Source organism: Streptomyces sp. NPDC048584, from assembly GCF_043199595.1.
GTDB lineage: Bacteria > Actinomycetota > Actinomycetes > Streptomycetales > Streptomycetaceae > Streptomyces > Streptomyces edwardsiae.
In genome coordinates, this window is the sequence record NZ_JBICWF010000003.1 from 473,902 (window position 1) to 528,758 (window position 54,857).

At 68.1% G+C, this 54,857-nt stretch carries 40 protein-coding genes, 1 tRNA gene and 6 pseudogenes (1 of these 47 running past the window's edge); 27 read left to right on the forward strand and 20 right to left on the reverse strand.

Annotated elements, in window-relative coordinates:
* Positions 1-211 (reverse strand): annotated as a pseudogene (locus tag ACGFR9_RS10130) (Tn3 family transposase) (its annotated part extends 862 nt beyond the left edge of the window); the annotation flags it as partial.
* Between the two features lie 67 nt (positions 212-278).
* On the opposite strand from ACGFR9_RS10130, the gene ACGFR9_RS10135 reads away from it, so the two are divergent.
* A complete protein-coding gene (locus tag ACGFR9_RS10135) occupies positions 279-464 on the forward strand; it encodes a hypothetical protein (RefSeq protein ID WP_393205073.1) in 186 nt (61 codons plus the stop codon).
* Positions 465-989: 525 nt separating this feature from the next.
* On the opposite strand, the gene ACGFR9_RS10140 is transcribed toward ACGFR9_RS10135, so the two are convergent.
* From ACGFR9_RS10140 to ACGFR9_RS10150, 3 genes are all read right to left on the reverse strand, one after another.
* Positions 990-1,772, reverse strand: coding sequence for an MBL fold metallo-hydrolase (locus ACGFR9_RS10140; protein WP_393205076.1), 783 nt, complete (start codon positions 1,770-1,772; stop codon positions 990-992).
* A gap of 31 nt (positions 1,773-1,803) precedes the next feature.
* Complete coding sequence (locus ACGFR9_RS10145) at positions 1,804-2,625, reverse strand: alpha/beta fold hydrolase (RefSeq protein WP_393205079.1); 822 nt, start codon at positions 2,623-2,625, stop codon at positions 1,804-1,806.
* 506 nt (positions 2,626-3,131) lie between these two features.
* Complete coding sequence (locus ACGFR9_RS10150) at positions 3,132-3,554, reverse strand: MarR family winged helix-turn-helix transcriptional regulator (protein WP_393205082.1); 423 nt, start codon at positions 3,552-3,554, stop codon at positions 3,132-3,134.
* 980 nt (positions 3,555-4,534) lie between these two features.
* Between ACGFR9_RS10150 and ACGFR9_RS10155 the strand changes: the two genes are divergently transcribed.
* Positions 4,535-4,951: a class I SAM-dependent methyltransferase gene (locus ACGFR9_RS10155; protein WP_393205085.1), complete on the forward strand. Its 417-nt coding sequence runs from the start codon at positions 4,535-4,537 to the stop codon at positions 4,949-4,951.
* Between the two features lie 318 nt (positions 4,952-5,269).
* Here ACGFR9_RS10155 and ACGFR9_RS10160 read toward each other — a convergent pair whose 3' ends face one another.
* Positions 5,270-5,587 carry a hypothetical protein gene (locus tag ACGFR9_RS10160; RefSeq protein WP_393205088.1) on the reverse strand — a complete coding sequence of 106 codons (318 nt, stop codon included), beginning with the start codon at positions 5,585-5,587 and terminating at the stop codon, positions 5,270-5,272.
* A gap of 423 nt (positions 5,588-6,010) precedes the next feature.
* On the opposite strand from ACGFR9_RS10160, the gene ACGFR9_RS10165 reads away from it, so the two are divergent.
* A complete protein-coding gene (locus tag ACGFR9_RS10165) occupies positions 6,011-6,766 on the forward strand; it encodes a class I SAM-dependent methyltransferase (protein WP_393205211.1) in 756 nt (251 codons plus the stop codon).
* A gap of 849 nt (positions 6,767-7,615) precedes the next feature.
* On the opposite strand, the gene ACGFR9_RS10170 is transcribed toward ACGFR9_RS10165, so the two are convergent.
* Entirely contained in the window at positions 7,616-8,482 is an 867-nt protein-coding gene (locus ACGFR9_RS10170; protein ID WP_393205091.1) for an enoyl-CoA hydratase/isomerase family protein, read from the reverse strand.
* 106 nt (positions 8,483-8,588) lie between these two features.
* On the opposite strand from ACGFR9_RS10170, the gene ACGFR9_RS10175 reads away from it, so the two are divergent.
* Positions 8,589-9,164, forward strand: coding sequence for a TetR family transcriptional regulator (locus ACGFR9_RS10175; RefSeq protein ID WP_393205094.1), 576 nt, complete (start codon positions 8,589-8,591; stop codon positions 9,162-9,164).
* A 605-nt stretch (positions 9,165-9,769) separates the two neighbouring features.
* Positions 9,770-10,219: a YrhB domain-containing protein gene (locus tag ACGFR9_RS10180; RefSeq protein ID WP_393205214.1), complete on the forward strand. Its 450-nt coding sequence runs from the start codon at positions 9,770-9,772 to the stop codon at positions 10,217-10,219.
* Positions 10,220-10,241: 22 nt separating this feature from the next.
* Here ACGFR9_RS10180 and ACGFR9_RS10185 read toward each other — a convergent pair whose 3' ends face one another.
* On the reverse strand, positions 10,242-10,808 hold the full coding sequence (locus tag ACGFR9_RS10185; RefSeq protein WP_393205097.1) for a hypothetical protein: 567 nt from the start codon (positions 10,806-10,808) through the stop codon (positions 10,242-10,244).
* Between the two features lie 213 nt (positions 10,809-11,021).
* Here ACGFR9_RS10185 and ACGFR9_RS10190 point away from each other — a divergent pair, with 213 nt between their 5' ends.
* Positions 11,022-11,639 carry a DUF6000 family protein gene (locus ACGFR9_RS10190; RefSeq protein WP_393205217.1) on the forward strand — a complete coding sequence of 206 codons (618 nt, stop codon included), beginning with the start codon at positions 11,022-11,024 and terminating at the stop codon, positions 11,637-11,639.
* A 30-nt stretch (positions 11,640-11,669) separates the two neighbouring features.
* Here the strand turns inward: ACGFR9_RS10190 and ACGFR9_RS10195 are convergent, their stop codons facing one another.
* Positions 11,670-12,590 carry a tyrosine-type recombinase/integrase gene (locus ACGFR9_RS10195; RefSeq protein ID WP_393205100.1) on the reverse strand — a complete coding sequence of 307 codons (921 nt, stop codon included), beginning with the start codon at positions 12,588-12,590 and terminating at the stop codon, positions 11,670-11,672.
* A 232-nt stretch (positions 12,591-12,822) separates the two neighbouring features.
* Between ACGFR9_RS10195 and ACGFR9_RS10200 the strand changes: the two are divergent.
* From ACGFR9_RS10200 to ACGFR9_RS10210, 3 genes and pseudogenes are all read left to right on the forward strand, one after another.
* Positions 12,823-13,324, forward strand: a pseudogene (locus tag ACGFR9_RS10200) (transposase); the annotation flags it as partial.
* Between the two features lie 1,550 nt (positions 13,325-14,874).
* Positions 14,875-15,516 (forward strand): hypothetical protein, encoded by a 642-nt coding sequence (locus ACGFR9_RS10205; RefSeq protein WP_393205103.1) that lies wholly within the window; start codon positions 14,875-14,877, stop codon positions 15,514-15,516.
* Positions 15,517-15,765: 249 nt separating this feature from the next.
* Positions 15,766-16,355, forward strand: a pseudogene (locus tag ACGFR9_RS10210) (IS110 family transposase); the annotation flags it as partial.
* 24 nt (positions 16,356-16,379) lie between these two features.
* Here the strand turns inward: ACGFR9_RS10210 and ACGFR9_RS10215 are convergent.
* Positions 16,380-16,661: a hypothetical protein gene (locus ACGFR9_RS10215; RefSeq protein WP_393205223.1), complete on the reverse strand. Its 282-nt coding sequence runs from the start codon at positions 16,659-16,661 to the stop codon at positions 16,380-16,382.
* A gap of 215 nt (positions 16,662-16,876) precedes the next feature.
* On the opposite strand from ACGFR9_RS10215, the gene ACGFR9_RS10220 reads away from it, so the two are divergent.
* Positions 16,877-17,068 (forward strand): hypothetical protein, encoded by a 192-nt coding sequence (locus ACGFR9_RS10220; RefSeq protein ID WP_393205226.1) that lies wholly within the window; start codon positions 16,877-16,879, stop codon positions 17,066-17,068.
* Between the two features lie 236 nt (positions 17,069-17,304).
* Here the strand turns inward: ACGFR9_RS10220 and ACGFR9_RS10225 are convergent, their stop codons facing one another.
* From ACGFR9_RS10225 to ACGFR9_RS10255, 7 genes and pseudogenes are all read right to left on the reverse strand, one after another.
* The gene (locus ACGFR9_RS10225; protein ID WP_393205106.1) at positions 17,305-18,987 is read right to left on the reverse strand and encodes an ABC transporter ATP-binding protein; all 1,683 of its coding nucleotides are present in this window, start codon (positions 18,985-18,987) and stop codon (positions 17,305-17,307) included.
* A gap of 110 nt (positions 18,988-19,097) precedes the next feature.
* Positions 19,098-20,828, reverse strand: coding sequence for an ABC transporter ATP-binding protein (locus tag ACGFR9_RS10230; RefSeq protein WP_393205109.1), 1,731 nt, complete (start codon positions 20,826-20,828; stop codon positions 19,098-19,100).
* A 728-nt stretch (positions 20,829-21,556) separates the two neighbouring features.
* Positions 21,557-23,413 (reverse strand): alpha/beta hydrolase family protein, encoded by a 1,857-nt coding sequence (locus ACGFR9_RS10235; protein WP_393205112.1) that lies wholly within the window; start codon positions 23,411-23,413, stop codon positions 21,557-21,559.
* Positions 23,410-26,193 carry a class IV lanthionine synthetase LanL gene (gene lanL, locus ACGFR9_RS10240; RefSeq protein WP_393205114.1) on the reverse strand — a complete coding sequence of 928 codons (2,784 nt, stop codon included), beginning with the start codon at positions 26,191-26,193 and terminating at the stop codon, positions 23,410-23,412. The genes ACGFR9_RS10235 and lanL overlap by 4 nt, the downstream gene beginning before the upstream one ends.
* Before the next feature lie 936 nt (positions 26,194-27,129).
* Positions 27,130-27,778, reverse strand: a pseudogene (locus tag ACGFR9_RS10245) (IS6 family transposase).
* A gap of 445 nt (positions 27,779-28,223) precedes the next feature.
* Complete coding sequence (locus tag ACGFR9_RS10250; protein ID WP_393205117.1) at positions 28,224-28,550, reverse strand: hypothetical protein; 327 nt, start codon at positions 28,548-28,550, stop codon at positions 28,224-28,226.
* Between the two features lie 842 nt (positions 28,551-29,392).
* Positions 29,393-30,256 carry a hypothetical protein gene (locus ACGFR9_RS10255; protein WP_393205120.1) on the reverse strand — a complete coding sequence of 288 codons (864 nt, stop codon included), beginning with the start codon at positions 30,254-30,256 and terminating at the stop codon, positions 29,393-29,395.
* Positions 30,257-31,871: 1,615 nt separating this feature from the next.
* Between ACGFR9_RS10255 and ACGFR9_RS10260 the strand changes: the two genes are divergently transcribed.
* The 6 genes and pseudogenes from ACGFR9_RS10260 to ACGFR9_RS10285 all read left to right on the forward strand — a co-directional run bounded on the left by ACGFR9_RS10260 (position 31,872) and on the right by ACGFR9_RS10285 (position 38,824).
* Positions 31,872-33,506, forward strand: coding sequence for a protein kinase (locus ACGFR9_RS10260; RefSeq protein WP_393205123.1), 1,635 nt, complete (start codon positions 31,872-31,874; stop codon positions 33,504-33,506).
* 55 nt (positions 33,507-33,561) lie between these two features.
* A complete protein-coding gene (locus ACGFR9_RS10265; RefSeq protein WP_393205126.1) occupies positions 33,562-35,511 on the forward strand; it encodes an FHA domain-containing protein in 1,950 nt (649 codons plus the stop codon).
* Between the two features lie 438 nt (positions 35,512-35,949).
* A complete protein-coding gene (locus ACGFR9_RS10270; RefSeq protein WP_393205129.1) occupies positions 35,950-36,213 on the forward strand; it encodes a zinc-binding dehydrogenase in 264 nt (87 codons plus the stop codon).
* A 132-nt stretch (positions 36,214-36,345) separates the two neighbouring features.
* Positions 36,346-37,257: pseudogene (locus tag ACGFR9_RS10275) on the forward strand (transposase family protein).
* A gap of 262 nt (positions 37,258-37,519) precedes the next feature.
* A pseudogene (locus tag ACGFR9_RS10280) lies at positions 37,520-38,314 on the forward strand (hypothetical protein); the annotation flags it as partial.
* Between the two features lie 171 nt (positions 38,315-38,485).
* Positions 38,486-38,824 carry a DUF2690 domain-containing protein gene (locus ACGFR9_RS10285; protein ID WP_393205132.1) on the forward strand — a complete coding sequence of 113 codons (339 nt, stop codon included), beginning with the start codon at positions 38,486-38,488 and terminating at the stop codon, positions 38,822-38,824.
* A gap of 452 nt (positions 38,825-39,276) precedes the next feature.
* On the opposite strand, the gene ACGFR9_RS10290 is transcribed toward ACGFR9_RS10285, so the two are convergent.
* Together ACGFR9_RS10290 and ACGFR9_RS10295 are read right to left on the reverse strand one after the other, a co-directional pair.
* Positions 39,277-40,200, reverse strand: a complete 924-nt coding sequence (locus ACGFR9_RS10290; protein WP_393205135.1) for an NADP-dependent oxidoreductase — start codon at positions 40,198-40,200, stop codon at positions 39,277-39,279.
* Between the two features lie 106 nt (positions 40,201-40,306).
* Complete coding sequence (locus ACGFR9_RS10295) at positions 40,307-40,702, reverse strand: MerR family transcriptional regulator (protein WP_393205138.1); 396 nt, start codon at positions 40,700-40,702, stop codon at positions 40,307-40,309.
* 1,121 nt (positions 40,703-41,823) lie between these two features.
* Here ACGFR9_RS10295 and ACGFR9_RS10300 point away from each other — a divergent pair.
* From ACGFR9_RS10300 to ACGFR9_RS10320, 5 genes are all read left to right on the forward strand, one after another.
* Entirely contained in the window at positions 41,824-42,111 is a 288-nt protein-coding gene (locus ACGFR9_RS10300; RefSeq protein WP_393205141.1) for a helix-turn-helix domain-containing protein, read from the forward strand.
* Positions 42,108-43,688, forward strand: coding sequence for a helix-turn-helix domain-containing protein (locus ACGFR9_RS10305; protein ID WP_393205144.1), 1,581 nt, complete (start codon positions 42,108-42,110; stop codon positions 43,686-43,688). Before ACGFR9_RS10300 ends, ACGFR9_RS10305 begins: the two co-directional genes overlap by 4 nt.
* Positions 43,688-44,260 (forward strand): transcriptional regulator, encoded by a 573-nt coding sequence (locus ACGFR9_RS10310; RefSeq protein WP_393205147.1) that lies wholly within the window; start codon positions 43,688-43,690, stop codon positions 44,258-44,260. Before ACGFR9_RS10305 ends, ACGFR9_RS10310 begins: the two co-directional genes overlap by 1 nt.
* A gap of 56 nt (positions 44,261-44,316) precedes the next feature.
* Positions 44,317-44,390 (forward strand) — tRNA-Met (locus ACGFR9_RS10315).
* A 513-nt stretch (positions 44,391-44,903) separates the two neighbouring features.
* Positions 44,904-45,533 (forward strand): hypothetical protein, encoded by a 630-nt coding sequence (locus tag ACGFR9_RS10320; RefSeq protein ID WP_393205150.1) that lies wholly within the window; start codon positions 44,904-44,906, stop codon positions 45,531-45,533.
* Here the strand turns inward: ACGFR9_RS10320 and ACGFR9_RS10325 are convergent, their stop codons facing one another.
* Both ACGFR9_RS10325 and ACGFR9_RS10330 read right to left on the reverse strand, forming a co-directional pair.
* On the reverse strand, positions 45,534-46,649 hold the full coding sequence (locus ACGFR9_RS10325; RefSeq protein WP_393205153.1) for a hypothetical protein: 1,116 nt from the start codon (positions 46,647-46,649) through the stop codon (positions 45,534-45,536).
* Positions 46,650-46,756: 107 nt separating this feature from the next.
* Positions 46,757-47,866, reverse strand: coding sequence for an ImmA/IrrE family metallo-endopeptidase (locus ACGFR9_RS10330; RefSeq protein WP_393205156.1), 1,110 nt, complete (start codon positions 47,864-47,866; stop codon positions 46,757-46,759).
* A 545-nt stretch (positions 47,867-48,411) separates the two neighbouring features.
* Here ACGFR9_RS10330 and ACGFR9_RS10335 point away from each other — a divergent pair.
* The 6 genes from ACGFR9_RS10335 (at position 48,412) to ACGFR9_RS10360 (ending at position 54,429) form a co-directional block, all read left to right on the forward strand.
* On the forward strand, positions 48,412-48,720 hold the full coding sequence (locus ACGFR9_RS10335; RefSeq protein WP_393205159.1) for a hypothetical protein: 309 nt from the start codon (positions 48,412-48,414) through the stop codon (positions 48,718-48,720).
* Positions 48,721-48,787: 67 nt separating this feature from the next.
* Complete coding sequence (locus tag ACGFR9_RS10340) at positions 48,788-49,537, forward strand: hypothetical protein (protein WP_393205162.1); 750 nt, start codon at positions 48,788-48,790, stop codon at positions 49,535-49,537.
* Positions 49,538-49,602: 65 nt separating this feature from the next.
* Positions 49,603-50,346, forward strand: coding sequence for a hypothetical protein (locus ACGFR9_RS10345; RefSeq protein WP_393205165.1), 744 nt, complete (start codon positions 49,603-49,605; stop codon positions 50,344-50,346).
* 512 nt (positions 50,347-50,858) lie between these two features.
* Positions 50,859-51,065, forward strand: coding sequence for a hypothetical protein (locus ACGFR9_RS10350; protein ID WP_393205168.1), 207 nt, complete (start codon positions 50,859-50,861; stop codon positions 51,063-51,065).
* Complete coding sequence (locus ACGFR9_RS10355) at positions 51,065-51,742, forward strand: restriction endonuclease (protein ID WP_393205171.1); 678 nt, start codon at positions 51,065-51,067, stop codon at positions 51,740-51,742. Before ACGFR9_RS10350 ends, ACGFR9_RS10355 begins: the two co-directional genes overlap by 1 nt.
* 260 nt (positions 51,743-52,002) lie before the next feature.
* The gene (locus ACGFR9_RS10360) at positions 52,003-54,429 is read left to right on the forward strand and encodes a Helicase associated domain protein (RefSeq protein ID WP_393205173.1); all 2,427 of its coding nucleotides are present in this window, start codon (positions 52,003-52,005) and stop codon (positions 54,427-54,429) included.
* The last annotated feature ends 428 nt before the right edge of the window (positions 54,430-54,857 follow it).

Here is a 54,857-nt window from a genome sequence, read left to right on the forward strand (position 1 = left end):
AGCTGTCGAACACGATCCGGAACCCGGCGGCCGGCTTCGTCGACGCCCTCTCCACGCGCTGCAGGGTCTTCGGCTTCTCCTTCGCCGTCTCCCGCTCCGCCCTGGCCGGCAGCTTCGTCGCGGTCAGCACCTCCAGGAGGTCCAGGGCGTCATCGACCGCCCGGGACGTCAGGTAGACCGAAGTGGCCAGCAGCGTGGCCAGGCGCCGGGAGTCACCGTGCCGCTATCCGCGTGACAGGCGTCCGGGTCTCTCGCCCGCCCAGCCGGCCACTGCTTGTGTGCTGCAGTTCGTGCTTGGCCTGTCGGACTGGCAGGACGCCGCGGCGGTGCGCTGCCGCAGCGACTTCCAGTACGCCATGGTCATAGAGTCGGACGATCCCGGCTTCCACCGCAGCGTGCTGTGCAAGGTCTCACCGAGGCCGACCGCACCGACCGCCTCCTCGACCTCGCGCTGGCCCGCCTGAAGGAGGCCGGTCCGCCTGGGCAAGAACCCCGCCAAGCCAAGAGCACGACCCTCGCCACCGGCAACGAGACCGTCCGGCTCCTGGAACACCTCAACCGGCACGGAGCAGACCGCGTGTCCGGCCGGGGTGTCCAGGCCCTGCGCCAGATCGTGGTGCAGAACCAACACCGCGACTCCGCAGGACACCTGCGCCGGCGCACCGCCCAGACGGGAGACGAGCCCGGGCGCGGACACGACCTCGGCGCGGCGGGTTGTGGTTCGGGTCTTGCACTCGGGACACGGTCAGGCCGCAGTGGTAGTCGCCTTGGTCCGACTGCAGCAGCGCCGACCGGTGTTCCTCTTGATCCCCGGGACCTCGTCGCGCGCCGGCCTTCGCCAGAACACCGCCACCGTCCTCGAACCTGCCACCGACGTGCCCGCCGGACTCGACCACCGGGCCCAGGCGAATTGCGCCAGGGCTCCGTGCTCGTCCCGGGCGAGCCGTCGGCGAGCTCTGGGCGTTGCGGCGCCGTTCCGGTGGGCGGTATTACTCGACACCGCTCGTGATCTGCACCGGTACGCCCGGGGTGACCAGCCGGGCGGTGATTTCCGGTGCCAGGAGGGCGAGTGCCTCGGTGAAGTGTCGTGGGTCCGTGTCGCCCTTGGTGATGATGCGATCGCCAAGCCATCCGGAGTGGAAGGCGTAGTGCTGTGGGATCGCGAGGGTTGGCTTGAGCACGGCGGCAAGGCCAGCGGCCTCGTGGGCGTTCATGACGACTTGGGCGAGGTTCGCCGGCCGGATGCACAGGCCGTTGACCGGCAGCAGTGCCAGGTCGATGGAGCCGAACCGGGCCGGGATCTCGTCGAGCTCAGGAACCCGGAGCGAGTCGCCGCCGAAGAAGACGGTGCGTCCACCGGCCTGGATGACGAAGGTGACCTCGTGGACCCCATGCTGGCCGGGAGTCGCGGTGACGGTCAGCGCGCCGACGGTGGCAGACTCCCAGGCCTCGATGGTGTGCAGGGTGCGGAAGCCCTTGGCTGCGGCGATGGCGGTGACGGTACCCGGTCCGAACAGCGGTGTACCGAGGTCGAATCCGCCCTCGACGAGGGCGTCGAGATCGCAGTGGTCGTAGTGTTCGTGGCTGATGACCAGGGCGTCGATGCGGCCCAGGTCGGCGACCGTCATGGCGACGGGCTCGCCGGGGTAGTAGTGAGAATTGCTGGTGAACCACGGGTCGGTCAGGACTCGCGTCCGGCCGAACTCTATGATCTGACAGGCGTGTCCGATGCGGGTGACGGTCAGGTCCAGTGGGATCGTTGCGGTGCTCACGGTCGGTCTCCTTCGGTGTGGGGGAGAGGGCTCAGTCGCGGCCGAGGTCGAGGAGGGCGCCGAGGAGTTCCTCGGGAGTCTCGAGTTGGGGCAGATGGCCGGCGGCAGGCAGAACGGTCAGGTGCGACAGGGGGATTGCGTCGGCGAACGCGTGGCCGTGCGCGACATCGACGATGCCGTCGCTCGCGCCCCAGACGACGTGTACGGGCAGATCGAGTGTCTTCAGCCGCCCGGCGAGTGTCGGGTCAGCCATGCTGGGACCGGTGTAGGCGGCCAACGCGGCGATGTCCGGGCTGGGGCCGGCAGCGGAGCCTGCACCGGACTGGGCCGGTGGGCGAGGAGCGCGGCTGGGGTCGTGGAACGAGCGTGCCGCCCGCTCTGCGGGGGTGAGCGTCGCTATGTCGGTCAGCGGATGCCCCTCGACCTCGAGTCCGATGGCGTTGACGAGTACCGCGCCGGAGACGCGGGGACTGTCCAGTAGTGCAATCTCCGCGGCGAGCCAGCCGCCGAAGGAGTTGCCGATGACGGTGACGTCCGCGAGAGCGAGCCGGTCAAGCAGTGCGACGTAGCTGCGCGCCAGGTCGATCACCGAGTTCAGGTGCTCGGGTCGAGGCGTACCGTCGAAGCCGGGGTGGGTCGGGACCAGCACCCGGGAGTGGGTGCGCTCCGCGAGCAGGTCTGCGAAGGCCGACACCGTCGCGACGCCACCTCCGCCGTGCAGCAGAAGGAACGGGCGCGTGCGGTCGGTGTCGGTCGTGGTGATCTCGACGGGGTCGCCCCCGGGAGGATTCTCCAGCGTGACGGTGGTCGTGCGAGCGGGACGCAAGCTGCCTGCTGGTGCGGTGGTGCTCATCAGTGCCTCCAAACGAAGTATGTAAGCTTGTTTATATCAACTTGTTGATTCAGATGCAAGGAGTGCACCACTGTCGCGTGCACCTTGCGAGGTCACCCCGGCCGATCGGCGCCACTGGCTTCGGCTCGGCGGGGTGAACCTTCGTGTGACACCTGATGAGTCCGGGGCGGTGGCTGTATCCCGTTCTGCGTGAGGAACGGGCCGGGGACGGGCTGACCGCTGCGGGACGTCGAAGCCGGCCATCGGTACGGGCGCGGGCGACCGACCTGTTCGAGCGGAAGATCAAGCCGCCGAAGGTGGCACGGCGTTTGTGGGTGAGTCCGAAGCCGGCCTACCAGCGGCATCAGCTGGGGCGGTACGGCGGTTGTGAGGCTCCGGCCTCGCGCGGCCGGCCCGAGCGGTTCGCGACGCGGTCTGCCGCCGCGCTGCTTGGAGACGCTCGGCGGGTATGTCGAACAGGGTCCGGCCGCGCACGGCTGGATGGAGGACCTGGTGTGGGCGGGTCGTCAGGCGGTTGCGCCCGCCTTGAGGAGCAGGCGGTGCAGCGTGCGCCGCTCGTCGGAGGTCAGGGCTCCGATGGTCTCCTCGAGGACGGCGGCGGTCACGGCTGAGCCGTCGCGGCGCGCGATCTCGCCGGCTTCGGTAAGCCGATGGCGCACCGCCCGTCCTGGTCCTTCGACACGCTCCATGAGCCCGCGTTTGATCATGCGTGTGGCGAGGGTGCCCATGGCCTGGTCGGTCTGAAATGTGAGCTGGGCGAGGTCGTGCAACGACGCGTCGGGCCGTTCGCCGAGATGCCGCAGTGCGTCCCACTGCGGCAGCGACAGACCGACTTCGGCGCTCAAACGCCGGTTGGCCTCACGCTGATGACGGCTCTGGAGTCGTTTGACGGCAAGGCCGACTTCGGCCAGCGGTGGCGGTGTGGGCATGGATCCGTTATATCACCACGTTGAGATAAACGTGTTGATCGAGGGTACGGCGTACACCGCGGCCAGGGTGCAGTGGGCCGATGGGTGCGTGAGCCGTGATGGCGGGGTTTCGACGCCGAACGGATGACCTGGGGGTGGTGTCGCTGGCCCGAGGGGCGTTCAAGCACGGAGATATGTGCGCCACGTTCGAGTCCGTTCTCGCAGGGTCTGACTGGGGATGTGAATGGGGTAGGAGAGGATCCTGTTGGAGGAGAGCGAGGCGAGACGAGCCGAGCCGCGGAGGAGATCGGCCGGAGCTCGATCGAGCGGTGGCACAAATGGGCATGTCGGCGTACGGACTGTTCTCCCCGGTTGCGTACGGACCAACGTACCCAGCTCCGGCTGCGGGTGACGTCACTGCGGCAGGAAGCTCGGTTGAGATCGATGCACCGACCAGGGCAACTCGCGCGATGAGCCGCAGCACATCGTCTGGACCGATCGAACGAGGGTGGGACGAGCCCTGGTATCGGGCAGCGGCCGGTCTCGAACGTCTCGACGGGCAGCGGCTTCAACGACGGTCGTTCGACGGCGAACAGCTCGCCGATCGTGCGGGGACGGGTCGCGATGCGCCGGGCTTCGTCGGGCCAGATCCCACTCGCCGATCAGCATGTTCGAGAGCGCCGGCGAGTCGATCTCGGGGACGGGAACGAAGTGGCTGCGGCGAACCCAGCCGATCTGGCCCTCGACGCCGCCTTTCTCGTGGGCGCCCTCGATTCCCGGCGTGCAGCAGAACGGCTCGATGCCGAACCTCCGTGAGTTCGCGCATTCTGAAAGGTCTTCGTGGCGAACCCGCGGGTCCTGGCAGGCGGCCTGTACGGGCACTCCGGTTCAGCTTGTATCGAGATAATTGTTCGCCTTGGCTGGGACCAGTGGCCAACGTCTCGACCGTGGACATCGCAGATCCGAAGGACTTGGTCCGACGTGGGTACGACGCTGTCTCCTTGCGTTACGACGAGATGTACGGCGCCGAGACGAAGTACCAGTCACTGCTTGGTGACCTCTGCCGGCAGATCCCGGCCGGTGGGACAGTGCTGGACCTGGGCTGCGGCGGCGGGGTGCCGGTCGCACGCACTCTGGCCGCCGCCGGCTACCGGGTCACCGGCATAGACATCAGCGAGGTGCAGATCCGCCGGGCCCGCGAGCGGGTGCCTCACGCAGAGTTCATCCGCGGTGATGCCACGGCTGTCTCCTTCGGCGCCGCGTCCTTCGACGCCGTCGTCTCCTTCTTCGCCCTGATCCAGATTCCACTGGCTGAGCAGCCGCCCCTGCTGCGGAAGACTGCTGGGTGGCTCCGCCCGGGAGGCTGTTTCGTGGCCACCATGGGACACGGCGAGTGGACCGGAACCGAGGAGAACTGACTCGGGGGCGGCACCCCGATGTGGTGGAGCCATGCGGATGCTGCCACCAACCGGGAGTGGATCGAACGGGCCGGCTTGACGGTCGAGCGGGAGGACTTCGTCCCTGAGGGCGACGGTGGACATGCCCTGTTCTGGGCACGCCGCCCATAAAAGTTGCAGCTCAGCAGGTGTGCGACTCGTGTGCGCCAGCCGAGACGGCACCCGCGGCCGTGTAGCGGAGGCTGGTCTTTGCGCCGAGGGAGAAGACGTGCGCGAGGTGGAGGGGGTCCATCCGGAATGTGCCGACTGCCCTCGTGGTGGTGGCCGTGTTCCGGCTGATCAGCAGGTGCGGGTTGACAACCGAAGGCAGGGCAAACGGTACTTCACCAGCTCGCCCCGCAAACGGACCGCGGTCTCGCCGAAGTCGACCTCGGCTTCGGCGCCGGCCAGGTGCGACTGCTCGATGAACACCTGCGCCGGGCCACGGCCGGCCTCGACCCGAATCTCCGGCTTCCGCTTGGCGACGTAGTCGCGCACGACCTGGTAGGACGCGTCGTCCACCGCGTGCTCGTTGATCAACCGGCGATAGATCCGGACCACCGTGTGACGCTGCTTCCTCGGCGCGTCCAGATCAGCCAGCAGCATGTGGTCGATCACCGGCTTGAACGGATCCGGCCTGGAACGGCGAGGCACGTACGGTTCCCGAAGTCTCGGCCACGCCGAGACTCAGCGCCATCTGAACAGCGCCAGCCCACCTGGTACTTGCGCTCCAGCGCCCGGTTCGACATGCCCTCGCGAGGTCACGTCGCCTCGCGGCATACAACTCGACCTTCGACTGACCAGGCGGCATCGACGGTGCTCCTTCACCGAGCACATTCACTTTCCACCGCAACCCCGCGAGTGACACTACTTCTCACGAACAACTTCCAAGCTACCAGCCGGTGAAATCCACTCATGCGGACGACTGACAACCCACAAACACCGTCAGAGTCACCCTTGCGAAAACCATTGGTGCCCGGCTTGCTCCGCTGATGGACTGACGTCCTACCGTGAGTCTGCCGCGTGACGGAGGTAGTGGTTGTGACAGGTTATGACGTGCTTGCCGAGGTGTACGAATGGCTCATCTCGGATGCAAAGTTGCCTCCAGCCGAGTTCGCTGCGTCGTTCGACGACGTCCTCAATCTCCTGCCGTCGAACGCTCACGTCATCGACTGTTCGTGCGGAACGGGACAGTTGGCGGTTGGCCTCGCCGGTCGTGGCATGCAGGTTGTCGCAACTGACGCCAGCGAGGCGATGGTTCGTCGGACTGCAGAGCTGTCTGAGGAGTTCGGGGCATCCGTCCGGGCTGTACGAGCGAACTGGGAAGAGTTGCCCGACCATTTCCAGGACAACACGTTCGACATGGTGTTCTGCGTTGGCAACTCGCTTCACCATGCCGCGGGCGCGTCAGGCAGGAGTGCTGCTCTGGAGTCGATGTCACGGATTCTGCGCCCCGGCGGGCGCTTGGTACTCACATCCCGCACTTGGGAACTCGTGAGGGCCAGAGGTTCCCGGCTGGAGATCAGTGACCGACTCGTCCGCCGGAACGGTCGCGACGCCGTCGTGGTCTACCGCTGGGAGATTGCACCGCATTGGGAGGAGGAGCACCACATCGAGATTGCGATCGCGCAAGTTGATGCGACCGGGTTGGTTCTTGTCCGCTCGGAACTGCTGTCCTGCTGGCCCTACCGGTACGAGGAACTTGAAGCCGAGCTGCACCGGGTCGGACTCCAGACGGAACTGAGCACGTTCGATCTTGAGGCCGAGAACTACATGGTGGTCGCGAGCAAGGTATAAACACCGGACTCTTAGTCCCTGACTCGGCGTCCTGTTCGGCGACCGTCTACGAACCCCGAACGCCACGCCCCGCCCGACCAAAGACATAAAGACACCTCCGCTGCCTCGATCTTGCCTCGTCCGGCGGCCCATCCCCGTCGGCTACGGCCCCGACACCCGTCGCGGAAGGTGGTGTTGTCAGCAGCCGATCGGTCGGGCACGGTGGGCCGAGCAGGTGCGAAACCGCGAAGCGGGTTGAACCACAGGGTGGGAAGCAGGCCGCCGTCGAGCGGGATCCGCGCTCCGTTGAGGTAGGACGCACCCGTGGAGGCGAGGAAGGCGAACAGTTCAGCGGCCTCCTCACCCCGGCCCGGTCGCTTCATGGGTCCGGCGAACCGTTCGTAGAGGCCGGCGCGGAGCTGCTCGAGGGTGATGATGCCCACTGCGGTCGGCCATGTCATGCATCGAGCGTCTCCATGAAGCGCCATGCAAAGGCGAAGCGCACCACTGCCGGGGCGGACGCGGTCGACGGGCGAAAGTCCGCGCAGACGGGGCCAGTCGTCGGCCTCGGTCCACTCCCGCAGGAATCCCCAGCGCCGGTGGGTGATTCCTGCTCGGTTGAGCAGCTGGTGCCACAATGCCCCGCACCATCAGCGGCAGGTGGCTCTACTACGGGAGGAACGCGCTTGGCACTGCGTCAGGCACCGACGGGCGTGAGGTGAGCCAGGTGGTGGGCCCAACAGGCGGAGCAGGGCGGGACGGAGTACAGAGCCGCCTGAAGAGTCTGCTGCCCTCCGGGGTTGCGCCTGTTGAGGTGCGGGACTTCCCGGGGCACGGGAACAGCTAGCCTGCATGCATCAGGCGGGGGCTTCACCCACGGGTCGCATTGAGGATCTCTTCCAGACGACGTTCGCCCTCACGTGTCTGGGCTCCGGCCGCGAGCAGCTTCTGAGCGTGCGCGGCGGCGTCAGGCGAGAACAGACTGGTCAGCAACTCGTTCTCGACGCTCAGCCCTTCCTCCGGGACCGCCCCGGCCGCGACGTTGACGGCAGTCTTGACCGCGGCCACGATCTCCGGAACCAGTCGCGCGATGCGTCGGGCCAGAGTGTTGACGAAGTCGTCGAGTTCGTCGGCCGGTAGGGCCCTGTTGACCAGCCCGTAGGCCGCGGCGAGTTCGGCGTCGATGAGTTCGCCGCCGAGGATGAGTTCCAGGGCTCGAGCCCGCCCGGTGAGCCGGGTGAGGTACTGCGTACCGCCCCCGCCGGGGATGATGCCCATGAGAGTCTCCGGCTGGGCCTGTCCGGACTTGCCGACCGCGGCGAACCGCATGTCCAGGCTCATGAGGAACTCGTTGCCGCCGCCCCGGGCGAGGCCGGCGAGCTTGCCGATGGTGACCTGTGGCAGCGAGCGCAGTTCCTCGTGGACCACCTGCATGAGGTTCATCGTCGGCGGCACGGCCGCGTCGGGAACGGCCGCGATGGCCGCGCCGGCCGCCTCGACGGCCGTTTGCGGATCGATGATGAAGCCCATGTCGCCGTGCGCTATGAAGAAGTCGGGATCCGCGCTGTCGAACACGATCACCCGAACATCGCTGTCGTGGCGTACTCGGGCGATGAAGGTGCGCAGCGACGGCAGCAAGGTGGCGTCGGCCAGGTTCAGCGGCGGGTTGTCAATGGTGACGGTCGCGACGCCCTCGGAGAGGGATACGTGGATCCCCGCCAGCTCTTGGTACGACATGACGAACTTCTCTCTGTACGGGTAGGTCCGCGCCGTTGTCGCGAGGCCCTACTGGACGAACGTTCATTAACGCTAGGTCATTAATGGCCGGATGTACAGTAGGTCCATGCCGCAACCAGCAACGACCCGGAAAAGGACCCGAGACCCCGAGGCCAAGAGGGCGGCGATCCTCGACGCGGCCCGCGCGACCTTCGCGGAACTGGGCTACGAAAGAGCGACGATCAGAGAGATCGCCAAGCGGGCAGGTGTCGCCAACGGCCTGATCACGCTCCACTTCTCCAGCAAGGAGAACCTCTTCATCGCTGCGGCAGCTCCGCAACAGATCATCCAGAACGTGGCCGGAGACCTGGAAGGACTCCCGCGGCGCGTCGCGAGCACCTTCGTTCATCAGATGGAAGCGGGTGAACTGGCCGAGTCCTTCACCGCGTTGCTGAGGAGCTCGACCAGTGACCGCACCGTGGCACGAGAGATGCAGCGGGCCATGCGCGAGCAGAGCGTCGCCGCCTACCGGCAGATGGCTCCTGACGACGACGCGGAAGCGAAGGTCGAAATGATCGTCGCCGTCCTCAACGGCATCGCTCTCAGCCGCTACGTGCTCGCCGACGGCCTCCTGGCCGCTATGAGCCCGGAGGAAATCATCGACCGCACCACAGAACTGCTGCGCACCGTGGTGCTCGGATAGAGCCGCTCAACACGCCGGCGGCGAATATCGTCGGTGCCGTTTGATCGCGTCGTCATCGACACCACCCCTGCGCGAGTCAAAGGGGAGGGCGAACACACATGTCCGAGCCCCGTAAGCCGGGCAAGCCAGGTGAGCCACGTCTCGTAAGAGTGAGCCGCACGCTGGCGTCGTAGACGCGACTCCACTCACCGGCAGTGGAGTCGGCTACTGGCGCGTCAGGGGCGGCCTTGGCGGCCGTCCCTCCAACGATTGACCTCGTCGTCGGTAGCGACAGTGCCGGGCCACGGCCTGACGCCTTCGCCGCCATCGCGATCAGCTCAGTGCGTGGACGCGACGTGGCGGGCGGGGTCGGTGTGCGAGGCCGGTTGCCAGGTGCCGGCGGACTTCTGCCACGGTGAGCGGAACCAGGGTGGAGTTTCTGCGTCCCCCCTCGCTGCTGCCTGACCCGCCGTGGCCGAGAGAAAGGCCTGAGCATGGCCAGGGTGATCTGCCTCCTCCGGCCGACGTAGCTGCGCCCGCTTCAGCGACGGTCGTCGTAGCTCTGCTAGGACCAGCTGGAGCGCGACCATCAGCAGTGGCGGGCTGCGGGCGTGGGCGCGACGCGGATGGTTGTGGTCGACGTCAGGGAGCACGAGTTGGTGTGGATCGTCTCTTGGACCTCCGAGGAGTTCGTACGCGCCCGGAACCCGGAGTTCATGCTGGCCGGTAACGGGCCTTACCTGGTCGACCGTGTCGACGGGGGACTGCACCGAATCGGTGTCGTCTCCGCGGTAACCGGGGAGTGGGAGGCCGACTATCGAGCCCGGATACGTGGGCTGGCGGTGCGCACTGCAGTGGACGATCTACACCTTCCAGTGTGCGAAGTCGCCGCCGCGCGCGGACGCATGCACGCTGTGCGGACACTGCGCCAAAGGCTGCCGATGTTCTCGCCTGCGGGGGCCATCGAATATGTGAGCGCCTTGCTGGGCGGTGTTGCGCCCGCGCGGCTCGTGGCTGTCGCCATCAAAGAGCTCGTGGAGCCTCTCAACCCGGTACTTGCAGTAAAACGATTCTGAGCGGGGCGGAGAGCCGAGCGGGTCAGAGACCCGAGGGGTGATGGGAAAGCCAGTTGGCATGCCGATCGCGCACCCGGTCCCGCTCTTCGGACGTGGCGAGGAAAACATCGGCGCCACCGTCGTAGGGGTGGTGGATGCGCTGCATCTGGGTGTCGGTGATGAGGACGCCCGCCACCTTGTCGTCGGCGATGTCTCGGAGCAACTCGTCGATACAGCCACGCCTCCAGGGTCGGCGGGCGGCGAAAAGGTGGCAGTACGTGCGGAACTCAGGGTCAGGATCGTCCTCCACGAGCAGGCTTTGCCAATAGCCGGTGGCTGGCGAGGATGGAACCTCCGCTTCGGTCGTCCAGAGCGGTGTGATCACATACACGTCCGTACCAGCGAACAGCTCATCGAGGACGGTGTTGTAACGCCCCAGGACGACGCTGTATTCGCTCTCGTCGTCCGCGTACCGCTTCGACTCCGGCAGGCTGTGGAAACGTACCCAAACGTCCCGATACGGGTCACGGAGCTTGTACCCAACCGGAGAACAACTAGGCCAACGCCGCTGCCACAGCACCGTCAGATCCGCCTGCCCGTCTCCAGACACCGGCCGCACTCGCCCCTCTCGCGTATGGACCTACCGACAGCCATGATGCCGGGGCTCACCCCCGAGGGAAACCGACTTCTCATCTGTCGCTTCGCTGGCTGCTGATGCGGCCCGGTCGTCCAGTCCGTCGCACTGGCGCCGGTGAGGGCGGCGGACGAGGAGCGCAAGGAATGGGCTGGCCTCGTTTTGCGCCAGCAAGGCAAGATCGGTCGTGTGATACGCGATCCTCGTGACGATCCCGAGTTGTTGGCCCTGGTCCGCCGGTATGTCACGCCCGAGCGGCGTTACCTGAAGCTCGGCGGCGGCTTGCTGCGCATGCAAGGTCCTCAATACGCCCGATTCATGCGAGATCTCTGTGAGGACGCGAGACTCATCACCGCAGATGAGATCGCCACGCTTCTTGAGGGCAGTTGGAGAGAACGGAGAACTGCGGCGTGGCTCGTAACTGTATCCCGCCGGATTGAGTTCCGTGAGCGCCTCGGGGAACTCCTGCTGGCCAGCGAGGTCTGCTGTGTCGGGCTGGCCTACAGCGTGGCCCTGGCCAGTTTCGGAACGGCGCGCGACGCTGATCTGCTCGCCGCCTACCTGGATCGCTACCTCCCTCGCCCTGACCTCGCGTACGACCAGACCGTCGTCATGGGCGCTCTTGAGTTCATCGACCTGAACCTTGGAGGTGGCCAAGCCGACCGCTTCCGAGAATCGGGGGGCCTGTGGCAGCAGTGGCTCCAGGACGCACCTCACATGAAGGGCGACTTGGACCCCACCCCCTTCTTCTTGAGCCTCATTCGTCGGCTCTGCGCATTCGTCGACGAGTGCGCAGAGTTGCTATAACCGCCCCCATCTCGTGGTGGTCCTTCCAGATCATGGCCGCCGCCCGGGGGGAGCAGTCAGATCTGCGTGCGGGACGCGATGTAGTCGAGGCAATCCCGCTTGGCGTATCCGGTCCAGCGGGCTGTGGATGGCCGTGGTGCTGGCGTAGGCATGGCCGACCTGGTCTTGGACGAACTTCTCTGGATAACCGAACTCGATCAGATGGGTCACGTAGCTGTGCCGCAACGAATGCAGATCCAGCTCCACGGGCAGGCCGGCGGACTGACGCGCGGCATCGAAGGCACTGCTCAGCCGTCTCGAAGACATCCGGTCGCGTCGCTCGGTGATCCAGAAGGCTGGGTGCTTGCCCGGCACGAAGGCGGGGCGGACCTCGCTGACGTACTGGTCGAGAACTCCAACGATCCAATCCATCTCCGGGACGGTCAGAACACTGCGGTACTTGGGAGGGCCACCCTTGGACGCCTTGCCGTAACGGACAAAGATCGCTCCGAAACGGCCGCAGTCGGCGACCCTGGGATTCCGGCGCAGGTCACACAGGTCAAGGCCGCACGCTTCCTGGCGCCGCAGGCCGAAGGCGTAGACGGTCTTCAAGACCATGGCATCGCGGAGGGCCGCGAGCGAGCCCTTGCATCGTCGTGCGCGGATCTCCTCGACACGGCCGTCGGCGGCGTCGCAAAGGGTCTGGACCTCGTCGTAGGTGAGCGGACGGCGTTCGGCAGCTCCTTCGTACTCGCTGGTGTGGGTGATCGTGTTCCACTCGTGCAGGAGCTGGCCCGGAGCCCGTCCAAATAGTTCGTTGAACGTGGACGGCCAGCCGTAGCGGGTGTCAGTGATGTAGTCGAAGAAGGCTTCCACCTCGGCGGGGTCCCATCGCCACGGGTACTCATCGGTGAAGCGGGCCAGTCGACGGACCAACGAGATCCGGGGGTGGATCGTCGAATCCCAGTTCAAGAAGCGCGTGCGCTGCTGCAGTGCCTACCCCTCCAGCATGGCTTCCAGAACGGCCGGTTCGAGGTCCAGGTGCACGACTCCGGCGGCAAGGACCAGATGCACAGCTCCTGGCACGGTACCGGGACACCACCTCGGACGAGTGGACCGAGTTCGAGGAGCACGTCGACCGTCGCAAGGTCGAACTCGGCTCCAGCGGACGCCCCTACGGCACCCCCTGCCAGCACGAACATGCGCCGAGCTCACCGGCGACGTTCTGGACGGATGGCCCAAGCATGCAGCTGATCGTCCGCAAGGAACGGCCCCATCCTGGAGCCCAGTTGAGGCTCACGGAAGCGGACGGCATGAGGCTGACCTGCTTCGCCACCAACACCGCCCGACCGGCCGATCGCCGAACTCGAGCTCCGTCACGGCTGCAGGCCCGCGCGGAGGGCGCATCCGGGCCGCCCGTGCCACCGGCCTGCGCAACCTGCCGTTGAAGCGCACCGTCCAGAACCGGAGGCTGGAGATCGTGCAGATCGCACTGGACCTGCTGGCCTGGATGCCGATGCTCGTCCTGACCGGCAAGGCCCGCCTCCGGGAGCCCCGCAGCCTGCGGCTTCGCCTGTTCACCACAGCCGGACAGCTCATCACCACCGGCCGTCGGCGGATCCTTCGACTGGCCCGCCACTGGGCCCTGGACCAGCCACATCACCGCCGCCCTCGAACGGCTTGCACGCCAGTTGACCCCCGGCTGACCAGCAGATCCACCCGCTCCTACGAGAGAACCCTCCAACCGGAGCAGTGAAACCCGGCGCCCACCCGAGACGACGCCCGGGCCTTCAGCCTGCCCAACTCCACCCACGGAACGAAAACGGTCCACCGACTCCGTCGGCGGACCGTCACGCAAGATCGAGGTTGCCGCACGACCATTTCGCCGCGACGGGGACAACGCGGCGGGGCGGAAGCCAGCGCTCGGCTCGGGCGTGCCAGACCTCCCCGGATGCCGCGGTTATCCGCACCCGACTCTGAACCTGCTTGCACGCTAATCAGTGGACACCGCTGGCGGCATCTTGTGGCCGCACGGCAAACACCGGTGACGATGGGAGACGCACAGGCTGCGGGGATCTCGGTCATGGACCCGCCTCGTCATCCGTTGCTTTGAGCACGCCCAACCTGCAGACATAACCTGCACGTTATAGATCGCAAGACATCATGCATTCCTGCTTCGCTGACGTCGCTACGCCGTGCATGTCATAGTCAACGAGCCCGCTACTTGATCAGCCTGACGGTCAGGGGAGACAGCGCCGCGACATCAGGTCAGAGGCGGTCGGCGAAGCGGCCGTCCGCTCGGCGATCACTGGAGGAGACAGTGTGGAGAGCCGCTAGGTGTGTTTTAGCACTGGCAGTTGTACTTGCGGTAGCACCCTCTGCCAACGCCAATCAGACCGACAACGTTGCCTTTTACGGCAGGTAGCCCGGCGTCCCGTAATCGGCATCCGCCCGCAGTAGAAGGGCTGTGCCAGGTCCCACTTCGGCAAGGAGTTGTGATGCGTAGAGCCGTACTCGGCTGGTTCGTGGCACTGGCAGCAGTGCTCGCTGTGGTGCCGCTCGCGCGTGCCGATGAGCCCCAGACTGTTGCCTGCTGCGGCGGCACGCCTGGCCAGCCGTGAAGGGCGCTCGCGGTGCACGACGTTCCGAAACGCAGCAACCGCAGCAGTGCACGCCCCCGCCAACTCCGCCATTGCCGCGGCCAGCCGCGCATGAACGCCCAAACCACATGACAGTTGGGAGCCCTGACCTCACCCGACCAGAAAGGGCGCCAGCGCTCCATCGCGGGCATGCAGCCGATACGCCGTGAGCCGCCTGCCCCCGGCATGGGGCAATCTCACACAACGAAGCCACGCCCCACCCTTCCCTGCCAGCGGCAGGCAGTCCAGGCCGCCAAAGCTCGGAGGGCAACAGCCACACCCCGGCTAGCGACTGCCGCCCCGCACACTTAGCAACCATTACGCACCGCCCCCACGGCATCGCTGCGCCGCCATCCGAAAGCCCAGACGGCTGCCACGGACGCCCGGACAACACCCCCTTGCCCGTCCGGCACGACCCGAACGCTTCAAGGAGCCGACGGCCCAGACGGGATACGTGCAGAAGCTGGTGAAGCTCCTAAACGCCCCAGCGGACACGTATAACCCCCGAACACCGCTCGGCCAGGTCTGGCCGTCCCGACACCTGTCAGAACCGGGGGCGGACGCCACGCGGCAACCGGACAAACCCCGAACCCACCACCAGAGGAGAACCCAACGCCATGAGACGGCCCCTCGCCACAGTGCTCAGTCTGCTCACCCTGGCCGCCGCCACAGCGGTGTCGTCGCCGTACGCGTCCGCCACCCAGAACGCCGACGTTAGTATCCTGGGCATCGGACGCGCCACGTCGGTGCGTACCACGAGCGACATGAAGCCCATCCCGGGAACAGACGCCCCCAACACCGGGCTCGCCCGCCCCGGCGACAACATAGCCGCCATATGTCACATCCCGGACAACAACGGCGTGCAATGGGTACTCACCCTCAACCGGAACGGACGCGCCGGACAGCAATACGCCAACACCACCGGGTTCATCCGCAGGGACAACCTCACCCTCGACAGCGGAACGCTGACAGTCAACTGCGACTTTCTCGCAGAAACCTACGACACACAGACCGCATCCGGCATCGTGCAGGCCGACATGAAACCCATCCCGGGAACCGACGCCCCCAACACCGGACTCGCCCGCACCGGCGACACCCTGACCGTCTACTGCACCCTCACAGACAGCAACAACCAGCCCTGGCGACTCCTGATCAACACTGACGGACATGCTGGCAGCCAATACGCAAACACGGCCGGCTTCCTGCCACTCAACGCCCTGCAGACACAGTCCTACAGCCCTCCCTGCGGCGCCACCTGATCACTCACCTCCCCATTGCCGTTTTTGGTTGCCCCGCAATGGGACGCCTGGCCTCCGGAGTTGGCATGACTTTCTCCCCCTGTCGAACGCATGGCCTGGGGGGGTGGTGTCACCGGCTCCGGAGGCATCGCAGACCGCTGATTAGGGCATGACCACCGGCCTTTCGCAGGTCGGGAGGCTCTTCGTAATGTGGATGTGGCGATCGGTGCCGTGGGACGGCCGGGTGAGGACGACCGGAGGACGCACGCGATCGACACGAGTGACATCGGCGCTCTCCTCGGCCTGGACGTCGGCAAGGGCGAGCACCACGCCACCGCCGTCACCCCGGCCGGGAAGAATGCCTTCGGCAAACGACTGCCCAACAGCGAACCCAGGCTCCGAGAGGTCTTCGGGAAACTGCAGGCCGAGCACGGAACCGTGCTCGTCGTGGTCGATCAGCCGGCCGCCATCGGCGCTCTGCCCCTGGCGGTGGCAAGGGACATGGGCTGCCCGGTCGCCTATCTGCCCGGGCTGACGGTGCGACGGATCGCCGATCTCTATCCCGGCGAGGCCAAGACCGACGCCCGCGACGCGTTCGTCATCGCGGACGCGGCCCGCGTCATGCCGCACACTCTTCGCTCGGTCGATCTCGAGGACGAGACCATCGCCGAGCTGGAGATGATCGTGGGGTTCGACGACGACCTGGCCGGCGAGGCCACCCGGATCAGCAACCGGCCTCGCGGCCCGATGACGCAGATCCCCCCCCGCATCTGGAACGACTCCTCGGTCCACGGATCCAGCACCCGGCCGTTCTGAGACGATCAGGGTCAGCAGGGACGTCACGATCGAGATCAGCGCGGTTGTGCCCCACGAGGGCATCCCAGTCAGGCATGGCGAGATTGTGGCGGCTGCCCGCAGAGGTCAGCGAAGCGGCCGGAGAGATCCATCCTGAACTGAGGGTCGCTGCGGAGGAGCATGACCAGCTCCTCGGAGTGCCCGTACTGCTCGCCCAGGACCTTCTTGCCCAGCTTGGAAGTCGGCGATGGCCAGGATGTTCCCCTCGAACCCCATCTGGTGGTGACGCTCATCGGCGGGAACTTGCTGATCTCCTCGATCTCGACCACCTCGATGTCGTACGACACCTCGTCGGGGGAATCGGTCGACACCGAACGACAAGGTCATCCTCCGGGACGGCTCCAACTGTGCCTGCGCCGGCCGGGACGCATGGACCACGTCATCTACCTCGACGCCTTCACCCTGCGCCTGGCCACAGCGTGGGAAATCCAGCGCCACCGGCGCTGGCCCGACAGCTCCAACCCCCACCTCTTCGTCACCCGCAACACCGCCGTCGACGACTCCGGCCTCCCCAGTCAGTGCCGGCGTGGTCCAGCAGCTCTTCCAACGAGTCGGCCTGCCTGCCGGCCGCCTGCGCGTGGACCGCATAGTCGACGAGGCGCGCCGTAGCGCCGACCCCGTCCGGCTGATGGAGCTCTTCGGCCTGTCCAACCTCTCCGCCACCCGCTACGTCCTGTCGGCACACCCGGACAAGAAGAACGGCCCCATCGCCCCGTAGGGCCGATCACAGTCGCCGCAGTCTGCGGCGAACTTGAGGCGGCGGTGCCCACCGGGCGCCGCCGCTCGCACACTGGCGTGTAAGGCTGGCACCGAGAGGTACGGGAGTGGAGTGTGTGCAGGTGGTGGCGACCTCGTCGAGCGCCGATGTTTTGTGCGAGGCGCGCCGAAAGCTCTGATCCTGGACCGCGTCTGGCTCGGCAAGGCGTACCGCGGCCTCCGGGGCGATCTTCCTCATCAGGCGCTCGAATTACTGCCATTCCCGACCAAGTCCGCGTACAGCGGTGACCGCTCCAGCAGGTTCTGGTGACTTCCGTCGGCCACGGTTCCGGACTCGACAACGAGGACGCGAGGGGCTCGCAGCACCGAACTGATCCGGTGAGCGATGACCACCAGAGTGCCGGGCCGAGCGATGAACGCTTGCTCGGCGCGGGCCTCGGCGACCGGGTCGAGGTGGCAGGTGGCCTCGTCGAGAATGACGACGGGGGCGGTGGACAGGTACACCCGGGCCAGCACGAGGAGCTGTCGTTCACCCTGTGAGAGGGCATCCGGCCGCCCGATCACGCCGTCCGTGCCACCAGAGCGGGCGACTAGCTCGTCCAAACCGAACAGGGTGATGACGGACGCCAGTTCGCCATCCCTGGGCCCAGGCTCCGGCCGCAGGTAGGAAAGGTTCTCCCGCACGGTTCCCGCGAAGACGTACGCCTCCTGCGGTACGAGGGCGATCGTACGGCGCAGCCACGCCCGGTCCAGCTCCTCCACCAGGCGGCCGCCGATGCGCACCTCCCCGGCGTCAGGGCGGTCCAGTCCCGCGAGGAGACTGGCGAGGGTGGACTTGCCGGCCCCGCTCGGCCCCATCACCGCCAGGTGTTCCCCCTCCTCGATACTCAGAGACAGCTTCTGGACCACGGGTTCAGAGTGGGAGCTGTAGCCGAAGGTCACTTCTCCGAGTTTCAGGCCGGTGTGCGCAACCTTCGCGGATCCGCCTCCCGGTTCCGAAGGCACGGTGACGCGGTCGGCGAGGCGGAGCAGCAGCACGCCGAGCTGTAGTCCGACATTCGCGACTGTCTGCACTACTGACCGCAGGGCGGGTTCGAGGCCGATGATCAAGTAGGTGGCCGTGCCCAGGATCTCGCCAGGGGTGACCGTGCCGGAACGGACGAGCCAGGGGGCCATGAGCAGGGTGGCGACGAGCGGTAGCCTGGCGCCGACGACGATCACCCCAAGCCGTCCGGCAGCGAGCCGGGCAACCGCCATCGAGGCCGCGGCCTGGGTGTCGACCGCATGACCCACCTGGCGGTCGGCCGTCGCCACGGCCCCGCAGGCATACACGTCGCGCAGCCCTCGCAGGACCTCGCCGGCCTCTTTGGAGAGGTCCTCCTCGGCCGACAGCGAGGTCGCGTACCGCTGGCGTAGTCTGCGGGAAAGCAGGACGAGGAGGACGCCGGAGACGGCCAACGCCACCATGGTCACCAGCGCGATCTGGGGCACCAGAGCCAGCAGTCCGATCACTACGGCGGCCACGGAGAAAGCTACCGTGCGCGCGGTCATCAAGAGTCCGGCGGTCATCTGTCGCACGCCTTCGGTCTGTCGAGTGGTGCGGGCCACGGCACCGGTGTCGGCCTCCGTGTCGACAAGGACGGCCCGGCGCAGTTCTGCGGACACGACAAGCCGCACCAACCGGTCCCGCACGGACTCGACGACGCTTGCCAATGGCCTCATTACCTGACGGGTCCCGAAGGCGCCGAGCAGAAGCGCCGCGCCGTAGGCGCCGAGGTAGGCCATGCCGGTACACGAGTCACCGGCGAGGAAGCCCCGGTCCAGCGCGGACGCCATGAGTCGGCCTGACAACAGAACCGGGACGGCCTCCAGCAGGGACCAGGCCAGCATCGCGCGCACCGCGGAACGCTCGGCGGTCACGGCCGGACGGACCAGAGTCCAGCCACGGCCACGAGCGCTGCGGGTGTCGCTACCGCACCCACGGTCCGGATCCTGGGCCGCGCGGGGACCGGGTTGCTCGTGCATCGGTTTCACTCTTCCCTCCCTCGTCCGGGTGCCGAGGTCACAGTGACCGGCGCACGGTCGTCGTGCGGCGACGGGAGACCGAACTGCTCGGCGTACCCGGGTTGGTCCAGCAGTTCCCGGTGCGGGCCGAACGCCGCGATCCGGCCGTCCTTGAGCCACACCACCAGATCGGCGCGGGCCGCGGTGGACATCCGATGGGCGACGATCAGCTTGGTACCCGATCGGGCCGCCAGTGCCCGGGTGATCTGCCGCTCGGTGGCCACGTCCACGCTCGACGTGGCGTCGTCGAGGATCAGTACCCGGGGCTCGCGGCAGAAGGCGCGCGCCAGCCCCAGCCGTTGGAGTTCGCCGCCAGAGACGTGGAGTGCCGGCAGCGGGGTGTCCAGCCGCCGGGGCAGTCTGGCGACGAACCCGTCCGCTCTGCTGTCCCGCAGCGCCGATTCGATCGCCGCGCCGTCGATCTCCTGGTCGGCGTAGCCGACGGCCTCCCGGACGGTGCGGCCGAGAAGCACCGGGCGCTCGAAAGCGTAGCCAATCGCACGGCGCAGTTCCACGGGATCGGCTTCGGCGAGGTCTATTCCGTCGACGTCAACTGTGCCGGCGTCCGGGCACAGCAGCCCGCCAGCTACGGCGGCCAGGGTCGACTTGCCCACACCGGAGGCGCCCACAATCGCCACTTCGCTTCCGGCGGGGATGCTCAGATCAATGTGGTCGAGGACGGTGCGACCCTCGGCCGCGACGCATATGCCACGCAGTCGCAGGGCACCGCCTCCGCGTGGCAGGGATGCGGAGCCGGTGGGCGCCCCGCTTCCGTCCAGCAGCGCGCGCAGGCGCCTCGCGGATCCGTGGACCTGGCCGAACTGGGCCAGTACGCCGACCTGCCGGAAGACACCGAAGGCGAGGCTGAGGTAGCCAGTGGCTGCGAGGAGGTGCCCCGGGCTGACCCGCCCGGTGGTCACGCCGTGCGCCGCGGTGGCTATTACCCCGACGTGGAGCAGCGGGGCGAGCAGTGAAAGTTGCCAGCCCGCGTCGCGCTGCATGCGCCAGAACCTCTCCCCGCTGGAGCGCAGCGCAGCGAGCGGTCGCAGTACGCGGGCCGCTTCGCGCTCGGCGGTGCCGCAGGCGCGAATCGTCCTGATGCCCCGCATCGCCCCCACGAAACGGTCGGCGAGCTCGCCGTGCACCCTCTGGTAGTCCTCGGTCAGTACGGCGGCCCGGTTCAGGAAGCCCCTAGAGATCAGCCAGACCAGCGGGACACCCAGGAGGAAGGTGAGGCCGGTCCACGCGTCGATGAGCAGCAGGGCGGTGATGCCGCCCAACGAGGTGATCAGCGACACGATCGCGCTCACGGTGGACGGGACGAGCCTCGCGGTCTCCGCCGTACTCTGAAGCAGTCGGCCGAGCATGTCTCCTTGCGGAAAGCGGTGTTGTCCGCGCAGGTCGAAGGAGAGTATGCGGCCGAGCAGGCCGTGGCGCAGCCAAGCCGTGCCTTGGGTGGTGGCCCTGGCGTCGAGCAGTTCGGTGGCCGCTTCGGCGAGGACGCCGAGGACAACGACACCGCACAGGAGCAGAGCGGGTGACGTGCCCCCTCCAAGGGCGGCGTCCACTGCCGCGCCCAGGGTGACTGGCAGGAGCATCGCGGCGCCCCCGGCGCAGATGGCCGCCACGAGATAGGCGGCGTTCCAGCCCGCGGCCGAGCGCAGTAGTCCTGCGAGCAGCCCTTGTTCTATCCGCATGTCGCAACGCTCCTGGGCAAGTGGTCGATTGGACTTCTGCGGCTGCCCTGCCACACATGGTGTGTGGCAGGGCAGCCGTCGCCACTGGGCGACTCGGTACCTTGGGACGATCCGTGGTCCGTCAGAGCGGGAATTCCGTCACCAGTCGAAGGTGCGCCACGGGCACGTCACGATCGATCCCAGGGCGCAGCATCCCTGTGCTGACATCTCGTTCTCGATGGGCGGGAGTTCCTGGAGCTGCAAGATATCCACCACTTCTCACCTCCTTCATGGAATTCGCTGGTGGATGGCCGGACGTGAGTCCTCTGTGACCTAGCTGCCCGTGTTCGTGCAGCTGTGGCAGCTTGAGATGGTGAGGGAAAAGAACTGGCAGCCGTCGAGGATGCTGGACCAGCAACAGTCCGCGGCGGCCAGAGACGCCTCTTCTGTAGAGGGCAGTTCCTGGAGCAGTTCGATGGAGATCGACACTGGATCACCTCCTTTCAGAAGGGAGTTCGGGTGAACGGTCGTTGCGCGATCAGCTGTTGGTGCCAAAGGTGCAGCCGAAGCAGGTCACGATGGTCGGAATTCCTCCGATGGCGCTGCAGCAGCTTCCCAATCCGGGAAGACTGCAAATGGCCAGTCCGACGTCTTCAGTGCTCGCCAGCTCCTGGAGGGCTGTAATGTCAAGGGTCACGATGGTTCACCTCCTTGTTTGTTTTCCTCAGTGCCGGATGATTTCCTGCCGCTCAATTGCCGGAGCGCGAAACGGAAGGAATCGGTGGCACGGCCCACTCGCCATATGCGAGGAACCGAGCAACCATGTGATGCAGCTCGGCCGAGCCGTCCAGCGGGGCATGCCCCGCTTCGGCGATCTCCAGATGGTGGAAGTCGATGCCAGGACGACGGCCGAGACGTCTGAGTTCCTGGACAAGCCGCAAGGACTGGCTCGCCGGAACGATCGGGTCCTGCTCCCCATGCAGGACAACAAGCGGTGCGGTGATACGCGGGAGTTGGGCCAGCACGTCACGCGGCCCGGCCTCGTCGACCAGAACGGCACGTCCTCCCAGCCTGTCGATCATGGCGCGGACCTGAGGCGAAGCCACGGGATGGAGCCGGTCGCCACTGAGGAAGGGAGCGACAGCGAGCACCCGTGACCACAGATCCGGCGAGATGCCGGCGGCGAGCAGCGCGAGGAAAGCGCCGTAGCTCGCACCGTACAGAGCCAGTGGCTTGCCTCCCCGGGAGCGGCGGACGTGGCGGGCCAGCGCGAGTACGTCCGCGAGGTCCGGGCCCGCCCAGGAGCCGACGATGAGTCGGTGAAATGCGTTTCCGTAGCCGACACTGCCGCGTGGATTGGGCGCAATGACGGTCACGCCCTGCTCGGCGAGGACTTGAAAGAGCTGGGAGAACTTCAGGACCCACCGGTCGGCGGGACCTCCGTGCAGGCCGATCACCACGCGACGCGCCGAGTGCCAGTCCTGGTGGCCGCACACGATCGCTTCGATCTCGCCTTCAGCTCCTGGCATGCGCTCCGCACGGCTGGGCGCCCACGAGGTGGATCTCCCGGCCGCGGTGCCGTCGTGCACGTCGAACCAGCCCTCGGAGTCATGGGCGACCATGCGGGCGGGCAGACCGGCGCCGATCGACATGCTCCAGAACCGCGCCGCGCCGGACGGCGTTTCACTCCAGGCCCCCGCACCCACGGCGCACGGGTCCGGGGACTTCATCGGCCGGACCTCGTCGGTGGCCGTCTCCAGGACCATCAGCTCCTGGCGTGGGCTGTCGACCACGTGGAGCGCGACCAGCCCCCCGCCCGGGTGCATGGCCAGAGGTGTCACCGTGCCGGACAGGCCCTGCGTCGCGGACACCTCTCGGGTGGATCCGTCTGGCCGGAAGAGGCGAAGGCGATGGCCCTCGCCGTCTGCCCCCGCGCTGACGAGCAGCACCTCACCCGTGCGTGGGGCGGTGTGCCACGCAGTGTTGCCGTCCACCGGGTCGACGGGAAGTACCGTCCTCGCACCGGTTCGCAGGTCGTAGACGGTAGGTATTGTCTGTCCGCCTTCACGGACGTTGAGTACGTATTGGTTGCCGCCGGGATCCAGCCACCCTCCGCCTCGGGGCAGCAGCGCGGGCAGCGCGCCGAGGCGTCGTACTGGCGTCCCAGGGCCGGGCCACAACCACGCCGAGCACTCGCCGGACAGCGTGCCGCGCACGATGAAGAGCACGGTACGAGACCCGTCCGGAGCGGGCGCGACCATCACGGGCGGGGCGGGAAGCCGCCCGGCGGGTCGCTGTTTCCCGTCCGGTGACAGGAACAGCAGTTCGCTGGGGCCGATTAGGAGGACGGCCCCGTCGTCGAAGGGCACGGCGTCGTTCGGCAGTCTCTCCGGGGCGCCGTCAGCGTGGTACCGCAGGCCCGTTACGGTGCGGCAGCTCGGCCGGTCGGCACCGAGGTGCCAGAACTCGCCGTAGAGGAAGCCGCGCCCGTCGGCCACCAGGGCGGTGGCGCCGCGTCCTGTGCCGGAGAACCGGAACGTCAGTCGCGAGCGCAGGGTGGCTAGTGTCGACCACAGTTCAGGGGTTCGTCGTACGGTCGCGGTCACCGCTCCTCCCGAGGGGTGAGGGTGAAGTCGTCGACCATCCACCACCGTTCGCCGCCGTGCCGGAGTCGGTGGAGGAAGCCGATGGCGCCGGCCATGCCGATGTTGTAGCTGTAGGTCATGCCCGTACCGGTCTCGTCCAGCAGTACCAGGCGCCCTTTGTGCAGGCCGCACAGCCGGTAGAGTGCGGCGGCGTGTTCCTCGGCCCATTCCAGGTACAGGGTTTCGCCAGTGGCCGCCGCCATGTCCAACAGGAATTCGCCGTTACCGGCCAGGCCGTGACAGTGGCTGGCGGACAGGAACCACTTCTCCCGGCGGGTACTCACCGCAGCCCTGTGCGCGGCGTCGAGGTAACGCCTGTCGGCGGTGGCACGCCACAGCCTGATCAGAAATGTACCGATTCCGGGAGCTCCGCTGCACCACCAGCACACGCCGTCGAAGGAATCGTCCAGTGCTTTGTTCTTGGCCTCGGCGGTCGGCCAGCGCAGACCGTCCCCGTGGTCCCGGGCCAGGGACAGGAGGAAGTCCCCGCCGGCGACGGCGGACTCGAGCAGATCCGGCCGCTCCAACTCGCGGGCGACGCTGAGGAGGAAGGAGCAGATGCCTGCCACGCCGTGCGCGAATCCGTAGTGGGTCAGTCCCTCTCCCCGACCCATGGATTTGGGTACCGGCCAGACCAGGCCGTCGGGCGCCCGGGCGGCCAGCACCGACTCCACGCAGAGCAGCACCCGCTCGCGCAGTTCCTCGTCCCCAGCGCGGCGCCACAGGTGGAGCTGGGCCAGCCCGCCACCGGCCACGCCGTGGGTGAGGTCGGGGTTGCTCCAGACCACCGGCAGGCTCTTGACGCGTTCGATGCTGCGCCGCTGTACGGCGCCGTCGCCGAGTTCGGTGGCCGCCTCGTACATGGCCCAGTAGGTCCCGCCTCGGCCGAAGTACAGCCCGGGGAGCTGTCGGGGACTGCGGTCCACCTTCTCGTCCAGCCAGGCCAGACCGGTGCGTAGTGCCGAGCGTTGCCGAGCGTCTCCGGTGGCCCGCACGCCGCGGCGCATCACCTCCAGGGTGCCGGCCGATCCGGCCTGGAGGGCCAGAGTGTCGAACATGCGCCCCTCCACAGGAGGCGCGGGCCACAGGGCGTCGGGGCTGTCGGGGGTCATACCGGTGACGAGCTGGGCCCGTCCGTCGGTGAGCAACCGTTCCTGGTCCGCCGCCGGAAGGCGCATCGGCCGAGGGCCGGAACGTGCCGGCCGCAGGTCCTCCAGCATCTCCCGCACTCGCAGCAGTGACAGGCGCTGCTCCGGCCGCTCCCTCAGCAGGCCGAGGACGATCGGGGCGAAGGCGCGGAGCGTGGCGTAATCCGCGGCGACCGCCCGCACCAAAAACCTCACCCGCTCGTCATAGGAGCGCAGGAGAGCATCGCCGCCGGGAGTGCGATCGGGGGGAGCATCGCCCGATCGCGCCGACTCATCCGCGCGGCCCTCCGGGGGGATGTAGGCGTGCACCCCCGTGCACAGGTGAAACAGGGTCGCACCGACGCTGTACAGGTCGGCGACCGGGCGCGGCGCGGGGTAGCGGACAGGGCCGTTGGCCTCCTCAGGTGCCGCATAGGACAGGGTCTGCACCCGGGTCACCTGCTCGTTGGGTACGGCGAGGAACTCGGTGTCGATGAGCACCAGTTCGCCGTCCGGCTTGATCATCACGTTGTTCGGCGTGAGATCACGGAACACCAGCCCCTTGTCATGGACCGCGGCCGCCATGTCGACGAGGCGTCGCGCGACGTCCAGCACCCGGTCGAAAGGCATCATCCGGCCGGGATCCCTCCTGACCATGTCGTCGACCCAGGTGCGAAGCGTGACCCCGGGGACCTCCTCCTCGGCCAGAAACAAGTGCCCCTGGTACTCGAACAGGTCGACCGGGCGTACGGCGATGCCCAGGGGCTCCAGGGCACGTAGCGTCTGATACTCGTTGCGCAGGTAGTCACGGGCGTCCGTGCCGTCGACTTCCGCCCCTACGAAGGGCCTTGCCTCCTTGATGACCACCTTCTGGCCGGTGCGTTCATCGCGAGCGCGGTAGACGCCACCGCGGTTGGAATGCCGGATCGCCTCGTGGACGACGTAGCGATCATTCAGCAGCACCTGCGACTTGCCGCGCTCGGAGGAAGGGCGTACGGGCTCCGGGTCGGACAGCGGTACCGGTGCCCAGGCGGGAGGGCTGTACCAGGCATTGCGCTCGTCCTGTGTCCACCGGCCGTCGGGGGTGACCAGCATGTGCGTGTAAGACCCATCCACATCGAGCACTTGCTGACTGGCGCTGAAGCCGCCGTAGCGGTAGTGGACCAGGCTCCCCGGACGGTACCGGCGATCAGAGAGGATGGCCGGTCCTTCCATGCCTTCGGTGGCCTCGTGCAGTACCTCCAGCAGTTCCGTGAACTGCTCCGGCCCCTCCGGGTAGACGGTAATGAATTTCCCTCCGGAGCCGCGGGCCATCCGAATCGACAGCAGCATCCGCAACTGCTTCAGCCCTCTGGCGAACTTGAAGGTGACTCGGCGTTCCAGCAGCACCCGCGAGACCGCGGCGAGGACGTCTTCGGCCGAACGAGGTGTCGCCGATACATGTATTTTCCAGCCCTGTGGCTGGGTCGCGGTGCCAGGAGGAGTCAGGTAGCACCACATCTGGTCGGGCCGGTGCCGCCAGCCGTGCAGCGGCACCACTTCGTCTCGGACCCGCAGGAACGTGTCGATGTAGGAGTGGTCCAATGGTTCCCACTCGTTTTCCCGGTCGGTCACGGTCTTCTCCTCAATCTGCCGGGTGCGGCGGTACGCGACCGCAGCGGGCAGTACTCCCTCGCGGGTCTTGCCGGCTGTTTCGACGTGATGTGGACGGCCGTTGTTGTGCCGACGCCATATCGCCCGATGCCTCGGCCGTTCCCGACGAAGTGATCTTGGTTTCGCGATTCCTGACACATCGCGTCGCCATCGGTTGCCGTCACGAACCCGTTGGACGAGATGGCCACCACCGCGCTCGGCAGACCTTGTGCGAAGTAGCGTTGAAAACGCTGGTCAGGGCGGCTGAATATCAACGTGCAAGAAACGTTGAAACGGCTGGTACGGGCTCCTGCTTCGGGATGGAGGTCCACGGGAGAAGGCGATCAGGAGGGTCGTCGGATTCGGACTGCTCGGCAGCATCGAGGCGTCCATCGATACCGAATCGGTCGACTTCGGCCCTGCCGGACACGTTCCGTGCCGCCTGGGCCGGCGCGACCATCACCGCGAATGCGAGGGCGGCCCGGAGCCCGACGGAAGCTAGGGCACTGCGAATGTGCATGAAACTTCTCCTGCCGATTGTGAGAGCCCGATCCTGAGATGCCCCTCCGTGCCAGAGGGGTTAGCGTTCCAGCGGATTCGAATGTCGCGGCGTTCGGCTACCGGGCTGCTTGAAGCGTGGTGCCACCGATCCTTCTAATCAACCGCTATCCCCTGTCCCGGACAGCCCCTTCTGTGTCCGGCCTGCCCTCAGTCCCCTTGTCCGGGCCTTGTCCGGATCGAACCCGGAACAGCGGTGGAACATCACTGGTTCCGGCGATGAGACCGGTGCGACAACTACTGTGCCGGAGTGACCTTGCAAGAACCGTCGGTAAACCTTGAATCGGCGCTGTCACGTTGTTGGGCGGACGGTCTCTGATGGTGCGTCACGGCCTGATGGGGCCTGGTTCCGGGCTGTGCTCAGGCTGTGGTGGCGAGGCCGGTGACGCCGGTGATCTGCTCCCAGATTGCGAAGCGGACGGTTATCTCGGCGTGGGCAGTAGCGGTCATCTGATGGCGGCGGGGCCGGAAGTGGGTTGAGATGCCGCTGAACGCGGAGAGGAACCGCTGTGCTCCGCCCACCGAGCGGAAGCCTTTCATCGCCCGCTCGCGTTGTCTGGTGGGATGGTGGCTGTTCTCCGCCCGGTTGTTCAGGTGCTTCGACTGCTGATGTTCGTCGCAGGGCATGACCTCTCGGTGGGCGGTGCCGTAGGAGTGGAGCTTGTTGGTGACGATCACCCGCGGTACCGCGCCGGCCGCTTCAGAAGTCTGCGGAAGAAGCGCCTGGCAGCGGCCTTGTCCCGGCGTTTCTGCACCAGGATGTCCAGGATGCTGCCGTCCTGGTCGACGCCCGCCACAGGTACTGCAACCGCCCGTTGATCTTGATGAAGGCCTCGTCCAGGTGCCACTTGTCCCCAGACCGAGGCTGCCGACGGCGCAGCGCGCCTGCGTAGGCCGACCCGAACTTGGCGCACCAGCGGCGCACCGTCTCGCAGGGGACGACGATCCCGCGCTCGAGCATCAACTCCTCGACCTCGAGGCCGAAGCGCTCAAGGAGGTGTGCTTCCAGGACGGCGGCCGCCGCGCCGGAAGCCTGGAAGAGGTCCGGTTCACTGACACCGAGGACCTCGAGTTCGAGCTGCAGATCGCCCCGCGGCAAGGGCCCGAACCGCCCTTGTGACTGAGACGGTGCACGGTAGTTGTCACGAAAGCAGCTTGTTGTCACCGTGCCTGATCCGTGCCGGATGACGCAGACTGGGCAGCCCGCGCTCACATCTCGCAAGGGGGAGGCAGGGTCATGACGAGGTCGTCCGTATCGTCAAGTTCGGTGATATCGATGAGCCGGTCGACGTCGGCAGATGCCCGGCACGCCCGATCCGCCTGGTACGTCGTCCCCGACCACATCAGTCCGCGGACTGAGCTCGCAGCCGTCGCAGGATCCTTCATCGATCCCTTACAGATCGGGCAGTCTTATGAACGTATGACAGCGGCCTGGCCAATCGCCAGATTTCGAGTTAGCGATGCATGTCGAGGAAATTGATCATTCCGGCTCTGATCGCCTCGAGGCTCTCACTGCTGCTGTAGCTCGTGGTCGGAGTGAACGGGCGGTCCCAGCAAATAAACTTCCCGGGTGGCCGATACCCGCGGTTGAGGAACCCTTTGCGGCGTTTCAACAAGCTCTGGATCAGCGGTCTGATGAGTGTGACACCGTCACTCATCAGCACCAGCGCGGTGCCTGAGATCCCATCGCCGTCGTCGTAGAACGTGCTGAACGGCCAACCCTCGCCACGCACTACTCGCGTGGGATGGAACTGCCTCAAGTCGTTCTTCGGCTCCACCACTTCGTATTCGTGAACCGGAACGAGGGGATATTGCGTCGCCGCAGAGTCGTAGCAAACTCTTCGAGCAGTGCAGGAAGTGGTGCGGCGGCTTCTTCTCTCGCCTGCTGGGTGCGTCTCGCATCGGCTTGACGCTTCTCTTCGAGTCGTCGGACGTCGTCCTCCAGGCCCATGGCCGAACGCTACAGGGCAAGGGCGAGTCCTTGGGGCCAATCGACATACATGGCTAGAGATGAGGACTCATTGGAAGCTTGCCGCCCCTTGAAGCCAGTCGCATCCGCAGCCGGTGCACCGTGCGCCGGACGGCACCAGCGCCGCCGCGGCGAGGCGCCCGGACAGGTAGCTCGTCCTCGGCTCATGAACCCTGCCAGCCGGTACGAGTGAGTCGGTCGTCAGGGTCCGGGGCCCGACGCAGGCAGTTGCAGAGCGCGGAAGGGGTGTCACCAAATCTGATTCGCTCGTGCTGATGACAGGTGGCGCGCCCCATCGGTGACAACCACCGTGCTTCGCCCGCCTAGAGCCGCAGTTCAGCGGATACCTCTTGTGACAAATATCGTGCTTCGGTCCAGTGAATGAGCGCGGTACATGCCTGATGGGCAACTCCGATGTACGAATTCGGCCCGACGGTGACACCGGGCGCAAGCTGGCCCGTCTGCTCGTGATACCACCCGGGCGTGAGGTGATCAGCGCAGCAGAAGTGCGCCGTGCCCCCTGCTCGGCGAGGATTTCGATTATCCGGTCGAAGACCGTCTGATGCTCGCTGGCACGAGCTGCGGCGAGCTTGTTGCGCGATAGGCGTCGGATGGTCGGCCACCGGGCGAGAGGATCCTTTTCCGTGCTGGGTGTCAGCTGCTGAGGTCGAACAGGCCCCACGCGGTGAATGGCTCGGCCTGGACGTAGATCCTGCTTCCTCGGCTGACGACCCGCCGGCGGCCGGGAGCAGAGCCATTGGACAGGGTGAGCAGGCCGACGCCCGTGGGCTCGACAGATGTTTCGGTGAGCTGTCCGTGGGCGAGTCGGTCCTGCTCCTCGCGGTAACCGCCGTAGAAGGTGACTCGGTTGCCGTGGACTGCCACCGCTTTGGCGCCCCCTATGCGGTTCGACCACACCCTCACGGGCTCGGTGCGGTCGGGGCGTATCTCGACGAGCGGGAAGTCCGTGTAGGGGCACGCCCAGGCGGCGGTACTCGACACGTTCAGCGCATAGCAGTCGAAGAGACCGGGGATGCGGGCGCCGTCCGACGTCCAGGCGAGCCGGCCCGTGGCGCTCCAGCGGCGTATTCCGGCCGGGTTCTCGTCGAAGTGACCGACCCAGATATGGCCGGCCTCGTCAACGAGCAGGTGCTCGATGGCGTCCCCGACGGAGAAGGACAAGGTCTCGTGCCCGAGCGTGTCGAAGACCTGGACCTGGTTGGCGTCCTCGTGCCGGCGGACGCGCGACGCGGCGACGACGAACCCGCCGTCCGGCAGGCGGTCCAGGTGCGGCCAGCGGGCTCGCACGGCGCACAGCTCGGTGAGTTCGACTGTGCCGCCCGGATGGACGGAGACGACCAGCGCGTCGAAGGGCAGGACATCGCCGCCGGGCTTCGGAGCACGCTCGGCAAGCAGCCAGTGGGCGACGCCGAAGACGTCGACGGTACTGGTCAGGACGTGGCGGTTGCGGTGCGCCCGCGGGAGGTGGGCGTAGGGGTTGAGGGCAGTCTTCTGCACGGGCGGGCTCTCCTTGGCGGGCGGTCACGGCCGTCGGTCGCTGCGGTGAGTTGCGGTCGGGCGGCGCGCGAGCGGTGGAGAGCGGAGCGGGGCGTTTAGAGGGCATGGCCCTTTCTGGTCGTCATGAGGTGATCATCGTCGGTATCCAGCCTTGTGACAAACCCTTTCGGCGCGCTGCCCTCATTGATCGACGAAACTGTCCAGGTCAGCCTCGACGAGGGCCGTCCTGTCTGCCAACTCGAATGCGCAGCACGACAAGTTCCCCGCTCATTGAACAGATCTGGTGCTCAGTCACAGCGGCGTCGACGGCTCGGGTGAGCCGGGCGGAGCAGGCATCGAGAAGCGACTTCATCTGCTGGTAGGAGCGGCATGTTGTTCTGCCGGATCCGGTGACCGATGGTGAACCGGTCCTGGCCCCATGCCGCGTCGAGCTCGGGGTGGTTTCGAGCTCAGCGCCGACCTCCCCACAGTGCCAGGTCAGCCCTCTTGGCTGCAGGGCCGGCCGCCAACCGGCCGAAGGACCAGGGCACTACGGAGCACCGTCTGGGCCGGCACCCTGTACCCGGTGCCGTGAGACAGGAAAAGAGCCTCCCGGCGCGCCGCCCGATCGTGACCGAGGCCGCGGGGCCCGTTCCATGTAGGGGCCTCGACGAGTGCTCAGGCCCTCGCAGGCCACACCCCCGGCCATCAGCGAGGGACCGCAGCTCACCGAAGCGGGCTGTGCCCGGGCCGGCGGACAGCAGTTTGCGAAGGACATCGCTGCCAACGGGCCCGAACCCGAGCAACGCGCCCCCGGGAAGGGGGGATGCAACCCGGGCGAAGCCCCCTCGCCCGCCGCCACACCCCATCCAGCGGCCGCCTGACGGCTCCTCAACGGTCACCATGAGCGTCACCCGCAGCGCCAGGCACGGCTTGATGCCGCTGCAGCGGTACGGGAAGCCGTGACGCAGTACGCCCGCATCAAGCGCCTCAACCGGTACAAGGCCGAAAGGCGGCACCTGCAGATCATGCGGAACCCTGCCACTGGCTTTGTCCACGAGAGCGGGCGTCGTTTGCCGATGTACGCGGCGGGCGCTCCGTGGGTGGCCAGCTGCTCCGGAAGTACCGCGTAGCCTGCAACCGGGCGAGCGCGTACACCGAGCACACGGCAACGCCCGCGACTACGCCCTCGCCAACGAAAGACTCCACCGCAGACGTCGATGCGTACGGCCACCGGTAGACGGGCTGAGCAGCGACGAGAACGCGGCCGCCTTCGCAGAAGGCCCACGCCCGTGCGGTCGGCGACGTGCTGGCCAGCGCATACGCCGCGGACGACTGACAGGCGCATGCGGACACGTTCGCGGGTGTGCACAGCTGAGGGCCGTCGTCCGGGCCGGCCCACAGGAGAGGACGGCACAGTCCTCCCGGAAACGTCCGTGCGGACGGCCCTGACGGACGCCATTGCCGGCCCGTTCCGTGCGTGACGCAGGGCCAGCCGTGGTGAGGCCGGTGCAAAACGACCACAGCGTCCACACGGCCGCTAAGACCGTCCCGCTCTGTCACCCCGTCACGCGGCGCCTTCCGGTGTACTTACATACTGAGCACGGCAGTTGGCACGGACAGGGAGTGGACACCGATGCAGAACAAGGACACGGTCTCTTCGGACGCCGGTGGTGGGCGGCTGGTCGCCGGCCGGTACCGGCTGCTGTCCGTGCTCGGCGAGGGCGGTATGGGCACGGTCTGGCGCGCCCGCGACGAGGTGCTGCAGCGCGAGGTGGCGGTGAAGGAGGTCCGCGCCTCTCTCGACCTGCCCGCCGAGCGCAGCGCCCGTATGCATGCCCGGCTGGAGCGGGAGGCATGGGCGGCCGCGCGGGTCAGCGCCCGCGGTGTGGTGACCGTGCACGACGTTGCCACCTTCGACGGACGGCCGTGGATCGTCATGGAACTCGTGCGCGGCCGCTCGCTCGCCGACGTGATCGGCGCGCAGGGCACCCTGGTACCGAAGGAGGCCGCCCGCATCGGTGCCGAGGTGCTGGCGGCCCTGCGCGCCGCGCACGGCGCGGGGGTCCTGCACCGCGATGTGAAGCCCGCCAACGTGCTGCTCGCCGACGAGGGCAGGGTGGTCCTCACCGACTTCGGCATCGCCACACTGGAGGGCGACACGGCGCTGACGATGACCGGTGAGGTGGTCGGCTCGCCCGAATACGTGGCCCCGGAGAGGTTGCTGGGCCGGACGCCGGGCCATGCCTCGGACCTGTGGTCGCTGGGGGCCCTCCTCTATACGGCCGTGCAGGGCCGTTCGCCGTTCCGTCGGACGGGCGCACTGGCCACGATGCGAGCAGTCGTGGACGACGAACTGCCGCCGGCGCACCGCGCCGGACCGCTCACCGCGGTCATCGAGGGTCTGCTGCGCAAGGATCCCGCAGAGCGCATGGCGGCCCATGAGGCCGCACGTCGGCTGCGCGCGGTCGCGGGGGTGCCGACCACCGACGAGGCCGGCACCGCGACCAGCGACGTCCGCACGGATGCCGTGGTCACATCCACCGTCACCGCCGCGCTGACGGTGGATGTGACGGCTGCCGAGGAGCTTGCGACCGCCGACGAGCCCTTCCCCACCGGGGACACCGCCGTGACCGCGGCAGACAAGGCGGTGACGGCCACGACTCCTTCGGACCGGACGACGGGCGGCGCCGAGGCGAAGGAGCCGACGGCACCGGCGCCGCTCGGTGTCTTCGGCCCGCCGCTCGGCGTGCCGGAGCCCCTGCCCGCCACCGGTCCCTCACTCACCGCCGGGCGGCGCAAGCGTCGTACCACCCGCCTGGTGGGCGCGGCCGGCGCCGTGCTGGTGCTGCTCGGCGCGGGGTTGACCTATGCGCTCGTGGGCCAGGACAGTGATGAGGGCGGGGACGGCGGGAGCGCCGCACAGCCCGTGTCGGTGACGGTGGCGGGCGGGGCGACCGCCTACGAGGGGAGCTGTCCAGCGGGGGAGGACCGGGCGCCCCGGTTCACTGCGACATTCACGACGTCGCAGATCCCTGTGCAGTTCTCCTATCGGTGGGTGTCGGTGAACGGGGCGGTGGTGGACCGGCAGTGGCGGACGCTGTCGTTCAGGGAGGGGGAGGCGGACACGAAGAAGGAGACGGTGCGGCTGTCGGCGTACGCACAGGAGGGGACGCTGAGCAGCGCGATGGCGGTGGAGATCAAGTCACCGTTCGACGCCAAGTCCAACTCGGTCGCCTTCTCCGTGACTTGCCGAGCAGACGGTGCGTGAACCCGGCACTGCCTCGTCCATACTTGAACGAACTTGATCACCCTAAGGAGTATCCGTGCTGTCGGTCATCGTGGGACGTAGCGGCCCCTTCACCGGTCAGAGCGTGGTCCTCGGCGACGCTCCGCTGACGTTCGGGCGCAAGAGTGACAACGACGTCGTCATCGTCAGCGTCAGTGCCTCCCGGCTGCACGCCGAGATCGTCACCGAGGACGGAGCCTACGTCCTCCACGACCGCGGCAGCAGGAACGGCACCTACGTCAACGAACAACGTGTCACACGACACGAGTTGACGCCCGGCGACACCATACGCATCGGTGACGAGACCTTCCTGTTCGAGACACAGGAGGCCGTGGAGACCGTCATGGACCTCTCCCAGCTCGCCCTCCCCCGCGCCGACGCCGCCGTCGACCCCGGCGTCCTGCGGGTCACGGTGAGCGGCGGCGGCCCCGTCGGCCTCGCCTTCGCACTGCTCCTGGAAAGCGCGCTGCCGGGACGCGTCTCGGTGACCGTGTACGACGGCCGCTGGGTGCGCGACGGCGCCGACGTCGTCTGGAAGGACGAGAACCACGGCAACGTCCGCCGCCAGCAGGTCGTCACCGTGCAGAGCCGGCAGTACCTGGCGCTCACGGAGGAGATGCAGGCGGCGCTCTTCGGGGAGAGCCGCGAGTTCTCCGAGATGTGGCCGCTGGGGCCGGACTCCGTGGACGGGCGTCCGCCGCGCAACATCCGTATCGCCTACATCGAGGACCAGCTGCTGCGGCTGGCCAACACCAAGCCCGGCGTCCGGCTGGTGCCCCGGCGCTTCGACCCCTCCGAACACGAGCACCTCATCGCCCGCGATCACGTCCTGGTCATCTGCGAGGGCGGCCGCTCCCGCACCCGCGAGCACTTCGCCGACCGCTTCGGCGCCGCCGACGCCTCCATCTACTCCCTCGACGGCGAACACCTCCAGGACGTGGTGCTCGGCCTGCGCGTCAAGTCCCGCCTCTCCGACCCGATGAGCGTCCTGCTGACCGTGGCGCAGAACCGGTTCCTGCTCAACTCCCTGCGAGGCGAAGGCTTCCTCAACATGCGGCTGACCCGCGAGGAGGCACGCAACGTCATCGGCATAGATCCGGTGCGGCAGGTTTTCGAGGAGTGCATCGCGGCCCGCCCCTGTGTGATGAGCCGCCACGAGGACAACGAGTTCGTCTGTCCGACCCACGGCACTCTGTTCCTGCCCGCGTTGCTGCGCGGCTCACCGCTATGGAAGCGGATCCAGGAGGGACTGCGGCTGTTCGCGGTCCCCGAGGACGACCTGAGCGCGATCACCTCGTTCCGGCTGGACATGGTGCAGCGCCCCCGCTTCACCGCGCAGCTCACCCGCCCGGCCGCCGACCGTCCCGGAACCTACGGCTTCCTGCTCGGCGACGCGGCCAACGCCATCCACTTCTGGCCCGGTCGCGGCCTCAACAGCGGTCTCGCCTCCGCTGTCTCCCTGGCCCGCTCCCTCAGCCGCGTCTGGCGGGGCCGCCCCCTGCGCGACGCGGACTTCATCCGGCACGAGGCCGCGATGTCGATGCTGCAGTACCGGCACAAGAGCCGCGCGTGGAACGCCATGGTCACCACGGACGAGCGGGGCACGACCCGCGCGATCAAGGACATCATCGACCGCAGCATGGAGAAAACGGCCGGATCGTCGCTGCCCCGGCAGCAGACATCCGGGGATTCGGCCGAGGGGGACCTGGAGATCCTCCTGGACCGCATGCGCTCGATCCGCGACCGACTCGCGCCGCGCCTGCCCGGCCTGCCCGACGACGGGGAACTGCGGGCCCACCTATCCACCCTGGCCCCCGCAACCCTACGCACCCTGCAGGAGAGCGGCGCCTGGGACACCCTGATCGTCGGCGGTGAGGAGGCGGACATCGACATCTTCTACCAGCAGGACGCGCCGGTCTTCGTCCCCGCCGCACCGCCCGCCCCGGTTACCGATCCTCGCACCTCGGCCCTCCTCGGCCCGGCCTGACCGCCGGGTCCGGGGAGGTCCCCCGATGCCCCGGCGGCTGCCGAGTATGTTTTGGTGTTGGGTGTGCTGTTGGTGCCGGTGCCGGTGCCGGTGCCGGTGCCGGTGCCGTGCCGGTGCCGGTGTCTGTTCCTCTTGCGCGTGCGGCGGCTTTTGCTGTGGCTGGTCTGGCTTCCTGGCAGGTGGTGTTTGGGTATGGGAAGGTGAGGGCCGGTCAGCGGGTGCTGGTCAATGGTGCGGGGGGGGGTGGTGGGTTCGTGACACGGTTTGCCGGCTATGCCGGGGCTGGGGTCGTCGCTACGGCCGGTGCCCGCGATGCCGGGGTGGTCCGGAGGCATGGGGCGGACCACGTGGTCGATTGCACTGCTGTGCCGGTTGCAGCCGCGCTCGACCGCCCGGTGGACACTTTGCTGAATTCGAGCGCTGGGCCCGCGTGATGCTGTGGTGCTGGCATCCGTGGTGCGGCCGGGCGGGCGGATCGTCTTGATCAAGGTTCCGGTCGATTTTCCTGCCGAGACGGGGGTGACGGCGACGCACTTGGTCGCCCGTAACGATGTCGCGCATCTGGCGGCGCTCGTCGAACTCGTCGATGCGGGGAAGGTCACTCTTGATATCAGCGCGTCACACCCGCTGACCGGCGTCGCAGACGTTCACCGCCTCAGTGAAGCGGGCCGAATCCGCGGCAAGGTCGTCATCGTTCCCTGACTCATCCGCTCCCTGTGCTGCACGGAGTCCTTGCAACCTGGCCGCTGAAGCTGCGGTGTGGAGCGTCTGGACGAGAATTCTTTGCGGCCAGGGGTGGTGACGGTCCTACGGTTGCTTCCTGTGGCCGTCGAGATGCCCTACCAGCCACTTCCGATCGGCCGGTCGGGCGTGCGCTACGTTCACGGCCCCGATTCCGTTCCGCAGCCGGGTGTGGGGCGCGTTGTCGTGCTTGCCTGCCCGTCCGCGATGGACCTGTCCAGCTCGCACTTGCGCTTCCTGACCAGGCAGCTCGCCGAGCGCCGCCGCCGGGTCGGCACCCGCTGGCGGCGCCTACCCCCCGAATCGGGAGGCCCTGCTCGTCCTGGCCCACTTGCGCTGTGGTGACATCTGCACCCGGCTGGCAGCCTCCTTCGGTATAGGTGTGGCCACGGTCTGCCGCTACGTCCGCGAGGCCGTGGATCTCCTGGCCGGGGCTGGTTCCCGCTCTTCAGCTGACCCTCGAGCGTGTGGCAGCCGGGGCGTTCGTGACCCTGGACGGCACGCTGTTCCCCATTGATCGGATCGCCGCCGACCGCCCCTCCTGCTTGGGCAAGCGCCGCAAGCACGGCATGAATGTCCATGTCCTCACCGACCCGTTCGGCCGCCTGCTGTGGGCCTCCGGCGCGCTGCCCGGTGCCGTGTACGGCATCGAGGCGGCCGGGACCCACGGCGTCGTCGATGCCATGGCCGAGGTCGGCCTGGTTCTTGGTACGGCGACACGGGCTGCCACGGCGCTGGCGGCAGCCTATGGGTGCCTTCCGCGGCGGACACCGCGGCCTCTTTGTCGGCCGGCAGGCCGCCCATGCCGTCCACGCGCGCATCCGCGCCGTCGGCGAACACACCAGGGCCACCCTGAGGAGCTGGCGTCTTTTGCGCAAGCTGTGGTGCAGCGCCGTCCGCAGCACCGGTCTCGTGGAGGCCGTGTTCGCGCTTCGCATCGCATGGTCCCGGGGTTGTAAAGAGCTCCATGGCCCTACTGATCAGAACTCATGGAGTTGTTGCTGAGCTCTGCCATCGTCCATGCCGTCGGCCATCACGCCCGTGCCAGCGTCGAGGCACTCCTCGGCGCTCCCGACCCCCGGGTGTGGCCCCGCCCGCCACGTCCGCCGTCCCTCATGACGTCGGCCCCGTCTCCTGAGACGACGGCACCTGCCCCGCCCCCCCGGAGCCGACGAGGAGCCCCTTCACCGTCGCCGGCATCTGCCCGCTCGAGGACAGTGGGGGAGGGGCGCGTCGATGGTGAGCATGTAGGTGCGGCCCGTCTGCCGCCGGCAAACGGATCGGTGAGCGTCTGATCGGGCAGTTCATGGTCCGGGTGAAGGAAAGGGGAGCGGAACGGGCGCAGACGACGGCGTACTCGGGCAACATGAGGGCCATCGGGTTTCACGCACGCAACGGCTTCGCGTCCACGCCAGTGACCTTGGAGACCGTTCTGTGGGCGTGTGTGCCGCGGCGTGGGCCGCCGCACGGTGATGCGGCGGCCGGTCACTGCGTGCGGGACTGCCAGGCACAGGCATCTTCGTTGCAGGGCAGGGGCGTTGATGGCCGGGCTGGCCATCCGAGACTTGCGGCTCGGCCCCGGGTTCCAGGCGGGACAACTCCCGGCCCGCCAGACGGAGATACCTGCCTCAAATGCCGTACGTCAGGCCGACCACGAGCACACCCGCGACGGACACGGCCGCGACGAGCGGTGAGGTCCCCGCAGTCACCGAGGACGGCACCCGGCAGCCGAAGGTCCCGGCACACACCTGCCTGCAAGATCCCCTCCCGGTCTCCCGCTCATCCGTCCATGTCCCGCCCGTCGGCGGAACTTTTCAGCCACCCCGGCACACCGTCGTACGGCCCGCCCCAACGGCCCGGGAACCCGGCCGCGGGACGGCCACGCGCCCCTGCCGACCCGCCCCCACCCCCATCCGCCGGGGCGGGCCCCGGACACTCCCGGCCGGACCGTACAAAGGGTGATTTAAATTGGCATTACTTGGTTGGTCTGTCGTTTCGTGTCGGCCGGATTCTGCTCTTGATATCGATGTTGATTGCCGGTCCGGTGTCGTGGCACTTATGATCATCTGGCGCTTCACATGAATGTTCGTATCATCTGTATGAATCCGGAGTTTTCGTGGACAAGATAGTGACCCGTATCGCGACCATTTCTGCGGCTGTTGTCGTGATGGGCATGCTTCCCCTGGCCGGCACTTCCTTCGCCGCGAGCTGCAGTGGGGCGAGCTGCGACAACATGGGTCCGAGAGCCACGGCCTGTGAGACGGCGAGCGTCTCTACACAGCGGACCATCGACAACAACAGCCGTAAGGCTGAACTGCGCTGGTCGTCGGGGTGCAGCGCGGCCTGGGTCCGGGTGACGAACAATTCCTCGAACTCGCTCTACAACTCCTACGGCTACATCGAGAAGTACGACTCGGCCGGCAAGCTGATCCGTTCGCTCAGTATCCGTGTCCCGGACACCACCGGCGGCTCGGACTGGTCGAACATGCTGGGTGGCGCCAGCTACTACTACCGCGTCTGCATCTCTTTCGTCGGCAACGAGTACCCGCTGAAGTGCAGCTCGAAATTCTGAGCCACCAGAAGACCGGCGGCCGTCACCGGGCATTCTTCACCGCCCGCTGACGGCCTCGGCCGTTTTCACGTAAGCCATTTCGCAGCAGCCCTTTCGGGCGCAGCCGCACAGCATTTCCCCGCCCCCGGCAGCCGTTCCGGCCGGCGTATGCGGCAGGCCCCCGGCCGGCGCCCGCCCCGGACAGCCGCCCCAAAACAGGAACCGGCCTCAAAGTCCACCGCCCCGAGAAGAGGACCGCCGGCCCTCCGGCACCCGCGCAGAATCAGCATGCGCAACGGGCCGGTGGTCGGCACGCCCGGCCGGAACGCGTGTTGGCTTCGGCGCCTCTGCGGGTGGTGGAGTCTCACTGGTGGATGGTTGTGCGTTTTGTCAGGGTTCTGAGCGTGTTCGATGGTTTTGTGTGGGGGTGTGGTGGGTGGTTGGTGGTGTTGTGGGGTGGGGTGGGGTGTGTTTTATGCCGTTTTGATGACGGTTTTGCCGGTGGTGTGGCCGTTTTCGACGGTGGCGAGGGCGGCTGGGGCGTCGGAGAGGGGGTGGATGGCGGTGATGACGGGTGTGAGGAGTCCTTCGAGGGCGAGTTGGGCGGTCCGTTCCAGGTTTGTCCGGTCGAGGCGGCGTTCGACGAAGCGTCCGCCGAGTTCGGGTACGGTCATGTCACCCACGGCGATGACGTTGCGGGGTTTTCGGGCGAGCGGGGCGACGGTCCGCAGTGAGGTGCCTCCGGCGAGGTCGATGATGCCGTCGATGCCGTCCGGTGCGAGTTCGTGTGCCGCGGCGGCGGTGTCCTCGGTGGTGTAGTCGATGAAGTGTGCTCCGATGGCTTCGGCGTGTTCGCGTTTGGCGGTGCTTCCGGTGCCGATCACACGCAGGTCGCGTCCGATGGCCAGCTGGGCGACGGTGAGGCCGACTCCGCCCCCGACTCCGTTGACCAGGACTGTGGCGCCGGCCGGGAGGCTGAGCTGGTCGAGGACGTCCACCGCGGTCGTTCCGGCTATGGGGAGCGTTGCCGCCACGGTCGCGGACAGGCCCTGCGGGATGCGTGCGGTGTTCGGCGCGGACAGCACTGTTGTCTCGGCGTAGGTGCCGCCACCGGTGAGTGCGAAGCCGAAGACCGCGTCACCCACCTCGAGCCCGGAGACGTCCTCGCCCCGGGCGAGAACGGTTCCGGCTGCCTCCATGCCGAGCACGCGGGGAAACGGACGCCCGCCGTCGAGTCCGTCGACCAGTCCCGAGCGCAGAAGGTGGTCGAGGGGATTCACGCCGGCGACGTCGACCTGGACCAGCACCTCGCCGTGACCGGGGACGGGGTCGGGACGGTCGAAGAGCTCCTGCACCTCGGGCCCGCCGTACCTGCCGAAACCCCATGCCTGCCCCATTTTCTGCCGCCTCTCGTGTGACCGGCCCGGTGATGGCGGGCGGTGTCGCCATCCTCACCTCTGACATTGATGTGAGGGGCAACCGGCTGAGATGCAGATCACAGCATCAGGCCGTCTGTGCTACCGGTTTTGGGGTTGTGGACAGCTCTGCCCGGTGTCGGCTGTTGGCTTTGATCAGTACGTCGAGTGCGTTCCGGGTCTCGATCAGGTGCGCGATGTCGGCGTCGATCCGGTCGCGCTCGCGCGTCATCGCCGTGAACGTCTCCTCGGCGACGCCCAGGTCGTCCGGGACGTCCACACACGGCAGCACCGTCGCGATCACTCTGCTGGACATACCCGCATCGAACAGCTGCCGGATGAGCGACACGCGCTGGACCGCAGCAGGGGCATAGTGGCGCTGTCCCGCGTCGGAGCGTGAGCTGGTCAGCAGGCCCTGCTCTTCGTAGTACCGCAGTGAGCGCGCGCTCACGCCCGTGTGCCTGGACAGCTCGCCGATCCGCATGCGTCGGAGCCTACGCCCGCGTGCTCCGGGTCGGACCGCCGGCGAGTCACGGACGCTCGCGGACACCGCCACGGCGGCGGGCTTGCCGTCCCGGTCCCGCGACTGAGCGCGTTCGTCTGTACGCGCAGCCAGGGGGGCGGCCGGAGCCCGCGCCGGCAGTCGGCCGAGCCCAACCAGGACGTGCCCGCAGGTGACCATCCGCTGCGGTCGCAGGTCAGTGCCAGGAGTACGGGGCCGGCGCAGCCGCGGTGGCGCGGGTGCCAGGAGCAGTTGCGGGCCAGGCACTGGCAGGTCCGCAACTGCCCGGGCAGCACATCGCGCCGGGCGTGGCGGGCGAGGTGTGTCAGGGCGACCAAGCGGGCTGAGGCGGTCTGCAGCCGGTAGCCGTGCAGCGGGCATATGAGGGCAGGTCAGCACCGGCCCGGGCGGCTGCGGGTGCAGCTGAACCGGCCGGATGCGCTGCACCGCCTCATGTGTGGAGAACCTCATCGGGCTCGCTGTCCTGCGGTCTGCGGGAACGTCGAACGGGCGCGTCCCGCAGGGCGGGAGCCGAGCGCCTCGCAGCGGCGGTCCCCGCACCGGCCGCTGTCACCCCTTCCCCGGCATGGACATCAGCTCGCCGGGCATCGCCCGGAACAACAAGAGGACGCCGCGCTGCGAACGCCACGACGCCCTCCTCCAGCCGGAGGAGCGCACCGAGTTCGCGGCCCGGTTCCGGGCCGGCCACCAGGCGCAGATGGCGTTCCTCCTGGCCTGCTGCGCCGGAAACGCCTCCTTGGCCGCGCTCTTGGGCGCTGGAGTGCGTACGGTGCGCCGCCACCGCCCGGGCGCAGAGCCACCGCCCGGGTGCCGGCTGCGCCGGGCCCTGCGCCGCCGTGTCGTGGACCTCGTGTGCCCGCGGTGCCTGTCCGATCGTGCGGTGGAAGAGGCGCGCCAGGCGAATCGGGGAGCCCGGCGCGCGGCCCGACGGCTTCCGTGTGGTCGGGGCGGCATGGATCGCTGACACACCGTGTGCCCGAGAACCTTCAGCTCACTCAGAAAGCTGAAAGCTTTTCTGCATTGATGATAGTGAAAAGCTAATTCAGATGCGGAAGTTGCATGAATTCGGGTAGGATGGTGGCATGGGATTGCGCTTGGAGGAGTCGCTGCGGCTGACGGTGGCCGCGTTGATGCAGGTGACGGGTGAATCGCAGCGGTCGGTTGCGGGGGTGCTGGGACTGACGCAGACACAGGTGTCGCGCCGGCAGTCGGGCGCCATTTCCTGGAGCCTGCGCGACGTCGACGTCCTGGCCGGGCACTACGGCATCGGCGCGCTGGATCTCCTGGCGGGTCCGACCAGAGCGTGCGAGGCGCTGCCCGCCGACAGGCGTCGTACCGTGCGGACCGAAGCGAGGGGGACGGCCCGGTGAGCGGCTTCGACGCGATCGACTCACTGCTTGACGCCGTCGGCCCCCAGGCCGAACTTCCGCCCTGCCACGTACGCCGCGAGCTGCGGGAGCGGGCTCGGCTGTCCAAGGCGCAGGTGGCACGCGCGCTCGGCGTGAGCCCCTCAACGCTCAGCGGATGGGAAAGCGGCCGCGACCCGGCCGGCGAGATCCGCACCAAATACGCCTACCTGCTGGACGGACTGAACGCCAAGCTTGCCACCGAGACCGAGACCGAGACCGAGACCGAGACCGAGGCGGCGCCGGCTGCGGAGCAGCCCCTCACGTCAGGCACCGCCGCGACCGCCGCCCCCCTGTCTTCGCCCGGCCTCGGCCAGGACGAGGACGGGGACGATGTGGAGCTGCTCGTCGCCCCCGAGCCCTGTGTGCTGTGCGGCCGTCCGGCCGGACAACGCGTGGCGGGGTTCGCTCAGCACCTGACCCCGGCCGACTGCCGGCCCACCGCCACCGGGGCCCCTGCTGCCCCGTCAACCGGACAGCCGACCGCGCACACCTCGAAAGCGCCGTTGCGCACGACACGTCCGGCGCGCGCGGCGGAGCGTTCCAAGGGCCCGGCCCGCCACGCGTTCCAGGAGACGTCCGGCCCGGTCGACCTGATCCGTGAGGCCGTGCAGGGCGCGCTCGCCGAGCACCGGGGCGACGCCGACGCAGCCACGGCGCTGCTGGTGAAGCGGGCCATCCCGGACGCGATGCGACTGCTGGACGAGACCCGCAAGGGCGCCCGCTACGACGTGATCGCACACCCCTGGATCCCCGACATCCTCAGGAAGCAGACCGCGCGCGGCGCCGACCAGATCTGGGAGGCCCGCCCCAAGTGGACCCGCCACGAACTCCCGCCCGGCCGGCACGAGGTGACCGCGCTCGACATCAACGGCGCCTACCTCTCCGCCCTCAAGACGCACCTCCCCCTGGGCCGGCTCGAGCACTCCACCGGCCCGGCCCACGACCGCCGCCGCTGCGGAGTCCACCTGATCACCCCGCCCGAGTGGGAGCACGAGGCGGTGCTGCCCAACCCGATCGGCCAGCGGGACGAGCCCGGCCCGCTGTGGGTCACCGAGCCGACGCTCCGCCTCCTGCTGCGCCTGTCCGGCCCCAAGCACCAGCTGTGCGCGCCTCCTCAGATCCACGAGTCGTACACCTCCGGGGCCACGGAGAACCTGCTGGAGAAGTTCCGCATCGCGTTGAAGGACGCCCGCGACACGGCGATCGAGCAGGGCGATACGGTGACACTTCAGTACGTGAAGGCGATGTACTCGAAGTTCGTCTCCACGATGGGGGAGTCGAACTACAACCGGGAGCTCTACCGTCCGGACTGGATGCACCTCATCCGCAGCCAGGCCTTCGCCAATCTGTGGCTCAAGGCGCTCAAGGCCCATGACGAGGGCCTGGCCGTCGTCCGGGCGATGGGCACCGACGAACTCCACGTCATCGGTGACTGGCGCCGTGTCTTCGCCGAAGGCCGAGCTGTTACCGAGGTCAAGGTCAAGGACACGTACACCGCCAAAACCGACGCCGCTGAGCCTGCAGGCGAGGGGGAGTAGTGCCGGAGAAGAACATCGACTTCGGGAGGTTCGGCGCCCGGGGCATCAAGGGCAGCGACGCCGTCGCTCGCAAACTCGACGAACTCGCGGGCGGCATCGCCACTCCCGTGACCGCCAAGCGCGGCTGGATGGCGCGCCTGCACTACCTGACGAAGTCGACCCAGACCCTGAAGGCCGCGCAGGACGCGGGACTCACCGTGACCCACCGGACGCTGAAGGCCTGGCTGGAGGACAAACGCCGCCCCTCCAGGACCAGCCTGGAACGCATCGACCAGGCGTACCGGACGGTGCGCCGCCGCTATGTCGCCCGCCATCTCCTCAGACGCCTCAACCGCGACGGACGCGGCACCCGGGTGGAGATCCACCCGCTCAACCAGTCCCAGGTGCCACAGCCGCTGCAGCGCGTGGTGGAGTACCGGACGATGAACGTGCGCCGCTGGGACCGCATCGTCGGCTCCTGGGCGGCCGGCGACCACCGGAGTCTCGACGCCGCGTGGCAGGACACGATCGTCGACCTCGGCTCGCAGTGGGGCCAGTACGAGTACGTCACCAACGTCGGCTTCGCCGCGTAGAGCCCTGAAGGTGGTCTTCGGCGCCTGCTGGGATGGCGTACGGTGGGGGACACCGACGCGGGGTGGAGCAGCTCGGTAGCTCGCTGGGCTCATAACCCAGAGGTCGCAGGTTCAAATCCTGTCCCCGCTACCGCGAGAGAGCCCGGATCCAAACGATCCGGGCTCTCTCGCGTTCCCGGCACGAGCCCACGTCTGCCTCCTGCCCGGCAGGAGGCGCGGCCGTCCTTGCTGCCTGATCGAGGTGATCGATCCAGGCCGTTCTTGCTGGACGCTCTGCGGCGGACAGAGGAGTCGTCGGTGACGGTGCTCGAATCGCAGTGGCTGGCGTCTGCGCACAGTGCAGGGTTGCCGTGCGCGCGTCCGCGCTGGGATCTCGCAGCAGGTCCTGGTCTGCACAAGGCCGGTCTGCGCATACCTGTCACCGAGCCACCGTGCGGTGCGGGACTTGCGCCGTGGTCCACCTGGCCATGCGGCATGCCGCCCGCAGGCCTGGTGTCCGGGGAACAGCGGTAGTTCTTGCGTCCGTGACATAGCACTGTGGCAGGGATCGGGCGCGTTTTTGGAACGCCTGGACGAGGCGGCTGTGCCCCATCGGGTGGGATAGTCGGGGCCGCCGGGTGCGGCTGAAGTCGGATGAGGCAGGGTGAACGGCATGGTGACCTTGGCCAGCCCGTCGGTGGGCACGTCGGTACGCGCAGCCTCTGCGGCCCTGCTGGATCGGGCCGCGCTGTCTGTCCCGCTCCAGCTGATGGGCAGCCAGGCGCTGCTGTTCTACCGGCTTGACGAGGAAGAATGCGCACGCCGCGCCCGCGTCTCAGCGGCACGCCTCGACAGTCTTGATGCGCTGCAGACGCTTCTGGAGCTGCCCGTCGACGAGCCCGTCGCACTGGCGTCGCTGCCTGCACGGCTGCGTTCGGCGGTACGTCGGCTTCCGGCCGGTGCCGCCGACGTCGACCGCTGTGAGGTCACCCGCCGCGCGGTGCGGCCGCTCACCGTTGATCTCGCCGTGGTGCGGGCAAGCGCCGCGGGCTGGCGCGGGGGACTCGAGCAAGCCGGCCGTTTCGCCCCCTTCTGCCGGCGCGCCCTGCTGCTGGACAGCGCTCCACCGGCGCCTGAGGAGAAGCTGATGGAAGCCGCCTTCTACGGCATCGGCGTCCTGGTGGCCGACGGCGAGAGCGTGGACCTGCTGCTGGAACCCCGGCCCTGCACCCCGCGCCGCCATACCCCCGCGGCATGGTGCTTCACCGAGGAGTTCCACCACCGCATCGGCTAGTCACGGCTCACCGCGCTCCGCGCCCGCCACCGGGCGTGCCGGGGAGGGGGCCTGCGGGCCGACGGGGGCCTGGGCCCACTGCAGCAGCTGCTGGGGCACCTTGAAGGCGCTGAAACCGGGATGGTCGAGTTCCGCGTTGAGCACCGGGTAGCGGTCCACCGCGCGCCGACAGCGCTGCTGCCACCACGCGGGCCGCCCGGCCGGCTCGACGGCGTCCATGCTGCGCAGCCACTCCATCAGCACCGCCGCATTGTGGGCGGCCGCCGGCACCTGCCAGTGATTGCTGACGAAAGTGTCCAGGACGAGCCCGTCGCAGGCCGCGCACCGGCACACCGGCGCCAGGCCCGCGGCGAACCTCTTCGCCAGCGTCTCGCCGAGGAAGAAGTCCATCAGTTCCGGCAGCAGTACGGAAGGCGAGTTCGGACCGCCCCGGGACCGCCTGGCCGCCTGGCCAGGCGGGACGATGTGCCGCACGCTGCTGGTGGCGCCGAAAGCGGTGAACGCCGCTCCGTGGGCCAGAGCCCCGAACGCCGCGAGGTCGGCACGCAGCAGCGCGGTCCCGGGGACCTCCGCCAGCAGCCGCTTGAGGTTGCCCACCGCCTGGGAGAAGCCGGCCAGCGGGTCCATCTGCCCGCCGAGCATGACCGCTTTGGGGTTCGGCACGACATTGAGCCAGGCGATCAGCTGTCCGACCGCGTCGTCGCGCAGCCACGCCACGTCCACCGGCACACTGAAGAAGACGTGGGGGTCCTCCAGCTTGAGAACCTGCTGGACGGCGGCCTTGAGGGCGTCGGAGTCTTCCGCGTGCAGATATCCGGTGGGCGTCATGGCCGCCGTCGCGCCCGCACGGTGGCCCACCTGCTCCTCGATCGACAGCTGCAGCGGGTCGCCGAAGGCCAGCTGGCCTTGCGAGACGTCGGGAAACGGGTCGTCCTCGCTGGCCGCCGCCACGGTGTAGACGGCGGGATCCGCCAGCAGCGGTCCCGCGAACCCTTCCTCGCGCAGTTTGCGGACCTTCGCCGCCGCCCCGGCCCCGCTGACGACAAGCCCGCTGCGCACCGGATCGAGCTGCTCGCGGATATAGCCGACGCGGCTCACTCCGGCCTGCAGCAGCATCCGACCCCGCATTTGCCCGGGTACAGAGGGCGGTCGGGTGAGAGGAGGGTCGGGAGGCTCCGCGGGATCGGAACCGGCACCCGGGCGCGGGGAGGGGAACGACTCAGTCATGGCCTCACCTTCGAAGCGGAATCCACCGCCGCGCCTTCGCGCGGGGCGTACAGCAGCCGGAAGTCCTCGGGCAGCAGCCGCGCACAGCGGGCGAGCTCCTCCTCGCTCATCCCCGCGTCCAGAGCAGAGCGGATCAGTCCGGGGACGTACCGGGGCCGCTCCCGGTCTATCCCGACCGGCTCGGCTGTGCGGTATCCCAGCGCGGACATCTCCACCATCACGCTGCGGTACTGCCAGTCGGTGACGATGTTCAGTCTCTGTGCCCGGCGCAGCAGCGCGGCCATCGACACTTTCCACTCCCGTTTCAGCCGGGCCAGGAGTTGCAGGTCGACGCGAGGCGTGAAGGCGGAGCGGATGTCTCGCGCGGGCATGAGGAACTCGGCAGCGAATTCGTCGGCCTGCCGCTCCTGCACGGTGCTGTCGCCGGGGTACCGGTGCAGGACCAGGTGTCCCAGCTCGTGCGCCAGGCTGAAGCGGTAGCGGTCCGCGGGCGCGTGGTCGTTGGCCAGGATGAGCGGCGGCTGCGTTCCGTCCCACTGGCTGACCGCATCGAGCCGGTCGCTGCCCAGATCACGCGCGACCACCAGCGTTCCGGCCGCTTCCAGGGATGCCGTCATGTCAGCCGCCGGGCCCGGCGGCATGCCCCAGGCCTTGCGAACCTGCCGGGCTGCGTCCTTCGCCGTGGTCAGGGCGTCGAGTGCGACAGCGGGGATGGCCGCAGACCGCACACCGAGACCGGGCCGGCACGCGGCGATGCCTTGCAACTGAACCCGCGTCAGGGCGAGATGGGCATGCTGGTGCCGAAGGGCGGAGACGGTCAACGACGCACGCTTGCGGTGGTGGACGAGCCCCACGCCGACCCCGTGTACCTGCGGGTCCAGACACAGCAGATCCGGCGGATACCCCAGAGCCGCCGCGTACAGCTCCAGCCGCTCTCCCGAGACCGCCAGCCGGCCGCTCTCGGCGCGGCTCACATACCCCTGGGACACTGCCGCGTCACCGCCGGAGGCCTTCACCATCGCCTCAGCCACGTCGGCTTGCGTCATGCCGCGGAACTCCCGGACCACCGTCAGCATCCCCGGCTGTGCCGGACGTACGTCACTCACGGCGTATCACCTCAGATCAGACCTCAAAAGATTAGCTCCAAATATTCCACCATGTAACGAAGTTGACAAAAATGACAGAACGTCAAGTACAGCGGGCAGAGTGATGGTTGGGCGTCGAGCTCCGGCTCGCACCGAGGACTGCTCTCGGAACCAGGAGAATTGATCAGTTGGCCGCGATGCCCGTGATGAACAGCGCGTCCGTAGCGGATGCGACCTCCAAGCTCCCGGCCCGATGCCCCTCAGCTCTCAACCACAGTGCATGGAACCGTGCATGCCGGGTTCGCGTCGGCAAAGACGTTCACTGAGGCTGCGCCCGGCGCAGCGCCCCGGCTTCTGCGGAATGTGTCGTTCCGCCCGAGGGGGCGAGGCTCAGCCTCTCCTCGCCCAGACGCTACCGGGCACAATACGGGGCACGGTTGCTTTGCGTGCCTCCAGGATGACTGCCTGCACCGAGGCCTCAACCGCCTCATCCGCACGCGTAACACCCGCACGCCACACCCCTGTCCGTCGCCCGGCGGAGCGGGGAGACACGGAGCAGCTCGACCGTGCACCTCATCCGCTTCTCCGCGTACGGGTTCCGCTCGCTGCCCCATGTGCAGGACATCCCGGTCAGCAGCCCGACGATCCTGGCCGGCCGCAACGACGGCGGCAAGAGCGCGGTCCTGGCCGCGCTGGCCTTCCCGCTGGGCGAGCACCGTCTGACGGACGAGGACCGCACCTACCAGCAGGACGAGGGCGTCAAGGGACAGCACTGCGCGGAGACATGGAGGACGTCTTCCGCCCGGACACCGTCGAGCAGGCCGCCGCCCCCTACCGGCGGAGCTCCGCATCCGGCGCCGCTCACGGGCCGGTGAGGCGGCGTGCCGGGAGTTCTTCGGATCGCAGCCCGCCGACAGCCGCCTGCAGGGCCTGGGCCGGCTGATGAAGAAGGACCTGACCGAACTCGTCACCGAGTTCGGCCTCGTCCCTTCGGGCACGCTGAAGGAAGACCTGCCGGCCGCGCTCACCGCACACGCCACGACCGTCCCGCAGACCGACCAGTGGCAGCCGCTGCCCAAAGACCTCGAGGCACGGCTGCCGCGGCTGCTGGCGTTCGTCGGCAAGGACGAGAGCCCGGACGACGCGGTGCGCACCGCTCTGAGCAGCTGCTACGAGACCCATCTGGAGGACGAGACCCTCCAGGGACAGGTCCGGGAGATCGAGAAGGAGATCACGCAGGCCGGCTCATGGACGGCGAAGACTGCCCCGTATGCGGTTCCCCCACCCGCCACCGCCCAGCCAGGTCAGCCCACCGCCGCCGACGAACAGGCCGCCGAAGCCGCCCACACCCGCGTCCAGCAGAGCGAGAACAAGGACAAAGCGGCCCTGGCCCAGCTGAACGAACAGGCCGCCACGGCCCGCGGTGAAGCCGGCGGCGACACCCCCCTTGCTGCCCTCACCGCCCACCGCACGACCCTCGAACAACAACTAGGAACAGGCCGACACCGAGCACACCCACAACACCGCAACCGCACGCCTGGGCGCCGCCGACGCCACCTACGACAGCCTGCACACGCCGCGAAGAGCTCACCCACCGCCTCGCGAACGCCCTCCAAGGGCACGCCACACCCGCCGACCGCATCACCGACCTCACCCAGCACGCCGGCCGCCTCGAGACCGCCGCCACCGTGACAGCAACCGCCGCAAGCCGCCACAGTGCCGCCGCTCTCGCGGAGCAGGCAGCGCACGCGGCAGGCTTGACTTCCCCGGCCGAAGCCTCGGCCGCCCGCCTGCCCGACGACGAACCCACCGCGATCGGGAGCCAGATCACCCACTGGCGTGAACAGTGCCTCGTATTGACCGCCCGGCTCGCCGAACCCGAACTGCAGGCAGCCATCGCCCAGCCTCCGGCCGACCTCGAGCACGCCGTCACCGAACTGAACACCGCCACCGCAACCCACTCCCGCACGGCAGCCCTCACCACCCAGGCCGCCGACCGCGCAACCGCCCTGGCCACCCTCACCGCTCAGATGGACACCCACATCCAGCCCCTCGAGGACACCTACCGCACCGTCGATCACCTCCACGGCCTCATCAGCGGCGGCTCACCCAGCAACCAGCTCCGCATGCAACTGGAGTCCTACGTACTGGCAGCCCGCCTCGAAGACGTCGTCGACGCCGCCAACACCCGCCTGTCACGCATGTCCCACCACCGCTTCAGCCTCGTCCACTCCGACGACAGAGCCGCCCGAGGCGCCAAATCAGGACTGACATCGTTACCGCCGAAGCCGGCGGCCAGGCACTGGACACCCTCTTCATCGACGAAGGCTTCGGCACCCTCGACGAAGACACCCTCCACCAAGTCCTCGACGTCCTGGACTCCCTGCGCGCCCACGACCGCACCGTCGGACTCATCAACCACGTCCCCGAACTGCGCCGCCGCATCACCCAACGCCTGCACATCTCCAAGAACATCGACGGCTCCACCCTCACACACCTGACCGAAGCGGCCGAATAACCCCACGACGGACGCCGGACCCGCCTTCGCCGACGAAAACGCAAGCCCCAGGCCGCGAACACCCACCGATCTTCAACCCGCCGTCGGCCCAAGGCGTAGCCACGACCAACGGGGCTGCCCGTATCCCTCTCGGCCGAAGGCACCCGACCTGCCTCTCAGAAGGAGCGCATCGAACACGTACTGCTTCATGCCATTTCTGCATGTGATTGAAGTGACGGAAACAGAGCACTGCGGTGCATGAGCACCTGCATCGGCCACCACAGCCGTACCAGTACACGCCAGTCCTGTCCGTTATGACAAAAGTTTCCGCAGACCCGAGGACCACCGTCCCGCGTGTTCGAACACCGCCGGACCCATGACCGCATCACGGCGCGTTTTCGAGGCAGTGCCAAGGCTTCCACTGATCAAACCGGCGGATTTGTCAGTGCCCGCTGCTACACCAATTCCCAGAGACCAGACCGCAGTCGGCGGCCTGACGACACGAAGGAGGAAGCGGTGGCGAAGCCGCCCGAGGGCTACTACAAGGTGCGAAGTCATTACCGGCGCAAACCCCGCCCGAGCGCGAAGAAACTGAGCGGCTGGTCGATCGCAGGACTGATCGCGGTGGTGTGGCTATGGAGCCAGCTCATCGGCTTCGGAGAGGCATCCCCAACAACACCGCAAACCCCTCCACCATCAGTGTCAGCGGGCGTGGGCCGCTGATGCCCCGCCGCTCGCCCCGGCTGCGCCCGCCCCGCGGCGGCAGGGAACAGGCCGCCGCCGCGGCCGTCGCCTGCGCCGCACTCTGGCTGCTGGCCAAGATCGCCACAGCCACATGGCAGGCAGCCCTCCGTATCTGGCCGTTGCTCGCCCTGCTTGCAGCTCTCGCCCTGGGGTACGCAGCCTGGAAGTTCATGCGCGAGATACGGGCCCAGAACGTGCGGGCCCAGACGCTGGCCCGGCTGCGGATCACCCTTGCACAGCTCGACGCCATGGACGACCGGGCCTTCGAATTCGCCCTGCGCGACCTGCTCCTCCGGGACGGCTGGAACGCACGACAGGTCGGCCGACAAGGAGACCAGGCCGCAGACGTCATCGGCGAGGACCGCCGACGCGGCAGAATCGTTCTGCAGGCCAAGCACACCACCGTCGCCGGAAAAATCGGCTCATCAGTGATGTACCAGGTCAAAGGCACCGCAGGCCCCGTGCACGGAGCCGACACTGCAGTCGTGGTCACCAACGGCTCCTTCACCCGGGACGCCAAAACATGGGGCGAACGCCACCAGGTGCACTGGGTCGACCGGGACCGACTGCGCCGATGGGCCGAACACGGCACGCCCCTCCAAGACCTCCTGCGGCTGCCCACGGCTCGCAAGACAGCCCTCCGCCGGGCCGCATGAAATCACGGGGTAGAGAACTCAACCCCCACGGAACGCCCGCCATCAAGAAGAGGAAGACCGACCCTCTCTGGGTCCCACAGCGATCAACCCAGCACAACATAGCCGCCACCACCGCCCATGACCCACAACCAACGACGCAGATCACGGGGCGCGCGTGACCCACAGCGCGCCCCCGCCAACCAAGAGACACTGCGCCACACCCCCTCCATACGCGAGAATGAACGCGAGTCAGCCCCTCACGCATGCCGAGGAAACGCGCAATGACCGCCAGTCCCACCGCAACAGAACACACTCGGCGTCTGGTCCTGCGCACCGACCAACAAGAGGGCCTCGCCAACACAATCCGCCACCTGCGCCGCCCGCGCACCCGCGGACACGCCGTCTCGGCCTGCGGCACCGGCAAGACCCTCTTCGCACTGCGCGTCGCCGAAGAACTCGGCGTGCGACACCTGGCAGTGGCAGTGCCCAGCCTGGACCTGGTCGCACAGTGGGCTGCAGCGGCTCGCGCGGACGGCCGCCGCGAGCCGATGATCACCATCTCCTCGCTGCGCGCCGAAGCACACCCGCTCCTCGCCGAGGCCAAGGTCGACTCGGCCAACGCGGGGGAGTACCTGGCCTACTGGCTCGCCCGCCACCCCAAAGCAACAGTCTTCTTCACCTACGACTCGCTGTCCAAGATCGAAGAAGCTCAACACTCCGCGATCTTCCCCGCCCCCGTCTTCGGCCTGCTGATCGTGGACGAAGCACACGCCACGGCCGGCACATGGCAGAAGAACTGGACCGCGCTGCACGACAACGAACGCATCCCTGCCGATCGCCGCCTCTACCTCACCGCCACCCCGTATGTGTGGGACGCCCCACGCCTGACCGAGCCGCCCACCACCAGGGCGCAGCCCAAACGCACCGCCGCCACAGCACCGGCCTGGGACGACCCGGCCCTGCTGGCCACCATGGACCAGCCGCAGATCTTCGGCCCCCGCCTGCACACCTACTCCCACGCCGACGCCATCGACGACGGCGTCCTAGCCGACTACCAGCTCGTCGTCCCCACCGTCACCGACACTGAACTGCACACCGCGCTCACCGATCCGGAAGCCGCGCCCACCGCGCGCCGTACCACCGCCCTGCACGTGGCCATCCTCAAAGCCATGCGCGAGCAGGACCTGCGACACGTGTTCGTCTACTTCCAGCAGATCGCCGACGCCGCCGACTTCGCTCGCCAGTTCGCCCACACCCTGCGCACCCTCCCCGACGAACTACGCCCCGACTCGGCGGACGACGTCGTCGTGCAGTCCATCGACGGCACCCACAGCCCCCGCCGACGCGCCGACATCATTGCCCGCTTCACCGACGCCGACCGGGCCGTGCTGGCCAACGCCAAGGTCCTTGGCGAAGGGGTCGACCTGCCGGCCGTCGACGCCGTCGCTTTCGCCGACCGCACCGCCAGCGTCCGCCGCATCGTCCAGGCCCTCGGCCGCGCCCTGCGCAAACCACCCACCGCCACGACGAAGACGGCCAGCCTCGTCGTCCCCGCCTACATCCCGCCCGGTGCCGACCCCACCGACCTCCTCGGCACCCCCTACGAAGCCCTCTGGCTGGTCACCTCTGCCCTGCGCCACCACGACCAGACCATCGCCGCCCGCGCCCCCCGGGCCAAGAACCAGCATCCCGCCCGCGATTCCCACACCTACATCACCCGCCGCTTCCGCTTCGACCACACCCTTGACCCCACCGCGATCGCCCGCGCTCTGGACCTGCTCGTCTGGCCCTCCCACGGCGCCGTCCTGCCCGCCCCCCGCCGTGCCGGCCTTGCCGCCGCCATCCGCTACCAAAGCGAACACAGCCACCTGCGCGTGAGCGCCGACTACGAGGACGCTTACGGCTACCGGCTAGGGCAATTCATCACCGGCCAGCGCACCGCCTATCAGGCAAGCTCCCTCGACCCGGCATGGATCGCCGAGCTTGAGGATCTCGGCATGATCTGGGACAACCACGAGGCCACCTGGCAGGGCCATCTGGCCACCGTGGAGGCCTTCCACGCCGAACACGGCCACCTTGCCATCCCCACCCAACTACCCGGCGGCCAGTTCCTTGCCGACCAGCGCGCCCTGGCCCGAAAGGACCGCCTCACGCCCGACCGCGACAACCAGCTCACAGCCCTCGACCCAGACTGGAAACTCCCCTACGGCCCCGACTGGCATCGCAAATACCATCTGCTGCGCCGTCACCTGGAAGCCGGCAACGACCCCAGCACGCTGCGCCGCGACACGGTCATCCATGGGGTGAAGGCGGGCAGCTGGCTGCATCGCCAGTTCACCAGCTGGCCCGACCTCGACCCCGGCCAGCGCGACCTGCTCGCCCGCATGGGAATCACCCCCGACCGCGCCCGCCTGGATCAGGAGCACGCCGCGGGCCGGCCGGGCACACCGCGGCGGCGCACGTTCGCGCAGACCGCCGACATCCTCGGGCTCTTCGTGGCACGATGGGGACGCACCCCCGGCGTCCGAGAGTGGATCGAGGTGGACGGCGACCGTGTCATGATCGGTCCCTGGCTCGCCAAGGTCCGCACCAAGCTGAACGCTGATCAACTCCCCTCAGCGCAAAAAGAGTTGCTGTCCGCCACCCTTGCCGAGCACGGCATCGATCTGGTCCGTGCTCCCGGGACCATCGGGCCATCAAACGGCTGAGCTCAGTGCGGCGGCAGCCTCGTTTCGAGGCGCCCCGGGTCCCATCTCCGTAATGCGGGGGAGTGGCAGAACTCGAATACTCCAAAGTTTTGGAGGACAAGGAAGCAGCGGCATACAGGATTGGCACAGCTCGGCGCTCTGGTCGTAACTGACGAGACGTCACCAAGCACCCAGTCGGGCAGAATCAGCGGCCGCCGACCCGTATTGCTAGCCGAATTAACCTGTACCCCAGTCATGTTGGACTTGGAATGCGAATGCAAGTCGGGGAGGAGGCACGATCGCGGAGCGATCGGGGCACCGCGCCGACGACTCAACTCCGATCCGCGGAGCGGATCCGGTCCCGGAGGGACCGAGCTCAGTCCCCGCGGAGCGGGGGCTGGACCGACGCGTAGCGTCGGCGCGTCGTTCCTGCGGAGCAGGACGCGCGC

Coding starts and splice junctions, on each gene's coding strand:
- ACGFR9_RS10145 (WP_393205079.1), bottom strand. CDS start 2,625: ATGAGCACCACCGCACCAGCAGGCAGCTTGCGTCCCGCTCGCACGACC.
- ACGFR9_RS10150 (WP_393205082.1), bottom strand. CDS start 3,554: ATGCCCACACCGCCACCGCTGGCCGAAGTCGGCCTTGCCGTCAAACGA.
- ACGFR9_RS10170 (WP_393205091.1), bottom strand. CDS start 8,482: ATGTCGTACCAAGAGCTGGCGGGGATCCACGTATCCCTCTCCGAGGGC.
- ACGFR9_RS10175 (WP_393205094.1), top strand. CDS start 8,589: ATGCCGCAACCAGCAACGACCCGGAAAAGGACCCGAGACCCCGAGGCC.
- ACGFR9_RS10180 (WP_393205214.1), top strand. CDS start 9,770: ATGGTTGTGGTCGACGTCAGGGAGCACGAGTTGGTGTGGATCGTCTCT.
- ACGFR9_RS10205 (WP_393205103.1), top strand. CDS start 14,875: ATGAGACGGCCCCTCGCCACAGTGCTCAGTCTGCTCACCCTGGCCGCC.
- ACGFR9_RS10230 (WP_393205109.1), bottom strand. CDS start 20,828: ATGCGGATAGAACAAGGGCTGCTCGCAGGACTACTGCGCTCGGCCGCG.
- ACGFR9_RS10260 (WP_393205123.1), top strand. CDS start 31,872: ATGCAGAACAAGGACACGGTCTCTTCGGACGCCGGTGGTGGGCGGCTG.
- ACGFR9_RS10285 (WP_393205132.1), top strand. CDS start 38,486: ATGGGTCCGAGAGCCACGGCCTGTGAGACGGCGAGCGTCTCTACACAG.
- ACGFR9_RS10290 (WP_393205135.1), bottom strand. CDS start 40,200: ATGGGGCAGGCATGGGGTTTCGGCAGGTACGGCGGGCCCGAGGTGCAG.
- ACGFR9_RS10295 (WP_393205138.1), bottom strand. CDS start 40,702: ATGCGGATCGGCGAGCTGTCCAGGCACACGGGCGTGAGCGCGCGCTCA.
- ACGFR9_RS10300 (WP_393205141.1), top strand. CDS start 41,824: ATGGGATTGCGCTTGGAGGAGTCGCTGCGGCTGACGGTGGCCGCGTTG.
- ACGFR9_RS10325 (WP_393205153.1), bottom strand. CDS start 46,649: ATGCTGCTGCAGGCCGGAGTGAGCCGCGTCGGCTATATCCGCGAGCAG.
- ACGFR9_RS10340 (WP_393205162.1), top strand. CDS start 48,788: ATGAAGAAGGACCTGACCGAACTCGTCACCGAGTTCGGCCTCGTCCCT.
- ACGFR9_RS10355 (WP_393205171.1), top strand. CDS start 51,065: ATGCCCCGCCGCTCGCCCCGGCTGCGCCCGCCCCGCGGCGGCAGGGAA.
- ACGFR9_RS10360 (WP_393205173.1), top strand. CDS start 52,003: ATGACCGCCAGTCCCACCGCAACAGAACACACTCGGCGTCTGGTCCTG.